Below are 57671 nucleotides of genomic sequence, written 5' to 3'. Positions count from 1 at the left end.
ACCACTACTTACGGTGTGGGCGAAGTGATTCTTGATGCCATTAAAAAAGGCTGTCGAAAATTCATTATCGGAATAGGCGGAAGCGCTACAAATGACGGCGGTGCGGGAATGCTGATGGCGCTTGGCTTTGATCTCCTGGATAAAGACGGAAGAAGAATCGAATTAGGTGCAAAAGGCCTTGAGAACCTAACTCGTATTTCCTGTGAAAATGTCTGCAGGGAGCTGACTGAGTGCAGTTTTCATGTGGCCTGCGATGTAACCAATCCTCTTTGCGGACCTCTTGGATGCAGTAACGTGTTTGGACCTCAGAAGGGTGCTGATTCCGAGATGATAGCTTTGATGGATAAATGGCTTGAAAACTACGCAGAACTTGCGAAGACAGTAAAGCCTGATGCAGACCCTGATATTCCCGGAAGCGGCGCTGCAGGCGGAATGGGCTTTGCACTAAGGACTTTCCTAAATGCATCCCTTGAAAGTGGAATAGACATAATACTTAGAGAGACGGCGCTTGCCGACTATATAAAAGATGCCGACCTTGTTGTTACGGGAGAGGGTATGCTTGATGCCCAGACTTCCATGGGGAAGGCTCCTATTGGAGTTGCAAGACTTGCGAAAAGCTTTGGCAAACCCGTAATAGCTTTTTCCGGAGCTGTTTCCAAGGATGCGGCAGCCTGCAATGACAGCGGAATCGATGCATTTTTTCCTATTTTGAGAAGAGTATGCACTTTGGATGAAGCCATGGATGCAGAAAATGCGAAAAGGAACCTTGCGGATGCGGCAGAGCAGGCTATGAGGCTGATATACGCAGCCAAAAACCTGTGAGAGAATGCCATGAGATTAATACACGCAGCACAAAACCTGTAGGCGTTATTATGGCATGAGGGCAATTCATTCAGCAATCGGAATCAGTGAATTTACAAAGATTTCTATGGGATTGCTGTCATCAGAAGCCGTGATAGCTCTGACATGAGAGCTGTCATTTACGGCATTATAAGGTGAGTAGCCATCAACATAGAAAAGCGTATCCTCTGTGGCCTTCAGATCCTCCATTTCTGCAGTGGTTTTGTTGTAGTAATGGTGAAGAAGATTGTCGTATTTATCTTCATAGTTTTCCAATGATGCAAAAAACTCATCATATTCGCCTTCTTCGTATTCCTGATCATCCCAGGTGGTATCAACTTCGTACCATTTTTCACCGATTTTTACTACATTCCAAGCGTGACTGGGCTGGTCATCATCAGAAGGTGGGATAGACATTGCACTTCCGGAAACATAGGCACAGGGAATCCCTGCTTCATGCAAAAGGTATTCAAATGCAAATGAATAACCTCCGCAAATAGCATGATTTGGCCGCCCTTCGGAGTCGCATACAAGAGCGCCGTAGGCGGTATCGCCAAGTTCCCAGACTCCATCATTGTGATTGTCTTCCAAAATTTCATAATCATAATTGACGGTGTCAATAAGCTTATCGTGGATAGCAAGCTCAATTTCTTCATCAGACCCGTTCATATCAATGCCCTTGAAAAATTCTTTAGTTGCAGCCCGGAAGTTATTTTCCAGCTCGGCATCTTCTTCATTGGGTTTTTCCATGGTGTAATAATGAACTTCGTAGTTATCATAGGATGAAAATGTTGAATGAATTTTCTCATCTCCGGTAAAAAGATAAAAATATTCAGGATGGTCATAGCACATGGCGTAATAGATATTCCAGAGATGGTCTGGCTCAAGTTCAGCCACTTTTTCGTGGGAAATTATGATAGCACTTGTATAATCATCGCCGTCACGGTTTTTAGCAAGATCCAGGAAAAGATCATATACGATTTTATCCGCATCGCTAAGCCCCTGATAAAGTACCCAAATGTCCTCTTTTTCAGAGGGACTGTCAGCCTTATCGTAGAAGACAATTTTGCCTGTTACGTCGTTAAGGTCAGAAGAAACCACAAAAGGGATGTATGATTCATCAGAATTGCCGGATCTAATCTGAATTAAGGCATACGTAATTCCCCAAACAAGAAACATACCGAATAATATCGACAATAAGGGATGTGAGCTCTTTTTATGGGGTTTTCTATTTCGATTAAAATTATACTGATTTTTGTTTGCCATTTATTTCGGTATACCTTTTTTAAGATAGTTAATATAATGGAATAGAACCGCGATGGTAGCGATATGCACGTATAAGTTCTATATCATAATAACTATAAATCAGGAAAAACGGAACAGGGAAATGAGAGAGTATAAAGTAAATATCAATGGCATAGATGTAAATGCAAAATACAGCGAAACTACGATAAATGCAGTCTTTTTGCCGCTTTTGCAAAGGCTCACAGACATGCAGAAGAAAAAGGATGGACGTATTCTTGTGATGCTCGCCGCGCCTCCAGGAGCAGGGAAAAGCACACTAAGCAGCTTCCTTGAGGCTTTATCAAAAGAACAGGACGATATCTGCAATGTGCAGGCAATTGGTATGGATGGTTTCCACAGAAGGCAGGAATATCTCCTTTCTCACGACACGGAGCGGGATGGAAAGACCATAAAAATGGTGGAAATAAAAGGAGCGCCTATAACTTTTGACCTGGAAAAGCTTACTGAAGCTGTTAAAAGAGTGGCTTCCGGTGAAACCTGCGGTTGGCCTTCATACGACAGGCACCTTCATAACCCGGTGGAGGATACATATACTGTGTCTGAGAAGATCGTTATTTTAGAGGGTAATTATCTTCTTTTGAACGAGGATGGATGGCGCGAGCTCAGGAATTATGCGGATTACACCATAAGGATTACCGCAAACGAGGATTTTTTGCGGAATCGCCTCATAGATCGCAAGGCTAAAAGTGGTAATACTCTGGAAAAAGCTACAGCTTTTGTGGACTTCAGCGATATGGCAAACGTAAGAATCTGCCTAAATGATTCCCTCGACGCTGATATGACACTTTCCCTTGATGAAAATGATGATTATAAAGCTCTGTGAAACATATTTGGCGTGGTTAAGCCTTTTTATTAACTGCCTCAAAAATTTTTTAAAATAGCACACGCTATATGTTGTATCTGATTTTTATCTACTGTACAATATGATGTGAAAACAAACAATCAAACAGTTTCATTCCAAAGGAGGCAGTGATGATAACTGAGTTCCCACAGAGAATAACTATTGACGGTTTCGTTTATGAGAGGAAAAGTGCGCATAACAACGCAATGTACTATGATTCAAAGGATAATCCTTCTGATATCACCAGTCGATTTATAAGTTTATATCCAAATGGGGAGCTCACCTACTTATGGGATGGTTTAGAGCTAAAATGGAATAAGCAATTTGAAGTAGTAAAAGAGATTGCTAATTGAATCATTGATGGAAGATGTCGCCTTTATTGCGGGGTGGCATTTTCAAATTTATGAAAACAAAAAGCAGACCGATATCCGTGATTGGAGCGGTCTGTATTTGTTTGAGCAGAACATTCTGTGAGGTGTTTTCCGGCCTTACGTAGTTTTATTTCTTGTGGAGGAGATGCATGAAACCAAAATCGAAGATGAGCCGAATGCTATATGAAATCATGTTAAATGATGGCTACGAAGAGCGTTTTTGCGATCTTATAACACAAAATCTAAATACTGATTTTACCGCGACACGCATGATAGGCTATCTTTCGCACTATTCGCATCCGCCGCAGGGTGAGATTGTCGATGAGATGCTTGCCATACTCAGTGACAGAGAGCGGATTATCGATAAAAAGACCGCCGAGCACTATAACGCCAGGTGGAATGAGATTATGATGGATAGTCCTTTTGATGAGGATTAGGATTAGTGGATTTTCGCAAAGATATGGTATTTTTACAGAATCTCATGATGCTTGCGAGGCTTTAAGGAATAAAAAAAGAGGAATGATGATATGAGACTTATTTTTGTAAGGCACGGTGAGCCCAATTATGCTAAGGATTGCCTGACTGAGAATGGAAAAGAGCAGGCTGCATGCACTGCAAAAAGATTAAAAGACGAAGATATCAGGGCGATATACGCTTCTCCCATGGGTAGAGCAGTAGAAACCGCTTCGTATACAGCAAAGGATCATGGACTTACTGTTAAAACCCTTGATTTCATGCATGAAATCGACTGGGGTGATGCGAGAGGAGAAGCTGTAAGCGAAGATGAAAAGCTTGAATTTGACGGACATCCCTGGACTCTTGGATATAAGCTTCTAACCGAGAATCCGCAGTTTGTTGGAAGCTCGGAATGGAAAAATCACCATTATTTCAAGAACAATATTTGTCTTCAGTATTATGAAAAGGTTTCTGCAGGCATTGATGAATTGCTTGAAGAATACGGCCTTTTCAGAAAAAACGGGCTGTATGAGTATCGCGCAGGAAAGGTGGTTTCAGAAGCAGGAAATGATGGAGTGGCGGACAAGTTCGATGATACGGTTGCTCTTTTTGCTCACGGCGGCTCTGGGGCTATTTTGTATTCGCATCTTTTCAATTTGCCTTTTCCCTATGTGCTGACATCCATGCCCTACGGTGTTTGTTCCGTTTCAATCATTAGCTTTTCGATGGAGGAAAGCGGGATGATAATTCCCAGGCTGGAGCTTTTCAATGATATGGGACATATTCGGGCATTCAAAGAAGAAAAGCTTCATTTTGAGAAATGAGTCTGTTTTCCGGGTTCAACTACTTTTTGAATTCAAAATAGAAGTTGCACGCATATTCATTATCTGCAGATGGCTTAGGTCGTGCATTCAAGAGATCACGGGTATCACATATCCGGATCTCTTTTTTATTCAAATAAAAGCTTAATAGAGGCTGCTTTTCATTGTATTTTATGTCTGTTGCTGCCAAAGGTATTGTTGAACCTTTACCAAGTTCGCCTAAATCGACTGTATTTTCAAACAGCGGGACTTCTGTGGAAATCATGGATTTTCCTGCAGAAATAGCTATTTTCACCTCGCCTGCAGCGTAATCCGGTATAAGAATGATTTCACCATTCTCAGGCGAACCGTCATATTCAAAATTCATTTCAATTACACCGGTGTCGTCTTGCGTTTCTAAATTGCCATCGGAGTAGTAGAGCCTCAGGTACTTGTATGTATCGGTGGTAATATATTTGTAGATAAATATGTCATTAGGGATAGCGGCAAGTTTTATAGCTTCAAGCTCATTGCTTTAAAAAGTTAAGGGCTCAATGAAATTGCGAGGTTTCAGGGCTTTGTAAATAATAACGCCAATTATTGAAAGTGCAAGAATGGATACTATCAGAAGAACACAGATTGTTCTCTTTAGGAATTTCTGTTTGTTTTTGCTGTCTGTTGCTACACCCATGATATTTTCTTCGGATTTTTGAACTATTGTCTCCTGGGAAAGATCTTCGCCTGCAATAAATTCGTTGATGCTTATCCCCAATACTCCGCAGAGCTCCGAATATACTGATACGTCAGGGAGGCACACGCCTCGTTCCCACTTGGAAACAGACTTATCGCTCATACCGAGCTTTTCAGCAAGCTGCTTTTGTGTCATACCCAGTTCTTTTCTTTTTCCTGCGATATATCTGCCAATTTTCACAAGATCCATACAAATTCTCCTCCGGCAGAGATGATTTTGTTCTGAGATTTTGGTCTGATTATCATCCGTGCCATCTACTATAGTATTGAATTTTCGGAAAAAAGACACCCCTCGAAAGTAGAATTGGTCATTTTATTAGAGTTTTGCTGTACTTTAAAGTAGAATTGACGTTTTTTATGCAATATAACTCTGACCCTGTAATTTGAAAAGGCAGGTAGGTAACAAATTCTTTATCTTTTTTATAAGAACTTAATTTCTCTTTTGATTAACTATAAAAGATAATATATTTGTAGGATTCTATTCGATTCCTTTTACTTATTGCGACTAATTTTACCAATATCGGAAGAATTGTACCTATCAACAAATGCTTGAAAAGGAGATTGAAGATGGGAAATACAGATCAGCAGGAACAGGAACCGGTTAAAAAGACAACAAGGACAAGAAAGCCTAAGGCTGCGGCTGAGCCAGCACCTTCTACTGATGAGATGATAGCAGCTATGGCTGCGGCTCAGACTGCTGCAGATGTTGATAAAAAATTGGAGGAAATGGCTCAGGCTGCTGCAGCTGCACCCGTAGAGGAAGCTTCACCTGTAGTTGAGGAAGTGCCTGTGGTTGAAGCCGCACCTGTAGTGGAAGAAGCTCCTGCGGTGGAGGCTGCTCCTGTAGTAGAAGAAGCCTCTGCGGTTGAAGCCGCTCCTGTAGTGGAAGAAGCTCCTGCAGTTGAAGCCGCTCCTGTAGTGGAAGAAACCCCTGTAGTTGAAGCCGCATCTGTAGTGGAAGAAGCTCCTGCAGTTGAAGCTGCTACTGTAGTGGAAGAAACTCCTGTAGTAGAGGCTGCTCCGACTGTTGAAGCGGAGCCTATAATTGATGGAGTCCTAATCATTGAAGAATCTTCATCAGAAGAAGCTCCTGTTGTAGAAGCAGCGCCTGAGATAGAGATACCTGCTGAGGCGGTAGCAGAAGCACCTGTTGTGGAGGCTATACCTGAAGTAGAGATACCAGCAGAGGCGGTAGCAGAAGCACCTGCCGTTGAGGCTGTACCTGAAGTAGAGATACCTGTAGAAGCAGTAGAAGAAGCACCTGTAGTTGAGGCAGCACCTGAAGTAGAAATCCCTGTTGAGGCTGTAGCGGAAGCAGTGCCAGAGGTGGAGATTCCTGTAGAGGCAATGGCGGAGGCAGCACCTGAAGTTGAGATTCCCGCAGAAGCTGTACCTGAGGTAGAGATACCTGCAGAGGCAATGGCAGCGCCTGTACCAGAAGTAGAGATACCTGCAGAAGCAGTAGAAGAAGCACCTGTAGTTGAGGCAGCACCAGAAGTAGAAATCCCTGTTGAGGCTGTAGCGGAAGCAGCGCCTGAGGTGGAGATACCTGTAGAGGCAGTAGCAGAAGCAGTTCCTGAAATAGAGATACCAGTTGAGGCGGTAGCGGAAACACCTGCAGTAGAGGCAGCGCCTGAGGTTGAGATACCCGTTGAGGCGGTAGAAGAAGCAGCTGCCGTTGAGGCTGTTCCTGAAGTTGAGATACCTGCAGAAGCAATGGCAGAAGCAACACCGGAGAGTGAGATACCTGTAGAAGCAGTAGCCGAGCCTGTACCAGAGGTTGAGATACCAGCAGAAGCGGTGGCAGAGGCAGCGCCTGAAGTTGAAATACCTACAGAAGCGGTGGCAGAGGCAGCGCCTGAAGTTGAGATTCCCGCAGAAGCTGTACCTGAGGTAGAGATACCTGCAGAAGCAGTAGAAGAAGCACCTGCTGTTGAGGCAGCACCCGAGATAGAGATACCTGCCGAGGCGATGGCAGAGGCAGTGCCTGAGGTTGAGATACCCGCTGAGGCTGTACCAGAGGTTGAAATACCTGCTGAAGTAGCAGCAGAAGCACCTGCTGTTGAAGCAGCGGCCGAAGTTGAGATTCCGGCTGAGGCGATAGCAGAGGCAACACCGGAGATGGAAATCCCTGTAGAAGTAGTAGCAGAGGCTGTTACTGAGATAGAGATACCAGTAGAGGCGATAGCAGAGGCAGTACCTGAGATAGAGATCCCTGTAGAGGCAGTTCCTGAAGTAGAGATACCAGCAGAAGCTGTAGCAGAGCCTGTACCAGAGGTTGAAATACCTGCAGAAGCAATAGCAGAGCCCGCACCTGAAGCAGAGATTCCTGTAGAAGCAATGGTAGAAGCAGCATCTGAAATAGAAATACCCGCTGAAGTAGTAGCAGAAGCAGCGCCTGAAATTGAGATACCTGTTGAAGCTACAGCAGAACCTGCGCCGGAGGAAGCAGCAATAATCGATGAAATCTCATTAGATATGCCCGATGAAGCTGAATCCGAAGATGCAGGGGATATGGATGAGATATCAATCGATATTTTAAAGGATGATGTGGAAGAAGAGCCTGAGACGGAAGCTGAAATTGAAGAAGAAATTACAATTGAACTTCCTGAGCTTGATCTTGAGATTCCTGAACTGAATCTGCCTGAGCCTGAGGTTTCTGAGGAGATTTCAGTTGATGAGCCAGCAGCAGAAGAGGGTGCTGATATTCAGATTCCTGATATGGATATATCTGCTATGGAAGCATCAGATGAATCTGCAGAGGATATTCCGTTAGATGACGATATTGAGCCTATCACTGATATTCCGGATGAAGGAGCTTTAGATGAAATTGAAGCAGCACCGATAGATGCCGAATTTGATGAAGCTCCGTCGGATATTTCAGTTGGAATTCCGGATACCTTTGATCAGGCAACAGATGCAATGCTTGGTGCGGTTGATGATATTGTGGGCTTCCTGAAGGAAGAAGATCTCGAGTACACGGAGGTCGCAGAGGATGGTAGCCATGCCGTGACAATCCTTGTAAAAATGGAAGATGAAGATGTTCTTTGTATTGAATATGAGGATGATGAATTTATGTCACTGATCTCTCATTTTGAAAAAGACGGAAAGCGGAGGTATAAGGAAATTCTAAATACCTACATCAAGGACTCCATTACTAAGGGCTGCAATTACAAGATAAGTAGAAGCAAGGGCAGCAAAACCGTAAACAAATATAACTAGATGCGGCAAGGCTTTTTAATGAAGTGGATGATAGTGACCGATATGACGATGTGACCTGTTCATGGTTTTCCGGGTTATTGGAATCAAAAGATTCTGTGATTCATAGGCTTGTATTACAGTAATATGGAAGACCTTCAGGATTTGTTTCCTGAAGGCCTTTTTTCATACAACAATAAGGGTACAAAGAACTATATATTTTTTTTATATTTTAAGGGTACATTCCGGCAGTAGTTAAGACGATAAAAAATATATAAGAAATGGATAAGTGTCTTACTATGCGCTTTTAGATATAAATGAATGAAAAGGATGTCGGCTTTTTTACAAGGAGGTAGATCAGTATGACAGGAATTAATGGCATTTCTGCATATCAGCAGATAAATCCGAGTGTCCATAACGAGAAATCGGGAGTGTCTAAGACTCCTGATACAGGTAGGGCAGATCAGGCTGGTTCAGCAAAAAATTCTCAGCAGGCTAAAGTAGAAACAAAAGCGTGGAGTCCGATAGATACCACGAGTTCACTTGTGCCCAGAAAAACTGAATATGGGATGACTATTGGAGATGTGCAGCTTTCCGATAAGGCAAAGGACTACTATAATTCGCTGAAATCAAAATATCATAACATGGAGTTCATAGCCGTAAGTAAGGACATGAAGGCTCAGGTTCAGCAGAATGCTGCCTCCTATGGTAACGCCAACAAAATGGTAGTTCTTATAGATGAAAAGAAGCTTGAGCGGATGGCGACAGATGAATCATATCGTAAGAAGTATGAAGGAATCATTGCCATGGCACAGACAAAGATGTCAGAGGCTAAGATGGGACTTGCCAGCAGCGGCGCAAGTGTTAAGAATTTTGGGATGAGTGTTGATTCTAATGGTAAGGAGAGTTTCTTTGCCACTGTAAATAAATCTTCAGATCTTCAGAAAAAGCGTACAGAAAAGAAAGCAGCAGAGAAGAAGGCTCAGAAACTTCAGGAGAAAAAGAAAGCGGAAAAGAAGGCTCAGGAGGAACGTATCCAAAAAGCCAGGGATAAAAAAGCTGAAAAGGAAGATACTGATAAAGATGATTCCAGGATTAATGATGACGAGGAATATGTAACATTCGAAGCAGATTCCATGGATGAACTTCTCTCTAAGGTGCAGACATACTCATACAATAATGCATCCGGAAAAGTTATGACTCAGGCCGAGCAGATGGTAGGAACAAAGATAGATTTCAGAGGCTGATGTTTTATGCACACAGCCGCACAGTGGAAATTGCTGCTATGCAGCGTGCGGCTGGCGCGAGAGGAATCGTATAAATACGATTCCTACATGTTATGAGGTACAGCATGAATATATCATTTATCACGAATAATCTATATAGTTCACCGTACATGAAGAATGCCCAGAGGAATCTCTATGCTCAGAAGACTGACGGAGCCATGAAGAATACAATTATGGGAAAGATGCCGGTAAATCCTTTTGTATCAAGCTTTGACAGAAGAACAGACAATGAGGTTAATGATCGAAAAGGATTATCACAGCAGATGCGGCAGATGATACGCTCACTGAAGCAGGATTCTCAGCAAGATCAGAATAATAAAAAAATAAATGATTTTCTGACATCATCCGGTTCCCCGGATGCAGCAGAGGAAGAGACAGCGCCTAAGCCGACCTATAATTATAAAGAGGTTGCATCCAAAATACAGAGTGCCAAGACATCAAACAGTGCCGGGCAGGCAGTACTGGCAGCAAAAAGAGCTGTGACGCAGATAAAGAGAAAGATTTCTGCGGGGGATGGTGATCCTGAGGAACTACAGTTTGCTTTAACCCATGCAAAGCGCATGGAAATGGTGGCAAGGAAAAAGAAACATCATCTGGAGCTGGAAGAAATGGTGGCCCGTGCGCAGAAGCAGGATGAGCGCCTTGACGAACAGGAAGATGCTGTTCGGGGTATTCAGAGTACCATAACACAGGCAGAGGAAGAAAAGATCACTGAGAAAGAAGACCAAATCTTCGATGAGCGCGAGGAGATGTTGGAGGGAGTCACCATCCGCGAAGCGGATTTAAGATGTGACGACCGAAATGCCGCCGAACAAAGTGAGGGGGCGGTTCAGTTGCAGGAAGCTCTAGAACAAATCGAAGAAAGCGGAGCTAATGTTTCGGATGAAATGATGGCTGATCTGAACAAGATGATCTCTGAATTTGGCGAGGAAGAACTGGAAGAGTTGGAAGAAACTATGGAGATGCTTGAAGATATGGAAGTGGTAGATCCGCATATGAGCAAAGAGGATTTTGAGGATCTAAAGCGGAAGCATAGGGCTTCGGAAGACAAGGCTATTGCAAAAGCAAATATGGAGTATCTTAAAGATATGATCAAGCATGAGCTTGGAAAAGCAGGGAGTATTCCCGGTATGGGAGGTGGACAGTCAGCTTCTGCAGCGGTTGGAAGCCCAGCAGTGCAGGGGATAACCGTATCAATGCCGGCAATGGCAGCTCCGGTTTCAGATGGGGGTTCGATTGATGTTCAGATTTAAACAGTATGGTTAAAAGTTATATTGTTAATGTAAAGTCGGATGGAAAAATATTTCTATCCGGCTCTTTTTTGCCCTTTCAGATATGAAAAAGGTCGTTTCGTGATCAAATCATAGTATTTCTTATGTGATTATGATACGAATAACTTGGAGGAATATTGCCTTATGAAGATAGCAGTATGCGATGATGAAGAAAGAATAAGAAAAATTATAGTGTCGGAACTGAATGCATCGTTTTCGGATGATGAGATTAGTTGCTTTTGCACTGGAGAAGACGTCTTGAGAGTTGTGGAACAAGATGGTTATATGCCTGATATTATTCTTCTGGATATTATGATGCCCGGAGTGTCTGGAATGGATGTCGCCAGGAAACTTCGTGATATTAGCGATGAGGTTGTTATCATTTTTATAACTGGAGAAAAGCAGTATGTATTTGATGCTTTTGATGTAAGAGCATTTCATTTCCTTGTAAAGCCATTCTCAAATAAGAAGATGGTTAATGTGATAAAAGATGCAAAAGTGGAAATTTCTAAATCAGCTACTAATTCTCAAAAGAAGTATGTGATGTTGAACTCACGAGGCAGTCATATAAGGCTGTGTGTTTCAGACATTGTTTTTGCAGAAGTGTATGGTGCCAGAATAATCGTACACACAAGAACTGATGAAATTGAATATTATGGACATCTATCAGAACTTGAAAAGCTTGTAGGTGATGATTTTTTAAGGACTCATAGAGGATATCTTGTAAATCTACGATTTGTAAAGAGGTATGATTCTGGAACGTGCTATATGGTAAGGGGTAAAGCACTTATCTCAAAACAAAACTATCCGGTTTTTGTAAAAGCTCTGATGGATTACAACAAAAAGAGAGCTGAGTAAGGTATTACTTCAAAAATTATAGAGGTGAAGAGAATTAATGATTACTGAAGCCATGTGGGACCAGGTAAATAATATATCGATGATTGCAAATGTGCTGTTAAATGCAGTGCTTGTTTCGGTTTTTTACATACCTTTTCTGAAAAGAAGAGTGCGCACAGTTATACTCGGAGTGGTCTATGCAGGAGTGATGTCTATATTGTATTTTGTTCCGGTGAACTTTTCCGGGGTAATTGCCTATGCTCTTGGCTGTAGTGCGGTATGTATTGCCTCCGTTTTCGTAGAGAGGGTGAACGCTCCGCAAATGATGTTTTTATCAATGACGATGTATCTGCTTTTGTGGATATCAATGGAGCTTGCTGTTTTGCCATGGAATCTTATAAGCTCTGTGACTTTTATGAATCCAAAAGTGACAGGAGATTTACAGCAGATTATGCTTTATGGTTTGGCGCAGGCTATTCATGCGGTAATAAGATGTGCTTTGTTGGTTATAGGAATACATCTGATTAAAACGATGTACAGCCGTAAAAAAGAACTTATGGAATGGAGAGAATTAGCTTTTTTATCAGCAACATACATAACAATAATAGTATCTTACTGGATATGTACATTTATGGAAGAAGCTTTTGAAAAAGCTTCGGGTGAATATTTCTGGAATAGATATCCTGTATATCATGAAATGCGTGCATTATTTGGTGTGGTAGCTTTTCTCACTATGATTGCAGTGATCTATTTTTATCAAAAGATTAAGACTTCTGAGGAAGAAGTACTGCAAAACTCTCTTGTAAACAGTCAGATCGACGAACTTTCAGGGCATGTTCATTCCATGGAGAAGGTCTATTCGGATTTCCGTGGAATTAGGCATGATATCAACAATCATATTATGGTACTCGGTAATCTAATAAAGGGAAACAGTAGTGATCAGGCTTTACAATACTTACATGACTGGTCTGAGGATTTTCATGCTGTAGATATAAATGCAAAGACCGGAAATCCTGTCACTGATATAGTGATTTCAGAGAAGCGGAGACAGGCTGAGGACGTTGGAATAAGATTTGTAGATGATTTTCACTATCCGAAAGAAGGTAAAGTGGAATCCATAGATGTGGGCGTTATTCTGAATAATGCTCTTTCAAATGCTATAAGGGCTGCAGAAAACCTGGATAAATCTTTCGTGGAGATAAAATCCTGGCGTAGTGGTGATATGTTCATGATCCAAGTCAAGAACAGCTATAACGGACTATTGCGGTCTTCTGATGAGAACGGACTTATGGAAACATCGAAGACAGATCGTGATAAGCATGGTTTTGGATTGAAAAATATGCGAAGGATTACAGAAAAGTATTATGGAACTACCCAGCTTGAACAGGAGGGAGACGTGGTTATATTCACTGCAATGATGGTTATTTGAGTCCATTCATGATTGAAAAAGGTCGTTTCATGAAAAATCTATAAGTTTTTTTTATTAACTTTCCGAAGCCTTTGTTAGAGCTGAGAGGACTTGGTGAAGTATTTTTGAGCCTAGTCCGAACGTCTTCCGGCGAGCGAAGCGAGAGCGGAAGTTCAATATTATATTCCATATTATGTATAAGGATGCTAGTCGCACTTAGCGAGCATCGCGAGCTTAGTAAGACTGTATGCGTAGCGAAGCGAAGGAGGTAAGTAAGATGGCTTTAACAAATGTTATGACTCAGTCTCTTATATCTGCCAGTACATCCATGAAACAGATACAGCTTCAGCAGGGAGTGAAAAAGCAGATGGATGGTAAGGCCGGTGTTTTGGATGCTGAGATCAAGAGAGATGAGGCATCCGGCGCGGATACCACAAAAAAGAAAGAAGAACTGGCTGAAACTCAGAAAAGATCTGAAGACATAGCAAATAACAATATGGAGCAGATTGCTGAGACTAATAAGGAAATGCAGAAAGCCAGGGAAGCTGATGCAACCCTGCAGAAAGAGAATGAAAGAGCTGAAGCAGCGCGTGAAAAGAAGAAAACTGAGAGAAGGTGGCAGGAACAGCATCTTCAGGAGGCTGCATCAGAAAGAAGAGCGGAAGAAGCAGACAGAGTTGCAAATGCACAAGCAAGGGCATCCGGATTCTCAGACGAAGAAAATGCAAAGGCACAGCAGATCGATGTCGGTGGCGTGAAAGTTTCCGTTGTTTCAGAGTCCACGCACAATACAAAGGTTCCGCATATTGATGAAAAGATTGCAAAATCAACAGGAACAGAGGTGTCTGCAGCAGAAGGCGTCAGTGTGAGTATTGATGTAAAGACCTGACATAGATTTTTAAATTAAGAAATCAAGCTAAGTACTCACGGAAGAGTATGGGGTTATGCAAGGATGGCAACTTATAAAATATACAGTAAATGAGGATCGTTATACCCTTTGCATCACCCTATATGCAGATAGTGTATTTGGTGTAGATGTATGTATTATGGGCAGAATGATCCTTTTTGTTGCACTTGGCGGATTTGCTAACACATGTGTTGCTCTAAGCACATAAAGAACATGTGCTAAGACCAACAGCAAGTAAGACTGTATGCGTAGCGAAGCAAGGAAGCTAGTCGCACTTAGCGAACTTGTGAGCTTAGTAAGACTGTATGCGGAACGAAGTGGAGAAGGCGATAACTATGTATGGATATGAACTACAGATCAGAGGAAATACAGAGTATTACTCAAAGCGCTTATATGACCTTAATGGTAACCATGTAGGGACTATCTCTATGTCCAGGCCAAGGAAAACGAGTAACAGCTCTAAAAAGAAGAGACCTGCTATGTATAGCTTCAAGCAGGTTTCAGCACAGGTATTAAGTGCCAAGACTTCCGCAAAAGCTGCTCAGGTTTCAATCGGGATCAGGATGAAAATCGGGAACCTTCAGAAGAAGCTGAAAACCGGAGAATACGATGATGAAGAGATTCTGAGGGCAATCCTGCATGCGGAAATGGTTCAACGTGCCTGTGAGAAGAAAAAGAAGAACCTGAAAATGGAAGAAACTGCTGAGCAGAACATGGACGAAGAATTGCCTTCTGAGCAGGAAAATCCTTTAGAAAAAGTTCAGTCGGATGAGGAAATAAGGGAACTTGAACAGGAAGAGTTCGAAGCTCTTATGGAAAAGCTGGAAATGTCTGCTGAGGAGATGTATGAAGAGGCTGAGGAAACGGCTCAGCTTGATCAGGAGCTAGATGAGATGGCCGAAGCACTCTCAGGGTCCATGGAGCCACAGGATCTTGAACAGCTAAAGGCTAAACACAGATCTGATGAAGCAAGGGATATCATGAAGGCTGACTTAAAATATCTAAAGGCAATGTTTGAACGGCTTCAGGCAGAAAAAGAGAATTTGGGGAAATCGTCAGTTTCATCAGGTTTTGATAGTGGTGTTTCGCTATCACTTGGCGGAGATGAGATGCCTGTGATGGTACAGGATGCAGGCATGACAGAAGTAGGTGGCATGGTCGATGCGGAAATATGATTTAGGAGGTATTTGTTATTAAAGGGAACTATACTGAAATTTTAGTAACTCTATTGGTGACTACTGCAAGCAGATATAATCAAAAGTATATGTAATATTGACTATTATAAGGGGCAGTTATACGATATAAGTGTAAAAACCTATTACATGCAAACGATAGGAGGAACACTTTTCATGATTGATATGAATATGATGATTGCAGGCAATATACTTAAGCTGCTTAAGAAACAGAATAAAAAACAGACAGATCTTGCAGAAGCACTTGGGACAAATAAGCAGACGGTGAATAAGATGCTTAATGGTGCACGCATGATTAATGCCATTGAACTTAAGTCTATAGCTGAATACCTTGGTGTAAGGATGGAGGAACTCACAAGGATTTCTCCTGAATATGGGGATACTGATATTGTCCATGCTTTTATGGGCAAAGTTCAGTCTGAAGAGGCAAGACAGGCACTGAAAATAGCTGATGAACTTTCAGATATGATTCTTTTCCACAAGAGAGTACGTGAAAATGGAAATGCCATGATGCAGCCTTGGGGGAATGACTAATGGGGAATATATTAGAAGAAAGCCTGTTTGGCAAGCAGCCTAAACAGTTTGAGAGCATAAATGCTTTGGCAAAGGCTTTTTCTGTAAATTATTGTGGAAGCACGATTATCCGTGATTCCATATTTAGCATTGCTGAAAACTATGCCAGAAAAAGGGAATTAACGCTGGAAGTGCTCAGATATCCTTTTAAGGATGATGAATTATGGGCATTTACCTTTGTAAAAAAGGGAACAATATTTCTTTGCATCAATTCCGGCTTGGCTCTTTGTAAACAGATATTTGCTGTTGCTCATGAGCTGTACCACATTCACTGCTATGCTGAAGATATAGACACTAGTACCATAGCAAGCGGCTCATTATTGGATTCAAAAACTGCGGATGATACTGCGAAATCTCAGGAGGATCTTGAGGCAAACGCTTTTGCTGGATTACTTCTAATGCCTGACGGAATATTGGATGAGCAGATCAAACTATATGGTATTGCTGCGGATAAGATATCTGTTGATGATGTCCTTATCTTGATGGAATTGTTTGCACTTCCGTACAAGGCGGTGGTACTGAGGCTTGTTGAGAACTATGATATTTCAAATAGTAAAGCCAAAGAACTACTGGAATGTGACTCTGATTATGTTTTAGAAAGAATTAAACTTACGGGTAAAGCTTTAAAATGGCAACAAAATAGTAAGGATCTTTCATATCTTGGAAGTCTCCTTGATGATATGGAGTACAACAAAGAACAGGAACTTCTGACAGAAAGCCGTGAGAAATCGGATATGGAATATTTGGAAAAAATCAGAAAGGGCTTTCTCGCGGAAGGCTAAGAGGTGGGCATTTGATGAAAGAGAAATATGCTCTTCTTGATACTGATTTTATTTCCAAGACGCATTTGATCCGAAAGGATGAAGAGAATAAGCTGATTGATCGTATAACGGAGATGCCGGGGTATCGCTTCTATTGTCATGAACAGATAAAAACAGAACTCCAAAGGCATAATATTGCAGAGTGCCTTGCGAACAGGTCATAGATGAAATGTATGCCGGTAAATTTGATGTGCTGCTGAATGGTAATCTAAGATATAAGGAATAGGATTGTATAAAAAATGAAGGGCAGGATTCTGTGATGAATTAACTGTATATGGGAAATGCATCGATGATGAGTATAGCGCTGATTCGGATCTGATTGAGTATGTTGAGGGAAAATGGCCTGTTCCGGAATACATGACTTTTTATGAATACTTATGTTCTATGGATTGGATGCCAGGTGGAAAGACAGATGATCTGTGATTCATAGGCTGGTATTACAGTAATATGGAAGACCTTCAGGATTTGTTTTCTGAAGGCCTTTTTTCTTATAACTTGTAATTAACATACTTGATTTGATTGACATGGGTGACAGCGATGTAATCATTGCCGGATTACGAAAAGAAAAAGGATATACGCAAAGTCAACTTAAAAATCCTATATCTTATAGCGAGTTATATTCTCCCAATCAGTAGGTAATCCCATATGTTTTAGCAAATCCGTTTTGGTAAGTCTTTGGCTTTTCTTGCAGTATTGATTTATGAGCTTCTTAAGACTTTTCTTATATAGCAGAAATTCATCCTTCCGTAAAAGATATCTGAATGCAATCACAAGACCAAAGTAATCTCTTTTTCCGACAGTATACATAGAACCAGTCATTGGAAGATTCATCTTTTTGTGTATTGGAGTATCTGGGAACTCTCTTTGCACCAGGTTATGGCTGAACAGTCTTTCATTGTGGGCACAAACATTTCTAAAAAGAGTAAGACAGCCCAAATACTGACCGAGGGCTTTTTCGGATACATTTGAATATGCTTTACTAATCATGCTCTGTTGCCTATGTTGTAATAGCCCATAGAATTTTGATAACTGCCCGAAAGTAAGGATTTTAGTTGTAACCCATAGCGGGACATTGCCATATACCTTTCTTTGATGAACAAGGTAAGACTTTTCAGTATTCTTGTTGGCATGATAATCTAAAATGTTGATGAGCTTAGCAACATCATTGGTGAATTTCGAATTTTGATTATAATTTGTAGGTGAAAGATACTGAATTTGACTTTCTCCGAAAGATGCACAGAAGCTGTCTGATATTAACTGACGAATTTTCTGCTCAACTTTGATAAGATAGCTAAACGTAAGAGTTCTTAGTTCTTCATCAAAATGATATAAGGCGAGAATGTCTTCAAATGTAGTCCCGCCCACATATTTCCTTGTCATTGGATTGATGAAAAGATTTTTGTATCCACCAATAAGAGAAAAATAACCTATATCGGTCAGCATTCTCTCAGCATAATTGATATCATTGATTATCAATCCTTTATCGTGTATAAGCTTTTGGATTTGCTGCCCATACGGAAGATATGGCTTAGACATAATAGAAACTCCCCAAAACAAAATTAAAGGAGGGCCCTCAGGTCCTCCCGCGGTCCCAGTCCTCACGAGTATCTGGAACTTAGTCACTATAATTAGTTTAGTGGTTTTTAAGGAGTTTGTCAATGTTGGTACCGATTTTGCGTTGCTGTATACTGATTGCATAATAAAACTTACCTACAGATGGAGAAAAGATATGGGGATCATAATCAAGCCTATGGAAACAGATGATGAAAAAAGAGGAAAAGCACATGTTCATTGGCAATCTTGGCATGAAGCTTACCAGGGGATTGTCAGCCATGATTATTTAGAAAAACTGACGCCTGAAAAATGTGAAGAATGGGCATTTCAATGGCCAGAAAATACATATGTTGCATTAGACAACGACACAGTTATAGGATTTGTCTGCTACTTCGGGAAAGGCAATGATGATCCAGATGTAGGCGAGATTAACGCTATATATATTTTGTCGGAATACTATGGAACAGGAGTTGCTCAAAAGCTAATGGATGTTGGTTTAGAAAAACTAAAAAATTATTCGCATAAAGAACTTTGGGTTCTAAAAGATAACCCCAGAGCCATACGTTTTTACGAGAAATATGGATTCAAAAAAGATGGAAGTGAAAAAGATCTCAAAAGTCTTGGTGCAACAGAAATCAAAATGATCTTATAAATAAAAGAATCACCGTGGCCATTGTGACACAGGTGATTCTTTCTATGTGCTCATATAACACCGCTTCGCCTGACTGGAAGATCATAAAAAAAGAGACACCCCTGCTGACACAAGGCCAGCAGGGCAGTTGTTATGCCTGTCTTTCAAAAATTGCGAAAGTTGCAAAAGTTTTGCATGATATTTTCAAACCGGCAGTTCCCGGATGAAGCTCCGGCTTATTTTACTTTGACATTTTTTGTCTTACTCCACTTCGAATAGACTTTTTCACCGTTCTTTTTGGTAAAGGTACGTATTCTTACATAATACTTTGTCTTGGACTTGAGCTTCTTTATCGTCTTAGATGTAGTCTTTGTTTTGTTGATGCTCACTGTTTTTGTGGCATCTTCCTTGAAACTCTTATTCGTACTGTACTGAATCTCATAGCCCTTGATTCCTTTGGCTGTAACCTTATTCCATGTCAAAGTGAAGGATTTCTTACCAGCCTTAGGCTTTTTAAGCGATGTGGTCTTCTGCTTATTATCTATATTTTCTGTAATCTCCGGCTGAGGATTGTCAGAGGTTTCTGAAATAGTACCACTACTTGATGTATCAGAATTCTCCACTGCGTTCGGAACTGTGATAGCCGCATCCGCAGTCGGCGTACCGGAAACTGTTACAACTGTACTACTCGTTCTTTTGGCAGTAATACCATTGTTAGTTATATCAGTAAACTCCGCAAAATAATATCCGGTGTTCGCCGTATAGGTCACGGTGGTCATAGCGCCTGTCAGCCCGGTCTGGCTCGTTGCCCCGCCGCTTGTTGTTGCATTCGCACCGCCGGTAAGAGTCACACTATGCTTCAGCGAAAATGTTTTTGTTCCAGATTCGAAGATGACAGATGACAGATTCAGCTGTAAAGCGGGGCGGACACCAAGCGTGCCTTGCACGGGGAGGCCAGAATCGCGGACACCCCCGGACCCGGCGTCCACGCACGCCGCAGAGCCCACAACGCCGGGCGAGCAGAGCCACCAGCTGTTGTCTTGAACACCTGCCTTTTCGCATTTTAGCACATCAGGATTTGCATGATTGATTGTTCGTGCCTGCGCAGTTGTCAGAAGGAACATCCCGCCACCGCTTACTGCTGTTTTTGCGTCAGATGTGATATTGCTGTTATACCAACTATCTACTGCTGTTTTCACTGTAGGATTGCTGCTATATTCAACAAAGCTTCCACTTGAATTATACATTGAAGCCCCAACACATTCTTTTGCCAGCAGCATTACAGTATAGGCATCGTAATCAATCAGATACCAGGGCTTACCGTCAAAAGTTATTTCTGTTGTGGTGTTATTATATTGTGCATAGGGGGATTATCATCCGCATACGCCGTCAAACTCATCCCCGGTATCATCCCCAGCACCAGCGCGAGGCTTAAAAGGATGCCTAAAAATCGTTTCCGTTTTTGTTTCATTTTTCATTACCCTCCTTCAATTAACTTAAAACATGTATATGACTGGATTACACCATTATTTCCATGATTACATTTATTGCAATAAAAACGCACCTTAAGAAGAACACTTCCTAAGATGCGAAACTGTACATATGAATCCTTATTAACCCGCTGTCTGTCTGCGCAAGTTTAGCTAGATGTGTCATAAGTGACAACCCCTCAATTAACAATTTCATACCCATCAATGACACAATTATACAATATTCGCGATGTAATAGCATCAACAATTTAATGATTATCATATAGAAGGGATGTCCTTAACGCGCTTGTTGCACCGCTTACATAAAACAAAATACTACAGTGCAATTAACTTTATACTTCCGGGTTCAGCGGTTGTTGAACCGATATTAGCGGGCTGTGACAAGGGAGAGTATGTACTCGACCTAACAAGTGGAAGCGCGACAGAGAATGATAGAATCAAAGCGAATGATCTAGCAAGATATTTTCAAGGCCTTATAGACGAAGGAAAGATTGGTTCATCAGGCTTTTCTATTAACCCCAAAATGAATATAGATTTAGATAAGGATGGTAGCTATGATATCCTTCAGACATGGATTAATAGTCGCATGGGGGGTATAGATTCCTTTACTTTTACAACATTATCTACAAACAGTGTTAAAGGATCTATTACGCTTGCAATTTCCAATGAGAAGCTGAGAAGTATTATGGAAGGTGGATCTGATACATATTCTAAGGTTACCTTCGTATTTGAAAAGCCTGGAACTCCCGCTTCCGCTGAGCAGGCTGCTGCTAAGGTAGCGGATGCCGCAAACGGACACAAGGTTGGTGACAAGGTTTCAAACGGCGGCGCTACCTATACAATCACTTCTGTTGAAGATGGTAAGCAGGCGGTTACTTACGATAAGCCTGATGCAAAGGATGTTAAGAATGCAGTTATTCCGGATGCTATAAATATTGATGGCACAGATTACAAGGTAACAGAGATCGCTGCAGGAGCTTTCAAGAATAATAAGAAGCTCAGAAAGACCACAATCGGAAGCAACATCAAGAAGATCGGTAAGGATGCATACAAGGGCTGCAAGAACCTCAAGAGCATCAAGATAAAGACAGTACTTCTTACCAAGAAGTCAGTTGGCAGCGGTGCTTTCAAGAATATACATAAGGCAGCCAAGTGTAAGGTTCCGAAGAAAGTCTTAAAAAATTACCAGAAATTCCTTATAAAGAAAGGACTTAACGGCAAAGGACAGAAGATAACTAAATAATACAAAAATAATAAAATGAAGAATCCGAAACTTTAGTATACGAAAATTACAAAAAAGTTTGAATTCTTCATTTTTTATTTATGCCTTCTCTTGGATAATACATATGTAACGTAAATATCAGTGATATAAGCATTCAAGGGGCTGTCGCAAGATTTTTGGACAGGCACGGATGGATGCCTATAGTGGCGGAGCATCTCTGAGCAGGTGTGAATGATTCCGCTTGCATGAGTCTTCAGCTTTATTTTTTAATGCATTTTTTAGAATGAATTCTCACATAATATAGTAAAATGGTACTAGTGGATTTTTGCGATAAGGATGCATTATGAAAAAGAGAAGTGAATTAGTCCGCTCAAGTATTGAGCAGGCCATTTTCATATTTGTCGTTTGGCTTTTTGCATTTCTTTCTGTTGCTATGGGCGAATGGAAAGTAAATGCAGATACTGCCTTGCTTGCGGATATTCATGAGGGCTGGATTGATGAAGATGGCCAGGCAGTTGATCTTTATGATCTTGCCCGGGGAAATCATTCTGTTACATTGGATATCAGCGGACTGAACACCGATGGCAAGGCGTTTTGCTTCAAAACAATCGATACCAATTTTAAAGTATATGCATCAGATGGGATGATTTATGATTATGATCCCGTAATTCCATAGCTTTTGGGAATTTCCTATGGTATGCAATATCATACCGTTCCGATTCCGGAGGGGAGTGCATTTGTAAGGCTGGACCTCGAACCGGTATTTTCGGATACGCCTGTAGGTATAAGAGATATAACTATCGGTGATGCCGGACAGTTCCTAACAAGCGTCTTTAAAAGAAATCTCTATTCATTCCAACAAGGTGTGATAACCGTAGTTATCGGGATCCTTTTTGTTATAGCCGGAGTAACGGGCCAAATTGTGATGAAATTTACAGGCATCGACTTCATATCTTTTGGTATAACCTGTATAATGGTGGGCTACATAGGCTTTAACGATACGCTTCTTCTTCAGATACTGACAGGCCGCCCTGATATCATCAGGGTTTCAGAATATATGTGCCTGGCGTTGATATCATTTCCTATGCTTTCTTTCTTTTCCAGTATTACCGGAGAACCACATTCAAAGCTGTTGTCCGGAATGCTCGCGTTGTGTCTTGTCAATTTTCTTTCTCAGGTTGTATTGACTTTGAGCGGATTGTCAGACTATTACTATCTTGTTTATGTTTCACAGATCATCATATTTGCCTGTCTTCTGATAGCGGTAGTGATTATTGTCAAAGCCATACGTCTGGGAAGAATCAAACCTGCACTGCTTCGTAGTGTGACCTGGGGCCTTGGTGGCTGCATTCTGGGTGCTGTGATCGATATGCTCCGTTTTTACTTCTTACAAAGCTATGGAAGTCTGACCTTTACCCGCATCGGAGTGCTGTTGTTTACTGCCTTTATGGGAATCTATCTATACAGGGACCATATCGATTCCCTGAAGAAGAAGGAGCAGGAGAGTGCTGTATTTGCATCCGAGATATCAGAGGCTTTCGCTAAAGTCATAGATATGAAGGACAGGTATACCAATGGCCATTCGGAGAGAGTGGCTAAGTATACAGCAATGATCGCCAAGGAGATGGGATATGACACTGAAACAGTAGAAAAGTATTACCGTATCGGCCTTTTGCATGATGTGGGCAAGGTCGGAATCCCCAACGCGGTTCTCAATAAGCCGGGGAAGCTTACAGAGGAAGAATACGACGAAATTAAAACTCATACTTTGAAGGGCAATGAGATACTTAAAGACATAAGTATTGTGCCTGAACTTGCGGTAGGCGCGCTGTCACATCATGAAAGACATGACGGAAAGGGCTATCCCTATGGACTTTCAGGGGATGATATTCCGCAGGTAGCGCGTATTATTGCGGTGGCAGATGCCTTTGATGCAATGTATTCCGACAGACAATACCGTAAGCGCATGGATTTTGAGAAGGTGATATCCATAATCCGGGAAGTTTCAGGGAGCCAACTCAATCCCGAAGTGGTTGATGCGTTTTTGAGGCTCGTTGATAAAGGTGTGATAAAAGCCATAGAGGCAAAAGAAACATGATAATAGGGAGCAATATAGAAAAAGCCCGGCATTTGCTGTAAACAGAATCTATTCAAGTCGTGATAAATAGTAACAATCTTGAATCACAGATTCGAGATTGTGTATAATCTATTTATGTATGAAAAAAGTTCTTCCCCTGATATGAAATCAACTTCATATTCTTTTCCAGTGTGCAAATCGCTGAATGAAGCGGTTGTATTAAAGTGCGGCGAAAATGTCACAATAGAGAGCAGGCAGACAGTTATGGGTGGAGACGCCAATGACGCTTATCTGCTGCATTTGTCCAATGGAGAGAAGGCTTTTATCAAGGTTAACGTTCGCGGGAACGCAGATTTTTTCTGGGAAGAGGCCAGGGGGCTAAGAGCCATAGAATCTACAGGGACAATGCGGGTGCCGAAAATCTATGCGGCAGGGACTGACGGCAATATCTCATTCCTACTGATGGAGCATATAAACAGCGGATGCCTTTCGCAGAACTTCTGGGAGTCTCTGGGAACAGGCCTTGCAAAGATGCATCAGGCGGACACCTCAGTTTTTGTAGGAAGTGGAAAAGAATATGGCTTTATCACCGACAATTACATCGGTGCAGGAAAACAGAAGAACACACCAAAGACCGGTTGGATAGAGTTCTTTGCTGAATGCAGGTTAAAACCGCAGTTTAAGCTTGCTGAGAGGTACTTTGATAGCTACCTTATAAAGGCGGCGAACAACTTATTAGACAACCTTGATAAATACCTTTACGAGCCGGAATGCCCGTCACTTCTTCACGGTGACCTGTGGGCAGGTAATTTCATGGCGGATGAAAATGGAGAACCGATGCTGATAGATCCTGCAGTATATGTGGGCTGTAATGAGGCTGATATCGCCATGACAGAGCTGTTTGGCGGTTTTGATAATCGTTTCTATGAGGCATATTTTGATGCCATGGGAAGGATTCCGGGCTATGAGGACAGGCGGGATCTCTACAACCTTTACCACCTGACCAACCATCTAAACCTTTTCGGAAGATCATACCTGTCAGCTGTAATACGAATTATAAATAAATACTCTTCGTAATTCCGTTACCGGCCACGAACTCGCATTTAATCTAAGAACTCAATCATTAGAAATACAGATACACACGAACATTTAATTAACATGAGGAAAAAATGGCAACTTACGTAATTTCAGACCTTCACGGCCAACTTAATATATTTGAAAAACTCCTGGAGAAAATATCCTTCTCTGAGGAGGACTTTTTGTACGTAATTGGTGATGCCATAGACAGAGGACCTGACGGTATCGCGATTTTACTTAAAATAATGAATACGCCAAACATGGAACTGCTCCTTGGAAACCACGAATTCATGATGTTAAACACCGTTTCTCCGGACGGTTCTGTAGATGATATATCGGGGAGGGACAGTAAACTCTGGCTCATTGCAAATAAAGGTATTTCAACTTTTGAAGAATACCGGAAGCTCGATGAAAACAGAAGAAAAGAGCTTCTTTCCTGGTTGTCGTCAAGGCAGTTGACAAGGCTTGTAGAGGTGGGCGGCAAAACCTTTTGTCTTACCCATTCATATTTCAGTGATGATGCCATAGAAATTCCTTACAGCGAGCTAACCTATGAACAGGTTAGAAACATAGTTTGGAATACCCCTTACAGATACGATATTTATGCGCCGATTTCGGAATATTCCAAAAAGCCCTGGACCTTTGTAATAGGCCATGTTCCGGTTCAGCGCATCATGCAGGAAGTAAAGCTTGAAATTTTTCATGAGGAAAACATTTATGTAATCGATGGCGGTTGCGCATACAAAGCAAGCGGGAATCTTCCCGACAGCTGCTGCGGCGTTATCTGTATGAGGCTTGAAGACATGGATGTAACCACACTGTCTTTCTCAGACGTACAGTAAAATAGCTATTCGCGGAACTTTTTACTTGTTTTTATTATGAATGAATTATAAAATCTTTAGAGACTAAAAACGCAGAAAAAGATGGAGAGAAACATGGCACAGAGAACAGATATCCACAAGGTACTAATAATTGGCTCAGGCCCTATTGTTATCGGACAGGCCTGCGAATTCGACTATTCAGGAACCCAGGCCTGCAAGGCGCTGAGGAGTCTTGGCTATGAAATCGTCCTGGTTAATTCCAATCCGGCTACTATCATGACCGATCCGGAGATGGCTGACAGGACTTATATTGAACCTTTAAATGCCAGCCGCGTTGCGGCTGTAATTGAAAAAGAAAGACCGGATGCCCTTTTGCCTAATTTAGGAGGACAGTCTGGTCTTAATTTGTGTTCAGAATTATACAAGGCAGGAGTCCTGGATAAATACAACGTGAAGGTTATCGGTGTTCAGGTAGATGCTATTGAACGAGGCGAGGACAGAACAGAGTTCAAGAAAACCATGGATATGCTCGGAATCGAGATGGCTAGGTCAAAAGCCTGCTACAGCATAGAAGAAGCGCTGGCTGAGGCTGACGAGCTTGGTTATCCTGTTGTTCTTCGTCCCGCATATACCATGGGAGGCGCAGGCGGCGGACTTGTTTACAACAAGGAAGAGCTACAGACAGTATGTGCAAGAGGTCTTGCTGCATCCATCATTCACCAGGTTCTGGTTGAGGAGTCAATCCTTGGATGGGAAGAGCTTGAGCTTGAGGTTGTAAGAGATAAAGACAACAACATGATCACCGTTTGCTTTATTGAAAACGTTGATCCTGTAGGCGTTCACACAGGAGATTCCTTCTGTACAGCACCCATGCTTACAATTGATGAGGACCTTCAGAAAGAGCTTCAGCGTCAGGCATACAAGATCGTTGAGCACATCGGCGTTATCGGCGGAACCAACGTACAGTTCGCCCATGATCCAAAGACCGGTAGAATCGTTGTTATCGAGATCAATCCCAGAACCTCCAGATCATCAGCCCTTGCAAGTAAAGCAACAGGCTTTCCCATCGCCCTTGTTTCTGCAAAGCTTGCTACAGGCCTTACATTAGCAGATCTTCCGGATTCAAAATTCGGAACCCTCGATAAATACGTGCCAAACGGCGACTACGTGGTAGTTAAGTTTGCCCGCTGGGCTTTCGAGAAATTCCATGGCGTTGAGGACAAGCTCGGCACTCAGATGAGAGCCGTAGGCGAAGTAATGTCCATTGGTAAAAACTTCAAGGAAGCCTTCCAGAAAGCCATCAGATCCCTTGAAAAGGGCAGATACGGTCTTGGAAATGTGAAAAAATACGAGGAAATGGACAAAGAAGAGCTGCTCCATCTTCTTAAAGACGCATCCTCTGAGAGATATTTCCTTATTTACGAAGCCTTCAAAAAAGGCGTTACTGTGGACGAAATCTTTGATATCACCAAGGTTAAGCACTATTTCCTTAATGAGATAAAAGAGCTGGTTGAAGAGGAAAGCGAACTGGTAAACAGCTTCAAGGGATGCGTTCCTTCAAAAGAAGCCCTTGTTAAAGCAAAGGAAGACGGCTTTGCAGACAGATATCTTTCCGGAATTCTTGGCGTATCCGAGGATGACATCAGAAATACAAGAGACGAGCTGGGCCTTACGGAAAAATGGGACGGCGTCCACGTTTATGGAACAGACGGTGCCGCTTACTATTACTCAACCTACAAAACAGATGCAAACCTGGAAAATCCCAAGGCAGATGACAGCGCAGATACAAAGAAAATCATGATCCTTGGCGGTGGCCCCAACAGAATCGGACAGGGTATCGAGTTCGACTATTGCTGCGTACATGCAGCTCTTGCCCTGAAAAAACTGGGCTTTGAAACAATCATTGTTAACTGCAACCCGGAGACGGTTTCAACAGACTACGATACATCAGATACATTGTACTTCGAGCCTCTGACACTGGAGGATGTACTTCAGATTTATAAAAAGGAAAAGCCCGTCGGTGTAATCGCACAGTTTGGCGGACAGACACCTCTTAACCTTGCTGCAAAGCTTAAGGAAGAGGGTGTTAACATCCTTGGAACCACACCTGAAGTAATTGATCTTGCAGAAGACAGAGATCAGTTCCGCATGATGATGGAAAAACTTGAGATTCCCATGGCAGAGTCCGGAATGGCATCAGATGTTGAGACAGCAAAGGAAATCGCAGCAAGAATCGGATATCCCGTAATGGTTAGACCTTCCTTCGTTCTTGGCGGAAGAGGAATGGAAATCGTAAGAGATGAGGAGAGCATGGAAGGCTACATGAAAGCCGCCGTAGGCGTAACTCCCGACCGTCCGATCCTCATTGACAGATTCCTTCACAACGCTATGGAGTGCGAAGCAGATGCAATAAGTGATGGCGAGAGAGCTTTCGTTCCCGCAGTTATGGAGCATATCGAGCTTGCAGGAATTCACTCAGGTGACTCAGCCTGCATAGTTCCCTCCAAGCACATCTCTGAGGAGCATCTCAAGACTATCGAGGAATACACCCGTAAAATAGCGGTTGAGATGAACGTTGTGGGACTTATGAATATGCAGTATGCAATCGAGGATGACACAGTATATGTTCTTGAAGCTAACCCCAGAGCATCCCGTACAGTACCGCTGGTATCAAAGGTATGCGGCATAAAAATGGTGCCCATCGCAACAGATATCATCACAGCGCAGCTTACAGGAAGACCGTCACCTGTTCAGGGACTCATAGATGCAAAGAAAAATACTGAGCCCGAGTACTACGGCGTAAAAGAAGCGGTATTCCCCTTCAATATGTTCCCTGAGGTTGATCCTGTACTTGGACCCGAAATGCGCTCCACAGGTGAAGTTCTTGGACTTGCAAAAACTCCGGGCGAAGCCTTCTTCAAGGCAGAAGAAGCTGCAAATGCTGCACTTCCTCTCAAGGGAGCAGTACTTATCTCTCTTAACACAGAGGATAAGCCCATGGCTTCAGCTATCGCAAAGGGCTTTGCAGATGAAGGCTTTAAGATCTATGCAACAGGCAAAACCTACGAGACCATTGTCGAAGCAGGCATCGAAGCCACAAAGATTCTGAAAAACTACGAGGGCGGAAGACCTAACGTTGAGGATCTTATCAAAAACGGCGACGTACAGCTTGTTATCAACACTCCTATAGAAAAGGGCGCAAAATACGATGATGCATATCTTCGCCGCGCAGCAATAAAAGCACGTATCCCATACATAACCACAGTTGCAGCCGCAAAAGCAGCAGCCCAGGGTATCAGGGAGGTAAAGGCAAATGGCGCAGGAAATATCAAATCCTTGCAGGAATATGCAGAAAAATAAAAAACACCAAAGGAGAGAGAAGGTATGAAAGAAAAAGTACAGAAAAGAAGTGAGTTACTGGTTTCAAACAGAGGTCTTATTCACAAGGGCTTCATGTTTGAGAACGGTCTTATCACAACAGTTGCAGCTGCAACTTTCACAGAGAAGGACAAGGTTGCAGATGCTGAGCACATGAAGGAATGCAGGAAGCTTCTTCGCGATAGAAAGGGCGCTTTTTCAGAGCTCAGAGGCAATAACGAGCTGGTTGTGTCAGCTAAAATGGCAGTCAGTGAGAATCCTGAGAAATTTCTTGATGAGCTTATCGAGGTTTATGAGAAGTTCAATAAGGGCAAATTCTTTGGATCTTCCTACAAAGTAATGGCTTCCATGACCATTGTTAGTACAGGCAAAGCTGCAGAAGCAGACACTATCATCGAAAAAACAGATGCGATCATCAAGGGAATGAAGAGCCAGCATCCTTTCCTTACTTCTGATGAGGATATATGCATTGCAGTTCTTCTTGCCATGACTGATAAAAACACAGAGGATATTCTTGCTGAGCTTGAAGAGACCTTCCAGAACGTTAAAAAGAGCTTTGCTTTCCACGAAAATGCAGCTTATTCTCTTGCCCAGGTACTTACTACTTATGGCGGAGAGTGCAGCGAGAAAGTTGAAAAGGTTCTTGCATTCTTCGATGCTTTCAAGGAAGCAGGAGAGAAATATGGTAAGGACTATGAGCTTGCATCCCTTGGAACCCTCATTGATATCGATGCTGACAGAGATGAGCTTGTAAGCGAGGTCATCGAAGTAGCAAAATATCTGAAGGGCCAGAAGGGCTTTGGAACCTTTGATATGAATAAATATACCAGACTTATGTTTGGTGCAATGATCATTTCAGGCGTTTATTCTGATGATAACCTTAAGAATAGTGCATCAGTACTGGGCGGAACCCTTGCAGAAGTAATCGCACAGGAGACAGCAATGCTTGTAGCTATCATTGCAGCATCAACGGTTACTGCGACCTCATCATCAAACTGATGTAAGATTATTGTTATTTCAATATCATTTTTTGTATTTTTATATAATAACGCATCTCCTCATGTATAATTATTGTGGTGGAAAAGTTGAAAATTTATGTAGAGAATAGAGGGGGATATGGTTAAAAAATCATTTCTAAAAATTCTTGGTTTAGGACTTTCACTTACAATGCTGTGCGGATGCTCAGGAAATAAAGCTACAACTGATGCTCCTGCCGGTACAGAAGGACAGACCTCTGCGCCTGCAAAGGCTAGTGATGCCGATCAGGACAGCGCCGAAACAGATACAGAAAATGCTGAGCAGAGCGCCACAGACGAAGCATCATCACAGCAGGATAACGCAGAAGCTTCTGGCGATTCAGCTGAAAATAGCACTGGAGAAGATTCTACAAGCGATTCTGCCGATGCAGACAGCACATCAAATGCAGCCGAAACCGGAGACTACCTCGCCAAATACAAGCCTGTCCTTGATGAGTCCTACAACTGCATCACAGATGATAAGTATTACGAGAATGCGACAATCTATACGCCCATGGGACTTATGGAGATCCAAAACTACCGGGAAAAGTCCGATCTTTTGGAAAATGTAGGCTATATCCTCACTGATGTCAGCGGGGATGGAATTCCGGAACTTATGATTGCTGATAATACGGACAGTGAATATGAAGACGGTGAGCCCCACAGCACCGTTCTTGGTTGCTATACTCTGAAAAATGGTGAACCTAACATGACAATAGAAGGTTGGGCCCGCAACAGCTATGAATGGATCGGGAATGGGCAGTTTTCCTATCTTGGTTCCGGCGGTGCAATGAATACATATCTCGGAACCTGTCATTTAAGCGAGGATGGAACAGAGATTGTTTGGGATACCTACTACTTTTCTGATGATGTAGACGGTGAGCTCAAATATTTCACCAACACCACAGGAAGCGATGAGATAGCAGATTCCGAAGAGTTCATCCCGGAAGGTGCAGATGGTATATGGGGATATGAAGCTGATCCGCCATGTCCCAAGCTTGAGATCACACCTTTTAAGGAATATTTAGGTGCATCTGATTCAGTAGATGATGATGAGAGAAATCCTGCAAAAATGCAGTCAGAAAAAATAGCATATTTTTACATTCCCGGCCCGGGAACAGAGAGCTGCAGCGCAGACCTGGACGGCGATGGAAAAGATGAAACCATAACGTATGATATGGCTGTTGATGAAAACGACATGACCACAAGCTTTTCCCTTAATATCAACGGCAGAGATTATGAGATGCCTAATGAGGGTGATCTGTACTATTACGCTATGCGTGGCCTTGACTGCTTTTGGTTCAGAACAAATAATGAAGCAAAAAACCATTACCTCTACATGCAGTACACTTCGGACAGCGATTATCTGATGACTGCCATGTACAAATTTGATGGAAAAAGCTTTACTCATTTATATGATCTGAACGGAGCCATAGCTTTTTGGAAGATGAAAGAGGGTGCTGAATACGAGTATACCTATCCCACAGATCCGGATGATTTCTTTGTAGAAAGCTCCCAGCAGATCTTAGGTACTCAGTTCGTTACCCAGAGATGTAAAATCGGTGCTGATGGCATGCCTGAACCCATTGAGGAGTTCATGTATTATCAGACAGGCGCTGAGCCATACATATCTGCATCAAAGCTGATACCATGTGATTTAATGGCAGACGAAAACGCTACCAAGGGTGTTGCAAATGCCATCTGGCAGGACAATATGGTGACTCCTTATCGTACAGACGGCAAAACCTTTATAGACTTAAAGGTTGAGAGCTACCCCGGACTTTACAGAATCTACTATGCCATGAAAGATGGGCGATATGTCCTTACTTATACAGATGGAATGCTTGGATCTGCGCTGATCACAGAATGTTTTAACGGCCTTAATTTTGCAGGATAACGAGTCACGAACCATGCGTCCACAGGCAGAGTCATAGAATTCCGGCGCACAAGAGGAGATGAAATGAGTTCAATAAAATACACACAGGTGATATAACAAAATTAAAGGTAGATGCCATAGTAAACGCTGCAAATTTGTGATATAACCATATAGTTTTTTCCGTGCAAAACATAACATTTTCGGTGTGATTGGGGCTGTTTTTTCTATAATGATTTATGATATATTCATTAGGTGGAAAGCAATATGCATAGAAAGGGCAGTAATCATGAGAGGAAGAAAACTTTACAAAAGCAGAGATAAAAAGTTATGTGGTGTTTGCGGAGGTATCGCAGAATATTTCGGAATAGATCCCACAATTGTCAGAATCATATATGCTGCGCTTGTATTTTTCGGCGGTGTAGGAGTTCTTCCGTACATTATTGCAGCAGTCATTATGGATGATGCGCCGCTCTATTACAAAAATGATGTCAAAAAAATAGAGACTAAGAATTATTTCGAACCAAACTCATTCTCGGAAAAACCGTATTATGAATCAGAGGAGCCTATAGGTTTTACCCTTAACTCTGATAACATTACAAATATCAGGTAAATAAAAAGTGATGCGCTTTGACTAATCAATGCGCATCACTTTTTTGAGCTTATTTCTTAAGCTTTATTGAAGCCATGCCGGCTTTCTTGAAGAGTCTCTTATAAGATCTGTACTGAGCCTTAGGAAGCTTAACTGTAAGCTTTGCACTGTTCTTCTTGAACGCTTTCTTTCCTAAGGATGAAAGAACAGTACTGTTTATCTTAACTTTCTTAAGCTTCTTGCACTTTTCAAATGCAGATTTTCCAATGGATTTTACGTTAGCGCCAACTGTTACGCTTGTAACCTTGCCGTTGTTAAAAAGAGCCTTGTCAGCTACCTTGGTAACCTTGTAGGTGAAGCCCTGATGTGTTACTGTGTCAGGAATATATACTGATTTGGACTTCGTGGTAACACCGGTAAATGCTACTTCTTCGTCATTTATCCATGTGTATGAGCAGTTATTCTCTGTGAACTGTTTGTCGCGAACGATTCTCTCTACAGTGCCGTTTGCACTTAATCTAACGTATGCACTGGTGGGATTCTGGAAAAGAAGCTTAACTTTAAAATATCTCTCGCCATTAGAGTCTGTAGCCTTGATTCCGTAGAAATACTCTGCCATTTCAAAGACTTCTTCTATATCCTCTTTTGTAAGCCCTTTACGCATGGAGTTCTTTGTGACAACAGCTTCATAAGTACCAACAGATGTCCTGGGGTCTGCGTAAAAGATCATATGGTCGCCGCTGGTATAAAATCTTATGCTCTGGTTGGGAGTTGTGGACATAGTATATTCCATGTCTCCGGCAACCTCTTGCTTTAATGAGACTTCTTCCAATGCTTCCAATATATAAACTAGTGACATCACAGCCTTGGAATCATCATCGAACTCTGCAGGAGTTACGTGTCTTGTGGAAGGCATGAACTTCGAAAAGTCGAGTGCCTTAGCCTGGCTGTTTGTGAAATCCACTACGATTTCATCTCCGGCTGCAAGGGCAGTAGCTTTAAGACCTGTAAACATGATAAACGCCATCGCAAGAGCGATGAACACACGGTTAATAGTTGCCTGTACTTTTTTCATTTTGTAAATCCTCCAAAAACTTTTCTTATTTTCCCCCTCCATAAGAATTATTTTTTGATTTTGTTTGAAGATAATCCGGACTTTTTAAACAGTCTCTTGTAAGCTCTGTACTGAGCTTTCGGAACCTTCACGGAAAAACCGTCGGCATTTTTCTTAAAGGCTTTTTTGCCGACTGAGGTAAGAACTGTAGTTTTAACTTTTACTTTCTTAAGCTTCTTGCACTTTTCAAAAGCAGATTTACCGATTGTTATGACATTTTCGCCGATAGTTACACTTTTCACCTTCTTATTACCATAGAGAGCTTTGTCAGATACGGATGTAACCTTGTAAGTGATATTCTGGTGTGTAACTGTGCTGGGGATATTCACTGTTTTCATGGACTTTTTGGTGATACCTGTAAAAGCAACCTCGTCATCACCTGTCACGGTATAGGAATATCCGTTTTCGCTAAACTGCTTATCTGCAATAAGAACAGAGCGGTTACCGTTTGCGTCAATCTTTACAAATGCTGCATTTGGATTGTTGAAACGAATCTTGAGCTTGAAATATTTCTCGCCGTTTTCATTGACACAAACTATTCTGAAAAACTTATCCATCATACTGAGAACATACTCGGGAGAATCGCCGTAATTACCCATTTTCTTAAGGGTGCTTTCGGTAAATGTAGCCTCCAGAGTGCCCACAGAATCAGGACCTGCAGCGACATAAATATTATCATCAAGAGTATAAACTACATACTGCTTAGGATCAGTGCTGTAATCGATAATCATATCTTCGTAACCCTGAAGAGTTTTCGGATCTCTTGCCGTTCCGAAATTAAGCTCAGTGATAAGAAGAGACATAACAACTGCCTTCTGAGCGTCATCATCATAGTATCTAAGATACTGATCATCAATCATCACTCTGTATTTGGTTAAGTCGTAAACTAATCTTTTCCCTTGGGATAAATCAATAACGACCTCATCGCTTTTCGCGAGAGCTGTTGTTTTCAGACCTGAAAACATGAAAAATCCTACCGCAATTGCCATGAGCATACGGTAGATGGTCTTTTGCACTTTCTTCATAGTAACCTCCACACATTTCCGTATACCCCCTCATTAACCCCATATAATAATAAAATAAAAGCATGGTATAAGCAACGTGTGTTATTCAATTAATAAGCATACGAAATAGCATATATGCTTTGGTATTTGGAATCTTTCTGTTATAATGTAAGTCGTTTTGCATTAATCGCTCAGTGTTTTAGAAAGTAATTTACAGGTATTAGTAATGTCTTTTTTTGAAAAGCTATTCCTTTGGGTAGTGATGTTTATATTTGGATATGTTGGCGTTGATTATTCAATCAAGGCATACAGAGTTTTTATGGCACAGGATACCCCTGAAGGCAGGCTTGTGACCTTATGTGTTATCCCTTTTATTGGCTTATGCTTTTACGGAATACATATTTTGCTGAAAGAGTTTTATGGTCAGTATGACGATAAGCTCCATATTTTTAATAAGCTCCCTCATTTCGGGGATATGCTTAATAAAAGACAGGTTATGAAGATCATAAGGAAAGCAAGCTTCCATAAGTATTACACAAGGGACGGGAAGCTGCTTGATCACGTGAAGATCAGTGATGACGATAAATGGGTATGTATTCTTGGCGGTTACATGCCGGTAGACCTGATCTGTGGTTACAACCCTGAGAAAAATGAGCTGTACTCCATAGATGGCGGAGTTATCAGGCTTCCCCGCAGAGCAAAGAAGGAGAGCATTCAGGCTGAGCTCAACAGCTTTTTTGAAGCCAGAGGTATCTGCTATACATCCATGCCCAAGAAGGCCAACAGCAGATTCAATCTGTTTCTTAATGTACCAAAATCCGAGATTGATAAGGCTGATTTCAGCAGAGTGCGTTATCAGTGGGAAAAGGCTACAGCAGCAAAAGTCGAGAAGCACAGCACAGAGAAATATAAGCCTGTTTCCAAAAAAGGCAGGATTCGTAACGATTTTTTTGAGAGAGTACTTTCAGATAAGGATGTTATGGCTACTGCAAAAGCTGTAAAGCAGAAGAAAGTTGAGCTTTCACATTATCTTGATTTTGATGCTTACAAAAGCGAATTCAGCATCTGCAACGGAGTGACACTTTTAGAGCAGCTGGAATACCCTGCTAATAAAGAGGGCATCGATTTTCTTTTCAGATGCCTTGGCGATGTGGACGAGGCTTATTTTGGTCCCGCTGTTGATGTACTTCAGGATTTTCCCAAGAGTGTCCTTCAGGAAAAGCTTGAAGAAGAGGCGCAGCGTGCCTATGAAAATGTAGATGTACTCGGTCTTGCCGGACTTATTTATTTTGCTAAACAGATAGGTTATGAGATTAAGTACATCGAGGAACTGAAAAGTGCCCAGAATGCAGTAAAATTCGATCCCACAAAGGCGCACGTGGCAAATACAGATGTCACGAAGTTTGACTTTGATGAGATCGCAGCCTATGGCACCAGCGCTGCTAAAGGATTTTCCCTTGGCGGTATGGCGTATAAGGAGCAGGCGTAAGCCTTTATACAATACAATTAAGCTTCGTTAGAATTTCTTTGACACTTTTGCACAAAATATAGTAGAATACTGATATTTGAGGGGACAGTTTCCATAATTTTTTGTGAAAGGGTTTGTTGGGGAAATCATTATGTATCAAAATTGTCGCAGGTTGTTACTTTCTGTAACAGCCATCTTCTGTTCGCTTATCTTTTTTTATCCAATTCATGTAAATGCATACAATAATATAATGCATGTTGTAGACGCTACCGATACTACCATAACTATAGACTGGAGCATGGCTGCTGATGATGCCTTTGAAGATCAGAAGGCTGATGGCAATACGAAATACAAGTATGATTATTTCAAAGTTGGCTATATGGCTAATCCCTGTGACAGAAATAAAATGAAACATAATATTTCTGTTGATACCAAAAAGCGACAGTATACAATAAAGGGGCTTAAGCCTGATACCGAATATTCAATCGAGGTGGATTGGAAAATATCTCATTCCAGCCCCAAGACAACAGGAAGTACTGTACATAATTTTCAAGTGCTTGATGCTGCCACAACAAGCGGTTCCAACAAGACTGCAAAGTTTGTAGGCTCCACCGGAACAACGGCTACTGTTGAATTTGGCGAAGCTTTAAAAGAGATTGAAAGCGAATGTCGTGAGAAAAATTACAAACCCGGTACATATACAGTCAGTGTTGGATATGCAGATCAGGCAGAGGGCACGGATGCAGCTCTTAAGAAGGCAAAGGAGATTGCAGGAAAGAAATATTACAAGATAGGTAATAAGCAGGCCTTTTACAACATGAGAGGCCTTAAGCCAAAGCATAGCTATACATTTGTTGCAGCTGTGTGGCTTGGTGCCAGTAATGGAAATACCGGTAGTTACAAGAAATTCTTTAAATATGTTCAGTTATCAGATATAAAAACAAAAGACACGGATGACTCTGCAATCTATAACAGTGTTGAGCCGCAGACTAAGTTTGATTCCCGTAAAGACAGTGATGCCGAAGGAAGATATCTTTCTTCTACCTACGACTCCTATGGCGTTACATTAGTAACTACGGTTACTGCAAATACCATTACCATAGACTGGTCTAAACAGAAACAGTCAGATAGGAAGATTAAAGCTGCTAAAGATGAGAAAAAACTCTGTTTTGCCATAGTTGAGGATGAGCAATACGATGCGGATGCGGACAGACAAAAGTATGGTCCAAACTATAATTACGGACCTAATGTCAGAAAGGCAGCAAAAAAGGCAGATGCGCATCAGTTTCAGGCTGATGTATCCACTAAAAGCTTTACTTTTTCCGGTCTAAAACCTGCTACCAGTTACACAGTTATAATGAAATGCGGCTGGGAGAACAAGTCCGGTTTCAGTGAAAAGATTTATCCTTTCCTCACTCACATCTGTACTGAAGGCGCAAAAACTGATGATGAAATTCAAAGTCATGTGACCAAGGACAAGGTTATCGCATATATGTATGACGGTGTTGTTAAGCATCAGGGTACCGAGGCCCATCTTGATTGGACAAATGCCATCAAGAATTATTGCGGTCAGACCGTGCTTAGTGAATACTGCGCAAGACCCGGAATCGACTCAGTAACTGATATAGGCTATGCCAAGCTTCCGGCTGACTTAAAAAATGTCAATGCTGTAAAGGCAAGCTACAAGGCAGCTGAGAAAATGCTAAAAAATACTGATTACAATGCGCTTGCGGTCAACTATCCATACTCAAATACCAGAATATATAACCTGGATCCGAATGCAAAGTATGTATTTGCTGTCAGATTCACAACCTATTGGTATTTATGTGGTACAAGACGCAGCTTTACAGATATTTTTTATGTAGATGAAACCGGAATCAATTATTATAAAGCAAGTAAAATAGGCGCTTCTTATGGTGGAGCAAGCAGTGGTTCCGGTCAGGGCGGTTCCGGAAACAGTGGTGAAGGCGGTTCTGTAAGCAGCGACGAAAGTGATTCCGGTGATAATACCGGCGCAGGCAGTAGCTTTGGTAAGAGTTACAGCAGTAATGTAAATTCTGAAAAAGCGAAGGAAAAAGATCTTGCGCAGATTAGCTGTAGCAGTAATAAAGTATCCCATAAAAAACTGAAGAAAAAAGCCCAGACTGTAACAATTAAAGTAGATAATTCAAAGGGAAAAATTACTGTTAAGGACGTTTCCTCCAAAAAGAACAGGAAGGTCGCAACGGTCAGTGTTAAGGGAAGAAAGGTTACTGTAAAGTTTAAGAAGGGTACATCCAAAGGCGTTTACAAGTTCAAGGTAACAGTTGGCGCTAAGGATGGTATCAAAAAGACCACCGAGACATTTAAGATTAAGGTCGGCTGATAAGGTGCACAAAAGGCACACCAATAGCAAAGAGTGGTCCTAAGTTTTATTGAATGCCACTAAGCGTCATTTTAGCGAGCTTTAAAATCTTTGCTGCGATTTGTTCCTCAGATTCTGCAAAGCCTGATTTATTCCAATAATCTATTACTCCGGCGCTGCCTGCAGAGATATATGCAAAAAGCACTTCTTTGTTAAGGTCAGGGTCGGAGTCAGCATAAACACTTAGTGCTTCTGAAAAATGATCATAAAACAGAAGCACTAATTTTTTTGAAAATTCTGAGCCGTTTTGGGACATAAAGGACATCAGACTAAGATCATCTTTCATGCTTTCCCTCATATATTTCAGGGTATTGGTTACGAATTCATCGATATTCTCATAGCTTGCAGCTTCCAATTTTGCTGTGATTTCATCTATTACAGCTTCCTGCAGCTTGTCTACCAGATCCGGAACATCCAGATAATGCTTATAGAAAGTCGCTCTGTTTATCTCTGCACGGCTGCAGATAGCTGTGACTGAGATTTTTTCATATCCGATTTCCCGCAATAATTCATAGAAGGCTGTGCGAATGCGCATTTTTGTATAACGTATTCTGCCGTCTTCTTTTTTCTTTGTATCAGTATTGCTTTTCAGTGAATAATTCTTAATTTTCTCTGACATAATCGACACTTTTCTCCAATGTGTTTATTAACTAACAGTTTTGAAAATATTGATGGTTGCCAGCGTTTATGCGGCTTTCTATAATCAACATAAAAATAATAAACAACTGTTGAATAATTTACAAGTGTCAAAAATTTACAGAATGGCATTAGCTATTTGTTGCAAATTGCATTAGGACGGAGATGAGTATATGGAAGATAAGAGAAATAAGATTTATGAAAGTGACAACCTGTGGTGGTCGATCCTTGGAATGGTAATGCCGGCGCTTTTAGCCATACTGGTGATCCTCATTTATAACATGGCGGACATGGTATTTGTGGGACAAACCGGAGAAACAGCCCAGGTGGCTGCAGTTTCAATCGTTGGCCCTGTGTTTAACCTCATAATGGCGGTGGCCATGCTTTTGTCATCGGGAGGTACGGTTCTGATTTCCAGGGATCTCGGAGCAAAAGATGAGGAACATGCAAAGCAGGTTTCAGCGGTCTGCATGTGGGGAGCGATTATTCTTGGAATAGCTTCAGCGATACTCATAATTGCGGCACACAAGCCGCTTCTTGGGCTTCTTGGAACTACTGCAGATACCTACGAATATGCAAGAACCTACATGATAATTCTGGCTGTTGGTGCACCGTTTCTGCTTCTAAGCAATATGCTTGGGCAGCTAATGAGAGCAGAAGGAGCGGTAAAATATGGCCTTATCGCAAATTTGTCAGGAACATTTATAAATATAGTGCTTGATCCCGTTTTTATCCTGACTTTGAAAATGGGTGTGACCGGGGCAGCAATAGCAACGGTTATCGGAAATTTCATAGCTACAATGATCAGCCTGTATTACATGAAGAGGAAAGCGGTTGTACTTAATATGAAGCTTTCAAATGCCCTTATCAGACCGCAGCTGGTTTTCTCGGTAATGGCGCTTGGAATTCCAAATGCTGTAAGTACGTTCCTTTCTGGCTTTGCCGGCACTTTTTCAAACAGGCTCCTGTCAGGCTATGGGTCTGATTCCATTGCAGCAAACGCAGCGGCGGGTCGTGTGAACATGATAATCGTAATGATTCTTATGGGAATCTGTATGGGAGCTCAGCCGCTTATTTCCTACAACTACGGTGCAAGAAATCTTAAGAAGCTATCAGGTGTCATGAATAGAATTCTGATCATGTGCGTGACAGTAGGCACGGTAACAACGGCTCTGGTAATTATGTTCAGGCAGACAGCAATTGGGCTTTTCCTGAAGGATGCATCTGTGGCAGCCATGGCGGAATCCATAGTCGTACTTTTGATGATAAGCTCGCCATTCCTTGGCTTTTTCTTTCTTGCGACCAATTTCCTTCAGTCCACAGGAAAGGCCATGTCAGCAACAGTTATGTCTACCCTGCAAAAAGGAGTACTGCTCATCCCGTTACTGTTTATTTTGGAGTATTTCTTCGGCTTTTACGGAATTATTTATGCTTATGTAGTGGCGGATTTTGCCTCCAGTGCAATAGCGGTAGTATTCCTGATCATCAACTGGAAATCAGTAAAGAAGGAACTGAAAAAGGATACGACAGAAAAGAAATTAACCTTTTTGAACTCAGATAATAAAGAGATAAATGCTCGCGCAGTGTGATGCAAGATAATATATGGAGGAGAATTGAAAATGCACGAAATTATTGTAGATATGTTTGTTGGACTTAAGTATTTCCTGATTTATATGTTTTCCCTGGCGGGAGCCGTATTTATTGTCAATAAGGTTGTCCCGTTGCCCAAAGAGTTATTCAGAAAACTACTTCACTTTATAGCCTTTTCGTCTGTGATAGTTATGATATATACAGCAAAAAACTGGATCGCGGCATCACTTGTTCCGATAATGATAATCGTTCTTATGTATCCCGGATTGTTGCATGCAGAAAAAGATAAGCGTTTTACGCAGATGGTTTCACAGAGAAGAGAGGGTGAATTAAAATCCAGCTTATTTCAGCTTTTTCTGACAATAGCGGTCATTATTGCTGTTAGCTGGGGACTTTTGGGACATAAAGAATTTGCTGTTGCGTCGATACTTATGTGGGGCTTTGGAGACGCTGCAGCAGCTCTTATAGGTAAAAGATTTGGCAAACACAAAGTGCTTCGATTTAAGCACGTTGATCATAAAAAGAGCTGGGAAGGAACCGCTGCAATGTCGGTCGTAGCTTTTGCTTTTGGACTGGCAAGCCTTATGATAGTCGGAAATATTCCCATTGAAAACTGCCTTCCGGCAGTTATTATAGCGGCTCCTTTGGCTGCAATTACAGAACTGTTTACTAAAAATGGTTATGATACAGTAACGGTTCCCTTTGTAAGTGTGGCAGCCCTGTTTCTTTTCCTGTAACCTGATGGAGTCATACCATACACTTTTTTAAAGACCTTTACAAAATAATTATTATCTGAGTAACCCACATAGCTGCTGATTTCCTGAATTTCATTATCTGTATCACGAAGGAAACCGGCGGCTTTTTCACATCTTTTGCCGGCTATATATTCAGTTATGGTCTTGCCTGTTTCCTTTTTGAATACCTTAGATAGATGAGAGGCAGAGACGTTTGCTGTGCGGGATAGTTCGTCTATAAGAATTTCTTCACTGAGATGAAAATCTATATATTCAATGACTTTCTGAATTGGCGCAGAATAGTCACCCATGGAGAGCTTGTACTCATGCACGGCGGAGGTGAGCTCCAATATCATATTTTCAATGTAATTATGCTGAATTACGGTATCTTTTACAGAGTCCAGTAGCTGGACATATTTTTGGGTTATAGCATTTATGGTTATAACAGAAAGTCCGGAATCCTCAGCGGCTTTTCTGGCAAGAACTCTGATTATAGCAAAAGAGATTTCGGGTTTTGAATAGGAAGGATTGTCCTTCATAAGCTCCTCATTGCCCTTGATGTTGGCCATGGTAGAATACGCCTGTTTTACGTTTTCTACATCTCCGTTTTTTATCATGGACAAAAAGCGCCTTTCATTGTCGTAGCGTCTGTAAATATTGCTGAAATTTGTGTTTTCAATCGCAGTTCCATGGGAAACCTCGGAGGATTCCTGAATGAAACCCGACAATTTTCTGTAGTTATATGCAAGGATACCGGGCTCGAAGGACTGCATTATGGATGTAATTAGCGCCTGTAGTTGACTTGAATAGATTATCTGAAAAGAGGTGTAGTACAGTCTTAAAGCTATGGTGCTGGAGGATGGAACATTATTTTTTATTAAGATCTGTTCAGTTTTTGACTCTGAATACTCACTTTGTACGTATGGGCCAACCAGTATCATCCTGTCACCAAAGACAAAAAAGCAGGTGCAAACACCAAGCTGGTCAACGATTTCATAGATGGTGGAAGGATCTGCTGAGTTCATCAAAAGTGACAGCGCTTCACGGGTAAACATGGGCTGCAGTGAATTGTTAAAGCAGTATTTTTCCTCAAAGCTGCGAAGATCTTTGTCGTAGTCTGTTATTTCCAAAACCGGAACGTTCGCAATATTTCTGATAAGTCTCAGGAATAATTCAGTATTCATAATAACCTCTTTGATTCAAATATCTTGCATATTATAGTAAAAATCTATTATAAAAATCAAATAATACTATATTTAAAATAAATTATAGCACAAAAATTCTGATACGGAGTAAATAACGAACATATTAATACTATTTTGAACAGGTATATTCTAATGATGCGAAAAGCAAAGTGCTATCATTATTTTGCAAACACATAATTATCATTTGAATTGGAGAAAAGCTAAATGCGTAGTACTTTTTTATGGAACGACAATTGGACTTTCATCAAAGAGAATAAGAAAGAGCAGGTGGTGATTCCTCACACCTGGAATGCCGAGGATGGTCAAACAGGACCGCAGCAATATTATAGAGGCACCTGTTTTTATAAGAAGTCATTTGGTAAACCTGTCATGGAAGAAAATCAGAGGTGCTATCTGGAGTTCAGAGGCGTTAATTCTTCCTGTAAGGTTGCAATAAACGGAAGTGACATCTGCTCTCATGACGGAGGATATTCCACCTTTAGATGCGATATTACTGATTTTTTGTCTGATGAAAATGAGATAGAAGTGAGTGTATCCAATGAGCCAAATGATAGGGTATATCCTCAGAGAGCTGACTTCACATTCTATGGCGGAATTTACAGAGATGTATATCTGATAATAGTAGATAACGAGCACTTTGACCTTGATTATTTTGGAGGAAACGGACTGTATGTTACACCTTCAATAGATGGAAAAAATGCAGTAATAGATGTAAAAACCTACATTACAGGCAATCCGGACAGAATTCTGATATCAATCGACGGCATCGGTGAAAAAGAAATTGAGATTTTGGAAGAAAACGGCAAAAAAGTGGCTAAGGGTAGTTTGAAAATAGAGAATGCTCATCTTTGGAACGGATTGGAAGATCCCTATTTATATAAGATCACAGCAACGATGTTCAAGGGATCTGAGCAGGTGGACAGACTTTATGACAGATTTGGAGTCAGAGAGTTTTCCTTTAATCCTGAAAAGGGATTTTTCTTAAATGGAGAAAGCTATCCGCTTCATGGTGTTTCAAGACATCAGGACAGAGCCGGGGTTGGAAATGCTCTTACAAAAGAGATGCATGATGAAGATATGGAGCTGATCCTGTCCATGGGTGCCAATTCTATAAGACTTGCCCATTATCAGCACGATCAGTACTTCTATGATCTTTGTGACGAGAAGGGAATCGTTGCCTGGGCAGAGATTCCATATATCACAGTGCACATGGATGGTGGCCGTGAAAACACCATTTCACAGATGAAGGAGCTCATAACTCAGAATTATAACCATGCATCCATCATGTGCTGGGCTCTTTCCAATGAGATAACACTTCAGGGCGTTACCGAGGATCTTATGGAAAATCACAGGATTCTCAACAATCTGGTTCACGAGATGGATCCCGGCAGAGTATCCGCAATGGCAAATCTTTTCATGCTTGAGACGGATTCACCCCTTGTGGAGCTTCCTGATATCAGAGGCTATAACCTGTATTACGGCTGGTATGTGGGCGATATGGAGGATAACGATAAGTGGTTTGATGATTTCCACAAGGAGCATCCAAATACAGTTATCGGCCTTACGGAATACGGTGCGGATTCAGTTATATCGCTGCAGTCGCCAAAGCCTGAAAAGGGCGATTTTACTGAAAGCTATCAGGCAATTTATCACGAGCACATGCTTGAAATGTTCAGCACAAGACCCTATATCTGGGGAACCTATTGCTGGAACATGTTTGAATTTGCAGCAGCCGGCAGAGAGGATGCAGGGGATCCCGGGAAAAATCATAAAGGACTTATCACTTTTGATAGGAAAACAAAGAAGGATGCCTATTACATCTACAAAGCATGGTGGTCAGATGAGCCTTTCGTTCATCTGTGCGGAAGAAGGTATCACGATCGGATAGAAGAAAACACAGAGATTAAAGTGTATTCCAATCTGAATAAGGTGACTCTTTACGTGGATGACAGAGAAGTGGAGACCAAAGAAGGAAAACATATATTTAAATTCATGGTTCCGATTTCTGCAGTACATAGAATCAAAGCTGTGGCAGAGGAACAGAGTGATGAGATGGAAATAGTAAAGGTTTCAGAGCCAAATCCCTCATATTTTATTTCGGCAGACAAGGTTAGAAACTGGTTTGACGAAAAGGATGAGGAAGTGTCAAATGACAGCGAATATCTCTCACTTTCCAGTACCATGGCAGAAGTAAATGCTGTCCCTGAAGGGAAGGCGATACTTGATAATATGATGGCTGCCATGAATTCCAGAACAGCAGGTGGTATGGGAGAAGGAGTGAAAATTCCTAAAGCAATGCAGGCAATAATCGCAAGACAGCCGATTAATAAGCTGCTTAAACAAGGCGGATTTGATGCAGATTCTCCTGAGGTTAAGGCTCTTGAAAAAGCACTTTCTCAGATTAAAAAAGCAAAATAATAACGGGGGTAATTTAGATAAACGGAGGGTAACATGGAAAACTTAAATGTAAATAATTCAGATAAAAATAATGTATATCACAAGGCCAAAACCTGGCAGATAATTCTTTTTGCCTGCAACGGACTTGTGGGTATGAGCCTATATTCACTGATCGGCCTCGCCAGCTATTCAGCCAATGTGGGCTATGGAATCGCAACTGTAGCGGTTGGCGGAATCCTAACATTTACCAGAATTTTAGATGCTATAACAGATCCTCTACTGGCATTTGTCTACGACAGAGTTAATACCAGATGGGGAAAAATCAGGATACTTATCGTCGCAGGCTGGATTATTGAGGCTATCGCACTTTTCTGCATGTTCAGCGGCTTTTCCAGTAAGGGTCACGGCCTTGCAACCTTTGTGGGATTTTACATACTTTATGTAATCGGCTATACCATGACTAACATGACAGCGCTTACGGTACCGAATTTACTTACCAATGATCCCAAGCAAAGACCTACTATCGGTGTATGGCAGACAGTATTTAATTATCTTGTTCCTATTACACTTAGTATTGCCCTCAATGTAATACTTCTTCCGAAATTCGGCGGAACCTACAACCAGGCCTATCTCTCAGCTGCATGCATTCTAACTCTTGCAGTATCAGCACTTGGAGTGGTGCTTGTATGTATCGGTGTGTCTGAATACGATAAACCTGAAAACTTTAAAAACATTACAGCAAACAAAGAAGAAAAGCTCAGTATTAAGGATATGGTCAGTGCAGTTAAGGAAAATAAACCTTTTCAGTGCTATATAGTTGCTGCAGCATCAGATAAAATTGCGCAGCAGGTTGCAAGTCAGTCAATTGTGGGAACACTACTTGCAGGAATCGTAATCGGAAATATGGGACTGTCAACAATACTTAATATGATAGCTATTTTGCCTGCAATTTTATTTGCCGTATTTGGCGCTCGATATGCAGGAAAGCACGGAAATAAAGAATCCATTACAACCTGGACCTGGGCATGCATGGGAATTTCTGCGGGACTTATAGCTTTCTTTGGAGTAATTGATCCTCATCACATCGCAACCTTTGGACCCATGATGATAATTTACGTTGCTTTAACACTTATTCTTAACGGAGCAAAGATGTGCGTAACCACAGCAAATTCGGCATTTGTATCAGACCTTATTGATTATGAGCTGGACAGAACCGGTAAATTTATCCCTGCTGTAATGACAGGAACCTACAACTTAATTGATAAGATTGTTTCTGCTTTTTCAGTAGTTATCGCAACAGGCGCAGTTGCTCTTGTGGGTTACACACAGACTCTACCTCAGCCGGGAGACCCGCTGACAAGATCTATTTTTTGGATGACAATGTTTTTGCAGTACGGCCTTGCCATGATCGGCTGGATCTGTACCATCGTTGCCATGAGAAAATGCGACCTCACAAAGGAAGAAATGGTTAAGGTACAGCACAGGATTTCTGAGAAAAAGAAGGCAGCAAAAGAGTGTGCCTGATATTGAAAATTTAAAAGGATTTTTATGACAGAAAAGATTTTTAAAAATGCAAAATGGATAACGCCGGAGAAGAAGACAGAGCCTGATGTAAGGAAAGGCGCAGGATATTTAAGGAAAATCCTGATACTTGAATCCGTTCCGGAAAATGCATTGCTTTATGCCACGGCCCACGGCCTTTATGAAATATCAGTTAACGGAAAAGCTGTTACGAATGCCAGGCTCACACCGGGATGTACAGAGTATAACGACAGACTTATGTACCAGCAATACGACATTGCAGGCCTTTTAAAAGAAGGTGAAAATGAGATTTTCGTCACCTTAGGTGATGGCTGGTACAGAGGCTGCATAGGAATTGACGGAACCAGGAATTTCTTTGGAGAGGATATTTCTTTTATCTGCGAGGCTATAGACGGAGTAGGAAAAGAGCTCTTTGTAACAGATGAATCCTGGGAAGGCTCAGGGCAGGGGCCCATACTTCTTACAGACTTAGAGCTTGGCGAAAACTATGATGCAAGACTTGAGGATATACAGGAATGGAGCCCTGTGAGGACCTTGGATTTTGATATGGAAAATCTGGTTCCGCAGGACGCTCCCTACATTCTGGAGCATGAGATTTTTGAAGGAAAACTCATAAAAACATCTGCCGGTGAAGACGTTTATGACTTTTCACAGAACCTGGCAGGATACACGGAAATTATGATTGAGAATGCTGTGGCCGGCCAGACTATTACTCTAATCCATGGCGAAACGCTGGATGAAAACGGAAATTTTACCATAGCGAATTTTCAGCCGGGAGACCGAAATAAAGCAGGCGGAATCAAGCAGGAAATTAACTATATCTGCAAGGATGGTAGAAACGAGTTTAAGCCTCATTTTTCAATATTTGGATTTCGTTATGCAAAAATCGTAACGGATATTCCTCTCCAAAACATAAGCATTCGAAGCATCGCTGTTTACTCTGATATGAGAGAAACAGCGGACTTTGAGTGCTCAGATGAAGCTGTAAACAAGCTTTTTAAAAACAGCAAATGGAGCATGAAATCCAACTTCTGCGATATTCCAACGGACTGTCCCACCAGGGAAAGAGCCGGCTGGACCGGTGATGCCGGAGTTTTTGTAAAGACCGGATCCTATCTTATGGACTGCGAGGGTGTTTATCGCAACTGGCTTTCCAGTGTCAGGTTTAACCAGCATTCTGACGGCAAGATGGCATATATCAGTCCAAGAAACGGTGTGCCCGGAAGAATTGCAGAGATGTTTTCTGCTTCAGTTGGCTGGGGAGATGCTTCGGTCATTGTTCCTTACTTTTTATATAAGAAATCGGGAGATGTATCTATCCTTTCAGAAAACTACGAAATGATGAAGGCATGGGTAGGCTTTCTTGAGAAAAGAGCCGGCAAAAGCAAGCTAAAGAACCGTTTTGGCAAAAATCCCTACAGAAAATTCATCATAGATACAGGCATGGATTACGGTGAATGGTGCGAACCCGGAGCGGATGTTATGAAGACCATGGCAGCGGCATTTAGAGATGGCCAGCCGGAAGTGGCAACAGCATTTTTTTCATATTCATCAAGATTGTTATCAGAGATTGCATGTACCCTCGGTAAGACAAATGACGCAGACTATTACAGGGATTTGTCTGATAAGGCAAGAGATGCGTACAGGTATCTTGTTTTAAAGGATGGTCATATTCACTCCGAGAGACAGTGTGAATATGTAAGACCCCTGGCTTTTGGACTTCTTGAAGAGGATGAAGAGAAAAATGCAGCGGAGGATTTAAACAGGCTGGTAATTGATAATGGATATCATTTAAACACCGGTTTTCTTTCCACGCCTTTCCTCTGCGAAGTTTTGGCAAAGCATGGATACGTGGATACTGCATATAAGCTTCTTTTACAGCGCACATATCCATCCTGGCTTTATTCCGTTGAAAAAGGTGCAACGACCATCTGGGAGACCTGGGATGGCATAAGAGAAGATGGCACCGTTCACGATTCGCTAAATCATTATTCCTACGGAGCAATTTCCGGGTGGCTGATATCAGGAGTTTTGGGAATAAATTACGCACATGATGCAGTAATTATCGAACCTTTTCCCAGTAAACAATTATCCTTTGCGAAGGGATATTTTGATTCACCTAAAGGCATGATAAGAGTAGAATGGAAGTATAATGATAATGATTGTTCTTTTCATATAGAAATTCCTGACGGAGTAACAGCGAAAATCAGAATACACGGCATGGAAGAAACAGCAGTCTGCGGCGGAAAGTATGACTATACCATCAGTTTAGGTAATTAGTTACGAGCCCCGTATTCGAACGAACTCAGTTAGAAATAGCAAGCAATTATAGAGGAGAAAATGAAATGAGCTACGTTTGCAACCCGATAAACATCAACTACAGATATCAGTTTAATGCTGACCCCAGAAAGGGCGGAGAAATCCAGATTTGCAGAGAAGCTGCGGATCCGTCCATGATCCTTTTCAAGGGCAGATACTATATTTTTGCATCCATGACACTGGGAGTATGGGTGTCTGATGATCTTGTAAAGTGGGAAAATCACAGACTTCCTGATGAGCTTCCTTTATACGATTATGCTCCGGATGTACGAGTAATGGGAGATTACGTATATTTTTGCGCATCAAAAAGAGATGAAAACTGCGACCGCTTCAGAACGAAGGATATTCTGAACGGACCCTATGAGAAAATTCCCGGCAACTTCCCTTACTGGGATCCCAATCTTTTCATAGATGATGATGGAAAAGTGTATTTTTACTGGGGCTGCTCCAATACAGAGCCCATTTACGGATGCGAGCTTGACCCTGAAACCATGCTTCCAAAGGGCGAGAAAGTGCCTATACTTGAGGGACATCCCACTGAGTATGGCTATGAGAGAGTTGGAGAGGATAATTCTATTTTTCCTGCTTCACAAGAGGAAATTGAGAAGGGATTTCAGGGCTTTCTTGCTATGCAGAACACCACGGAAGATCAGATTCCCGATGACCTTAAGCCACTAATCAAGGGTATGTTCTCCAATATGCCCTATATCGAAGGCGCCTGGGTGGATAAGCATAACGGAAAATACTATCTGCAATATGCATTTGCAGGAACTCAGTTCAATACCTATGGTGATGGCGTTTACGTATCGGATTCGCCCCTTGGCCCCTATAAGCTGGCTGAGAACAATCCTTATTCCTATAATCCCGGCGGATTTTTACCGGGAGCAGGCCACGGCTCAACCATGGAGGATAAAAGCGGAAATCTCTGGCACACCGCTACCATGAGAATAAGTGTAAATCACGACTTTGAGAGACGAGTAGGACTTTGGCCTGCAGGCTTTGATAAGGACGGAGAACTGTTCTGCAATCAGAGATACGGTAACTGGCCCTTTAAAATAAGCGGTGCAAAGCAGGATCCCTGGAAAAATCCGGACTGGTTCCTTCTGAGCTATGACAAAAAGACAAGCTGCTCATCCGCACTTTCAGAGAATCCTTCAGAAAATGTTACTGATGAGGATGTGCAGACACTATGGCGTCCTGCATCAACAGGCAAGGATGAATGGATTACAGTTGATCTTGGAAACGTATATAAAGTAAATGCTGTGCAAATTAACTTTGGCGATGGAAAGCTTGATATTCCTATCCCCGGTGAGATCAGAGGAACCACTCAGGCTCGTTTTATCGATGACAAGACCTATTGCACCCGCTGGAAAATGGAAGGATCTGTGGACGGCGAAGATTTCTTTGTTTTAGAGGATAAATCAGAAGCAACAACTGATCTGACTCATGACCTGGTGGTAATGGAAGAAGGCAGGGAGATAAGATATATCAGAGTTTCTAATATTGAAGTTCCATATGGACAGATTCCCGCTCTTTCCGGCATTCGCGTATTTGGAAAAGGCGAGGGCGAGCTGCCAAAAGCTCCTGTTTTTTCTGCAAAAAGAGATTCCGGCATCGATATGAGTGTAAAGATTGAAGCAGGAGATAATGCTGTAGGCCATGTGATTCTCTGGGGAAGCTCACCTGAAAAGCTTTATCACAGTTGGATGGTTCTTGGAGATGATGCTGTAGGTAGCGCGAAGCGCATAGGTGCTTTGGTTACCGGAAGAGATTACTATTTGAGAGTAGACAGTTTTAACGAAAGCGGCATTACTGAAGGAGAGGTTACAAAATTATGATGAATCACACAATTCCTCACATTGAAACAAGAAACAACAAGCAGGTGCTGATAGTTGAAGATAAACCCTTCATTTTACTTGCAGGTGAAGTTCACAATTCAGACTCCTCATCACCGAAATACATGGAGGAAATCTGGGATATCGCTGGTCAGCTTGGGATGAACACGCTGCTCCTTCCTGCAACCTGGGAAATGATTGAACCGGAGGAAGGGTGTTTTAATTTTGAAGTGCCCACAGAGCTTATTAATCAGGCAAGAGAGAGGGGAATGAGGATCGTCTTTCTCTGGTTTGGAAGCTGGAAAAATGCAGAGTGCATGTATGCTCCAGGATGGGTAAAGCAGGACCTTAAGCAATTCCCCAGAGCTCAGATTGAAAAGGGAAAAAACAAGGCAGGCCGGGCAATTTCGCCTTCACTTCCTGTAAAAATCCCTTATACTACACTATCTTATCTTGGAGAAGAGACTGTAAAGGCAGATGCAAAGGCCTTTGCTGCTTTCATGTCTTTCCTTAAAACCTATGACGAAGAACAGCAGACTGTTATTGCGGTTCAGGTGGAAAATGAGACAGGACTTCTTGGAGCTTCAAGAGAGGTGTCAGATGCGGCAGATGCTGCTTTTGAGGCAGCTGTTCCGGAAGCTTTTGCCTCATACATGAGAAGTCATACTGAGACTATGACAGAAGAAATAAGAGAAGCGGTTCTTTCGGGAAAAGAGCAGGGTAGCTGGAAGGAAGTTTTCGGAGACTGCGCTGATGAAATTTTCTCTGCATATTATGTATCTAAATTCGTAAATACTGTGGCTGAGGCCGGAAAAAAGGTATATCCGCTTCCCATGGCAGCCAATTGCTGGCTCGATAAGGGTGATAAGCCGGGAACCTATCCTACAGGCGGTCCTATATCCAAGGTTCATGAGGTGTGGGACTTCTGCGCACCAAATATTGACGTGTATTGCCCGGATATTTACGTACCGCAGTTCAAAGAAGTTTGCGACGAGTATACAAGACGCGGGAATGCTCTTTTCATTCCGGAGAGTGCAACTCACGGCTACGCCGCCCCAAGACTTTGCTATACAGTAGGGCACTATCACGCTATGTGTTATTCACCCTTTGGCTTTGACGATATTGGTAAGCCATTTACTGCAGTGCAGGCCTTTTTATTTGGAATGGACGTAACTGATCCGGCCTTGAAAACACCTCAGAATTTCGAAGAATATGCGGCTTACGGTCAGATTTTAAAGGAAATGATGCCCATGCTTGCAGAAGCCTACGGCACTGATTGCCTGCAGGCCGTTTCAGCGGAAACAGATTCTCCCGCACCTGCTGCGGATGGGAATCCCTTCGGGGCACTACCGGCCACTATGAATTTTGGCTCATTTAGCGTAAGCGTAACCTTCAAAAGTCCAGTAAATCCACGCTCAGACGGAGCATGTCTCTGCCTTAAAGTAAGCGATAATGAATGCTGGGTAGTAGGAAACGCCTGCGGAATTTCCTTGAATTCGGCAAATCCTGATGTTCCAAACCTGGATTTTTTAGAGGTTACTGAAGGATGCTTTGAAAAGGGCAGATGGATTCCAGGCCGCAGATTAAACGGCGATGAGGCGGCACAGATGTCCATGAGCAGTCCCAGTGTTTGGCATATTAGATTTTTTACCTATGAATGATAGTAATGAGGTTTTTATGAACGAAGAACAACGTGCAGGTTCTGATTTTTCCGGAGCAGCTGCATGTCCTGTAAAAAAGGGCGTGCAGCAGATAATGCTTGGAAGAGTATGCAAAAATCACGACACCACTCTTGATGCTCTAAGAAGGATTAAGGCTGCAGGCTATGATTACATAGAGCTCAATGATTTCATGGTTCAGAAGTCTTCTTTGATAGTAAAGCTTCTGACAAGCTTTGGAGGCATGAGTATCGGAAACAGCGGAAATCATGACTGGCACAGGCTGATTTCTGAAAGTGGTATGCTGGTCAGTAGCCTCAATTCTAATCTTGGCGCTGTAGAGAACGATCCTGCCGCAATTGCTGAGCTTGCAAAAAGCTTTGGCACTGACGTTGTGGTGATTACCGGAATGTACAGGTTTGATTACAGCGATAATACCGAAGTTGAGAAGCTGGCAGAGCGACTGAACTGTGCAGGAAAAGCACTAAAGGGTCAGGGCATAAAGCTTTTGTATCACAATCACAACAGTGAGTTGCAAAAGGTGAGATATGGCGTAACTGCATACGACGTACTTATAGAAAAAACAGTCCCGGAGTATGTGAATTTTGAGCTTGATACCTATTGGATGACAGATGGCGGAGCAGATGTGTATGCCATCATTGATAAGCTTGGGTCCAGACTTAGATTCTGGCATATTAACGACAGGGGAAACAGAGAAAAAGGGCCCTATATGACGCCAATTCTAAAGGAAAATCCTACAGAGCTGGGCTATGGAAATATGAATCTTGAAGGTATTTCATGCGCAGTTAAGAAATGCGGCATTGAAGCTGTAATCTTGGAAACTCACATGAACTGGATTCAAAATGATCCTGTAAAAAGCGCTGAAGTAAGCGCAGAATTTATAAAAACGCATTTTTAAGCGCCGGGTTACCAGCGATGAGTTCCTATTCCTGGGCCAGCGCAACAGAAGGCTATCTGACGGACAGAATATAATTAAACATCATTTTGGATAAGGTTTAAATTTGACAAAAAGAGCGCAAGATACGACAAGCCTCCGAGATTTTTATATGCAATAATATAAAAATCTCGGAGGTAATTTTATGCGTAGCTTTAGTTTATTTGAAAATGGAAAAATAGCAGACTTCCTCATTGAGAAGGAAGCCTTCGAAGGAATAAAAATAATCGGAAAAACCGTGGCAGAGGATATAGAAATCGTCACAGGAAAAAGACCTGAGATTTACGATGAGCTTTCAGAGATCACTTCTGAAAACCTGATCATTGCAGCTACTATTGGTAAAAGTCCTGTCTTAGACAGACTTATTTCTGATGGAAAAATATCTGTAAGTGACATAGACGGGAAACGCGAAGTTTATAAGATGTCTCTTGTGGAGGCGCCTTTCCCGGAGTATGGCAGTGTTAAGAAGCTTCTGGTAATCGCAGGAAGTGACAAGCGCGGAACTATCTATGGCATGTTTAGCCTGTCAGAGATATGCGACGTATCACCGCTTGTTTTCTGGGGTGATGCAGCGCCTGCCAAAAAAGCCGAGCTGGTTTTAGATTTTGAAAAAGAGATTGTATCAAAGGAGCCCTCAGTTAAATACCGCGGATTTTTCATCAATGACGAGTGGCCTGCCTTTGGAAACTGGTGTACTGAGCGCTACGGCGATGTTAATGCCAATGCCTATGAGAAGATTTTTGAGCTGCTGCTTAGACTGAAGGGCAACTATATGTGGCCTGCCATGTGGAATTCTTCTTTTTCAGAGGACGGTCCCGGGACACAGAGTGCAGAGCTGGCTGATACCCTTGGCGTAATTATGGGAACATCACACCATGAGCCCCTTTGCAGAGCAGGTCTTGAGTGGCAGAGACAGTATAAAAAATATAGTGATGATAATGCCTGGAGCTTTATCACCAATGAGAAGGGCATCAGAGAATTTTGGAAGGACGGCGTAATTCGAAATAAGGACTTTGAAAACGTCATTACAATCGGTATGCGCGGTGAGTCTGATTCCAAGCTTTTACCTGAGGATGCCACACTTAAGGACAATATTGATGTAGTAAAAAAGGCCATCAAGGCTCAGGATGATATTTTAAGAGAGCAGATGAATCCTGAGCTTACCGGCATTCCTCGTATGCTTGCAATCTACAAAGAGGTGGAGGATTACTACTACGGTGATGAGAATACAGAAGGGCTGAAGGATTGGGATGAGCTTAAGGATGTAATTTTTCTTCTAAGTGACGATAACCACGGTCATGTGAGAGCACTGCCCACAAAAGAGGAAGCAAAGCACCCCGGCGGCTTTGGAATGTATTATCACTTTGATTATCATGGCGCACCCATAAGCTATGAGTGGGTAAACTGTAACAGGCTTACAAAGACCTGTGAGCAGATGAGCCTTGCCTACGAGGCAGGTGTTAGGGAAATGTGGATCGTCAATGTTGGCGATCTTAAGATGAACGAATATCCTCTTAGCTTTTTCATGGAGCTTGCTTATGACTATGATGCCAATAAAGATATGGATAAAATCGAAGATTTCATCAGGAATTGGATTGATACTCAGTTTGGAGATGGCGCATCAAATGCTCAGAAGGATGATATCTTCGAGGTTTTGACAGGGTATTCTACATGGAATTCCACAAGAACTCCTGAGACCACAAACCCCAGAGTATACAATCCTGTAGATTTCATGGAGGGCGACAGAGTTCGCAGCGAAGTAAGTCGTATTTTGGAAAAAGCCATAAAGCTTGATAAGGAGCTGCCTGAACCTGCTCTTACAACCTATAGAAGTATGATTTTCTATCCTGCGGCAGCTTCACTTAACAATATTCTTATGAATGTGGAAGCAGCCATGAACAGAGAGCTGGCAGAGAGAGGTTGCGTGTATGCTAACCACTATGCGAAATCCGTTATGGAGAGAGTTCGCGCAGATAAAAAATATGTGGCAGATTTCCACGGCTTTAATGGCGGAAAATGGAATCATATGATGAGCTCAGCCCACACAGGTTTTAGAAGCTGGGATGCCTATAACTGGTCATATCCTACGGTTTCTTTTGTTTCGCCACTTTATGAAGCAAAGGCTATCATATCATTTAGAGGATCAAGACAGCTGGATCTTGGCACGCACTGGCAGGGAAGTCCCGCTCTTAGAAACGATGCTTTCACAAGACCTGACACTGAGCAGGTTCTGCTTGATATAGACAGCAGAGGAGAGATTGGATTTACTTACGAGATTGAAAGTGACTGCGAATGGCTTATCTGCAATGAATCTAAGGGCAGAGTAGAAATAGCTGATAATGCTCTTGAAATTGCCGGTAGTATGACGGCGGGTTCATCTTCAATTGAAACAGGTGCTACAGAATCCGCAGAAGGCAGAAAAACAGTTGTGTTTACTGTGAACAGAGATGCTATTTCCGGAAAAGATACCGCCGAAGCTAGGGTAAAGCTCACCTTTGATAACGGCACTGTATCTGAAACAAGACTTTCATTTGAAGCTGATAATTCCGATATGTCAGAGCTTCTCGCAGGCCTTAACGAGGATTTACAGACATCCGGTAGCTCTAATGCCGCTGATACAACTCATAAAAAGAACGTCTTTGTAGAGCGTCAAAACCTTATCGTTATTGGTGCAGAAAACTTCGCAGAGAAATCAAATGTTGAGGCTGCAGGCTTTAAGGTTATAGCACACCTTGGAAAAGCCGGAGCATCAGCAATCAAGGTAATCCCTGCGACGGAGAGCTATGGCGTAGAACAGATTAAGTCAGGTGATGTGCCCTGCGTTAAGTATGCGTTTATTGCAGAGGAAAGCGGACTTTATGATATAGTTTTCCATTGTACAATGAGAAATCCCATCATTCGCAGCGGACGTCTTAACTTTGGCTATGCCGTAAATGATGGAGATGTATCCATTGCTCACGGTGTAGGTGATGGCTATTTTACAGATTACCAGTGTGCTGAATGGGACAAGGCAGTCCTTGATCACGAGCATGTTGCTACCGCTAAGATTGAACTGCGTAAAGGCCTCAACACATTGTCAGTATATGCCGGAGATGCAGGCTTTGTGCTTGAAAAACTCGTAATGCACAAAGATACCTATGAGCTTCCGCAGACATATTTAGGACCGGTAGAGAGCTATTTCATTTAAATATGTTGAAGACAGAGATAAAGGCAGGGCTGTTGGACCCTGCCTTGTTTATTCATGCCATTGGGGACCGTCCCCGGTGGCACGTGCCAAAGAGAACCGTCCCCGGTGGCACTCACTTAACCAATATTTTCTCCGAAACAGTCCTATTGAAGAACTGAATAAATGGTCCAAACCCAAATGCGGAAACCAGTGTGCCGATGCCTACTATTCCGCCTGCAAGGAAGCAGATGAGAGCACAAATGGCATCGCACATGATTCTTGCAAGGAAATACTGGATTTTAGGGAATCTCTCATTGATTATGAGGGCCAGTGCATCGTATGGTGCAACGCCAAGATCCGCTGTCTGATATAACGACAAGCCAAGAGAGATCGCCAGAACACCCATAAATACTATAAATAATCTAAGCACAAAGCCCTGGGGTTCGCCCACGATTCCAAACAGCAGATTGTAGAAGAAGGTGGCAATATATCCAAGGAAAAATGCGTTGATCACCGTTCCGAAACCGATAAGCCTTCTTCCAAACAGTATCTGAATTACAAAAAGAAGCAGGTTTACAATTATCTGCAAAACAGGGTAGTAGATTCCTGTAACCTCGGCAAGAGCCATGTTCATACCATCAAATGGATCGTTTCCCATCATGGAAAGCTTGAAAATACCAACTCCAAGGCCTACAAAAATATTTCCAATGATTACGCCGATAAATGTTCTTTTCATGCCTGCATCGGCAAAGTATTTTTTCAAATTCATCTTTTCATTCCTTCTAAATCTCTATTGATAGCAGATTCTGCCTGCAACTATCCTGCAGAAAAAAACCATACACTACAGTATAACATTTTAATTATCTCTCTTTTTACAAAAGTGTTCCTAAAATATTTATAACGCGTCTTTTGCACAACATATATAAGAAAAGCTCTTACGTCAAATTTATATACCTATTTCTCCCGTAACTTCTCCGTTCGGTATATAAATTGAAAATGATAATTTGACTTATATACTTTTTCGATAAGCATTTCCTGTAACACTCACCCCTGGTA

At 42.0% G+C, this 57671-nt stretch carries 47 protein-coding genes (1 of these 47 running past the window's edge); 37 read left to right on the top strand and 10 right to left on the bottom strand.

Going from position 1 to position 57671, the window contains the following annotated elements; translation table 11 throughout:
• On the top strand, window positions 1-822 hold the 3' portion of the coding sequence (locus tag G603_RS0118280; protein WP_026671082.1) for a glycerate kinase family protein. Its footprint begins 321 nt before the window's first position; 822 of the gene's 1143 nt are visible here — the last part of the coding sequence; the start codon falls outside the window, past its left edge; its stop codon occupies window positions 820-822.
• A 66-nt stretch (window positions 823-888) separates the two neighbouring features.
• Here G603_RS0118280 and G603_RS0118275 read toward each other — a convergent pair whose 3' ends face one another.
• The gene (locus G603_RS0118275) at window positions 889-2019 is read right to left on the bottom strand and encodes a transglutaminase domain-containing protein (RefSeq protein ID WP_026671081.1); all 1131 of its coding nucleotides are present in this window, start codon (window positions 2017-2019) and stop codon (window positions 889-891) included.
• A 208-nt stretch (window positions 2020-2227) separates the two neighbouring features.
• On the opposite strand from G603_RS0118275, the gene G603_RS0118270 reads away from it, so the two are divergent.
• The 4 genes from G603_RS0118270 (at window position 2228) to G603_RS0118250 (ending at window position 4637) form a co-directional block, all read left to right on the top strand.
• Window positions 2228-2968 carry a nucleoside/nucleotide kinase family protein gene (locus G603_RS0118270; RefSeq protein WP_026671080.1) on the top strand — a complete coding sequence of 247 codons (741 nt, stop codon included), beginning with the start codon at window positions 2228-2230 and terminating at the stop codon, window positions 2966-2968.
• Window positions 2969-3117: 149 nt separating this feature from the next.
• On the top strand, window positions 3118-3339 hold the full coding sequence (locus G603_RS0118265; RefSeq protein ID WP_026525996.1) for a hypothetical protein: 222 nt from the start codon (window positions 3118-3120) through the stop codon (window positions 3337-3339).
• A 167-nt stretch (window positions 3340-3506) separates the two neighbouring features.
• Entirely contained in the window at window positions 3507-3794 is a 288-nt protein-coding gene (locus G603_RS0118255; RefSeq protein WP_026525997.1) for a hypothetical protein, read from the top strand.
• 90 nt (window positions 3795-3884) lie between these two features.
• Window positions 3885-4637, top strand: a complete 753-nt coding sequence (locus tag G603_RS0118250; RefSeq protein WP_026671079.1) for a histidine phosphatase family protein — start codon at window positions 3885-3887, stop codon at window positions 4635-4637.
• Window positions 4638-4656: 19 nt separating this feature from the next.
• Here the strand turns inward: G603_RS0118250 and G603_RS22535 are convergent, their stop codons facing one another.
• Window positions 4657-5001, bottom strand: a complete 345-nt coding sequence (locus G603_RS22535) for a hypothetical protein (protein WP_155832715.1) — start codon at window positions 4999-5001, stop codon at window positions 4657-4659.
• A gap of 147 nt (window positions 5002-5148) precedes the next feature.
• On the bottom strand, window positions 5149-5553 hold the full coding sequence (locus G603_RS22530) for a helix-turn-helix domain-containing protein (RefSeq protein ID WP_155832714.1): 405 nt from the start codon (window positions 5551-5553) through the stop codon (window positions 5149-5151).
• 377 nt (window positions 5554-5930) lie between these two features.
• On the opposite strand from G603_RS22530, the gene G603_RS21825 reads away from it, so the two are divergent.
• The 11 genes from G603_RS21825 (at window position 5931) to G603_RS0118190 (ending at window position 17021) form a co-directional block, all read left to right on the top strand.
• The gene (locus G603_RS21825; RefSeq protein WP_051208118.1) at window positions 5931-8585 is read left to right on the top strand and encodes a hypothetical protein; all 2655 of its coding nucleotides are present in this window, start codon (window positions 5931-5933) and stop codon (window positions 8583-8585) included.
• Between the two features lie 338 nt (window positions 8586-8923).
• The gene (locus G603_RS21065) at window positions 8924-9808 is read left to right on the top strand and encodes a DUF6033 family protein (RefSeq protein WP_051208115.1); all 885 of its coding nucleotides are present in this window, start codon (window positions 8924-8926) and stop codon (window positions 9806-9808) included.
• A gap of 104 nt (window positions 9809-9912) precedes the next feature.
• Window positions 9913-11100, top strand: a complete 1188-nt coding sequence (locus tag G603_RS0118230) for a hypothetical protein (RefSeq protein WP_026671078.1) — start codon at window positions 9913-9915, stop codon at window positions 11098-11100.
• Window positions 11101-11262: 162 nt separating this feature from the next.
• Window positions 11263-11976, top strand: coding sequence for a LytR/AlgR family response regulator transcription factor (locus G603_RS0118225; RefSeq protein WP_026671077.1), 714 nt, complete (start codon window positions 11263-11265; stop codon window positions 11974-11976).
• A 37-nt stretch (window positions 11977-12013) separates the two neighbouring features.
• A complete protein-coding gene (locus G603_RS0118220) occupies window positions 12014-13384 on the top strand; it encodes a sensor histidine kinase (protein ID WP_026671076.1) in 1371 nt (456 codons plus the stop codon).
• Between the two features lie 256 nt (window positions 13385-13640).
• Entirely contained in the window at window positions 13641-14252 is a 612-nt protein-coding gene (locus G603_RS0118215; RefSeq protein ID WP_026671075.1) for a hypothetical protein, read from the top strand.
• 55 nt (window positions 14253-14307) lie between these two features.
• Window positions 14308-14478 (top strand): hypothetical protein, encoded by a 171-nt coding sequence (locus G603_RS22525; protein ID WP_022761705.1) that lies wholly within the window; start codon window positions 14308-14310, stop codon window positions 14476-14478.
• 127 nt (window positions 14479-14605) lie between these two features.
• Window positions 14606-15445 (top strand): hypothetical protein, encoded by an 840-nt coding sequence (locus tag G603_RS0118205; RefSeq protein WP_026671074.1) that lies wholly within the window; start codon window positions 14606-14608, stop codon window positions 15443-15445.
• A gap of 174 nt (window positions 15446-15619) precedes the next feature.
• Complete coding sequence (locus G603_RS0118200; protein WP_026525278.1) at window positions 15620-15997, top strand: helix-turn-helix domain-containing protein; 378 nt, start codon at window positions 15620-15622, stop codon at window positions 15995-15997.
• Window positions 15997-16818: an ImmA/IrrE family metallo-endopeptidase gene (locus G603_RS0118195; protein WP_026671073.1), complete on the top strand. Its 822-nt coding sequence runs from the start codon at window positions 15997-15999 to the stop codon at window positions 16816-16818. The genes G603_RS0118200 and G603_RS0118195 overlap by 1 nt, the downstream gene beginning before the upstream one ends.
• Window positions 16819-16832: 14 nt before the next feature.
• Window positions 16833-17021, top strand: a complete 189-nt coding sequence (locus G603_RS0118190; protein ID WP_026525276.1) for a hypothetical protein — start codon at window positions 16833-16835, stop codon at window positions 17019-17021.
• 433 nt (window positions 17022-17454) lie between these two features.
• On the opposite strand, the gene G603_RS0118185 is transcribed toward G603_RS0118190, so the two are convergent.
• A complete protein-coding gene (locus tag G603_RS0118185; protein ID WP_026525275.1) occupies window positions 17455-18393 on the bottom strand; it encodes an Abi family protein in 939 nt (312 codons plus the stop codon).
• Window positions 18394-18586: 193 nt separating this feature from the next.
• On the opposite strand from G603_RS0118185, the gene G603_RS0118180 reads away from it, so the two are divergent.
• A complete protein-coding gene (locus G603_RS0118180) occupies window positions 18587-19063 on the top strand; it encodes a GNAT family N-acetyltransferase (RefSeq protein ID WP_026525274.1) in 477 nt (158 codons plus the stop codon).
• Between the two features lie 215 nt (window positions 19064-19278).
• On the opposite strand, the gene G603_RS0118170 is transcribed toward G603_RS0118180, so the two are convergent.
• Window positions 19279-20289 (bottom strand): fibronectin type III domain-containing protein, encoded by a 1011-nt coding sequence (locus G603_RS0118170; RefSeq protein ID WP_026671072.1) that lies wholly within the window; start codon window positions 20287-20289, stop codon window positions 19279-19281.
• Between the two features lie 529 nt (window positions 20290-20818).
• Between G603_RS0118170 and G603_RS0118160 the strand changes: the two genes are divergently transcribed.
• The 9 genes from G603_RS0118160 to G603_RS23180 all read left to right on the top strand — a co-directional run bounded on the left by G603_RS0118160 (window position 20819) and on the right by G603_RS23180 (window position 32609).
• Complete coding sequence (locus G603_RS0118160) at window positions 20819-21775, top strand: leucine-rich repeat protein (RefSeq protein ID WP_207637071.1); 957 nt, start codon at window positions 20819-20821, stop codon at window positions 21773-21775.
• Window positions 21776-22097: 322 nt separating this feature from the next.
• Window positions 22098-22430, top strand: coding sequence for a hypothetical protein (locus G603_RS0118155; protein WP_026671070.1), 333 nt, complete (start codon window positions 22098-22100; stop codon window positions 22428-22430).
• Window positions 22431-22451: 21 nt separating this feature from the next.
• Window positions 22452-23852 carry an HD-GYP domain-containing protein gene (locus G603_RS21820; RefSeq protein ID WP_051208113.1) on the top strand — a complete coding sequence of 467 codons (1401 nt, stop codon included), beginning with the start codon at window positions 22452-22454 and terminating at the stop codon, window positions 23850-23852.
• A 141-nt stretch (window positions 23853-23993) separates the two neighbouring features.
• Window positions 23994-24908 carry a fructosamine kinase family protein gene (locus tag G603_RS0118145; protein WP_051208138.1) on the top strand — a complete coding sequence of 305 codons (915 nt, stop codon included), beginning with the start codon at window positions 23994-23996 and terminating at the stop codon, window positions 24906-24908.
• Between the two features lie 92 nt (window positions 24909-25000).
• Window positions 25001-25750 (top strand): metallophosphoesterase, encoded by a 750-nt coding sequence (locus tag G603_RS21815; protein WP_026671068.1) that lies wholly within the window; start codon window positions 25001-25003, stop codon window positions 25748-25750.
• A gap of 93 nt (window positions 25751-25843) precedes the next feature.
• Window positions 25844-29089 carry a carbamoyl-phosphate synthase large subunit gene (carB, locus tag G603_RS0118135; RefSeq protein WP_026671067.1) on the top strand — a complete coding sequence of 1082 codons (3246 nt, stop codon included), beginning with the start codon at window positions 25844-25846 and terminating at the stop codon, window positions 29087-29089.
• Window positions 29090-29113: 24 nt separating this feature from the next.
• Window positions 29114-30106, top strand: coding sequence for a DUF4003 family protein (locus tag G603_RS0118130; protein ID WP_026671066.1), 993 nt, complete (start codon window positions 29114-29116; stop codon window positions 30104-30106).
• A 117-nt stretch (window positions 30107-30223) separates the two neighbouring features.
• Window positions 30224-32020: a hypothetical protein gene (locus tag G603_RS0118125; protein ID WP_026671065.1), complete on the top strand. Its 1797-nt coding sequence runs from the start codon at window positions 30224-30226 to the stop codon at window positions 32018-32020.
• Between the two features lie 208 nt (window positions 32021-32228).
• A complete protein-coding gene (locus tag G603_RS23180) occupies window positions 32229-32609 on the top strand; it encodes a PspC domain-containing protein (RefSeq protein ID WP_330367678.1) in 381 nt (126 codons plus the stop codon).
• Between the two features lie 49 nt (window positions 32610-32658).
• On the opposite strand, the gene G603_RS0118115 is transcribed toward G603_RS23180, so the two are convergent.
• Window positions 32659-33663 (bottom strand): leucine-rich repeat protein, encoded by a 1005-nt coding sequence (locus G603_RS0118115; RefSeq protein WP_026671064.1) that lies wholly within the window; start codon window positions 33661-33663, stop codon window positions 32659-32661.
• Window positions 33664-33710: 47 nt separating this feature from the next.
• On the bottom strand, window positions 33711-34727 hold the full coding sequence (locus G603_RS0118110) for a leucine-rich repeat protein (RefSeq protein ID WP_026671063.1): 1017 nt from the start codon (window positions 34725-34727) through the stop codon (window positions 33711-33713).
• 205 nt (window positions 34728-34932) lie between these two features.
• Between G603_RS0118110 and G603_RS0118105 the strand changes: the two genes are divergently transcribed.
• Together G603_RS0118105 and G603_RS21045 are read left to right on the top strand one after the other, a co-directional pair.
• Window positions 34933-36195 (top strand): hypothetical protein, encoded by a 1263-nt coding sequence (locus tag G603_RS0118105; protein ID WP_026671062.1) that lies wholly within the window; start codon window positions 34933-34935, stop codon window positions 36193-36195.
• A gap of 130 nt (window positions 36196-36325) precedes the next feature.
• Entirely contained in the window at window positions 36326-38539 is a 2214-nt protein-coding gene (locus tag G603_RS21045) for a fibronectin type III domain-containing protein (protein ID WP_035793993.1), read from the top strand.
• 46 nt (window positions 38540-38585) lie between these two features.
• Here the strand turns inward: G603_RS21045 and G603_RS0118095 are convergent, their stop codons facing one another.
• Window positions 38586-39197 (bottom strand): TetR/AcrR family transcriptional regulator, encoded by a 612-nt coding sequence (locus tag G603_RS0118095; RefSeq protein ID WP_026671061.1) that lies wholly within the window; start codon window positions 39195-39197, stop codon window positions 38586-38588.
• Window positions 39198-39387: 190 nt separating this feature from the next.
• Here G603_RS0118095 and G603_RS21040 point away from each other — a divergent pair, with 190 nt between their 5' ends.
• A complete protein-coding gene (locus G603_RS21040) occupies window positions 39388-40803 on the top strand; it encodes an MATE family efflux transporter (protein WP_051208111.1) in 1416 nt (471 codons plus the stop codon).
• A gap of 30 nt (window positions 40804-40833) precedes the next feature.
• Window positions 40834-41541 carry a diacylglycerol/polyprenol kinase family protein gene (locus tag G603_RS21035; RefSeq protein ID WP_051197976.1) on the top strand — a complete coding sequence of 236 codons (708 nt, stop codon included), beginning with the start codon at window positions 40834-40836 and terminating at the stop codon, window positions 41539-41541.
• On the opposite strand, the gene G603_RS0118080 is transcribed toward G603_RS21035, so the two are convergent.
• Window positions 41484-42722: an AraC family transcriptional regulator gene (locus G603_RS0118080; protein ID WP_026671060.1), complete on the bottom strand. Its 1239-nt coding sequence runs from the start codon at window positions 42720-42722 to the stop codon at window positions 41484-41486. The two genes, G603_RS21035 and G603_RS0118080, sit on opposite strands and share 58 nt — an antisense overlap.
• Before the next feature lie 225 nt (window positions 42723-42947).
• On the opposite strand from G603_RS0118080, the gene G603_RS0118075 reads away from it, so the two are divergent.
• From G603_RS0118075 to G603_RS21030, 7 genes are all read left to right on the top strand, one after another.
• Window positions 42948-45161, top strand: a complete 2214-nt coding sequence (locus tag G603_RS0118075; protein WP_026671059.1) for a glycoside hydrolase family 2 protein — start codon at window positions 42948-42950, stop codon at window positions 45159-45161.
• 33 nt (window positions 45162-45194) lie between these two features.
• A complete protein-coding gene (locus G603_RS0118070; protein WP_026671058.1) occupies window positions 45195-46664 on the top strand; it encodes an MFS transporter in 1470 nt (489 codons plus the stop codon).
• Between the two features lie 24 nt (window positions 46665-46688).
• Window positions 46689-48962: a family 78 glycoside hydrolase catalytic domain gene (locus G603_RS0118065; protein ID WP_035793991.1), complete on the top strand. Its 2274-nt coding sequence runs from the start codon at window positions 46689-46691 to the stop codon at window positions 48960-48962.
• A gap of 65 nt (window positions 48963-49027) precedes the next feature.
• Window positions 49028-50839 carry a family 43 glycosylhydrolase gene (locus G603_RS0118060; RefSeq protein ID WP_026671056.1) on the top strand — a complete coding sequence of 604 codons (1812 nt, stop codon included), beginning with the start codon at window positions 49028-49030 and terminating at the stop codon, window positions 50837-50839.
• Window positions 50836-52497: a GH35 family beta-galactosidase gene (locus G603_RS0118055; protein ID WP_051208108.1), complete on the top strand. Its 1662-nt coding sequence runs from the start codon at window positions 50836-50838 to the stop codon at window positions 52495-52497. Before G603_RS0118060 ends, G603_RS0118055 begins: the two co-directional genes overlap by 4 nt.
• Window positions 52498-52513: 16 nt before the next feature.
• Entirely contained in the window at window positions 52514-53413 is a 900-nt protein-coding gene (locus tag G603_RS0118050) for a sugar phosphate isomerase/epimerase family protein (protein WP_051208105.1), read from the top strand.
• Window positions 53414-53594: 181 nt separating this feature from the next.
• Window positions 53595-56636, top strand: a complete 3042-nt coding sequence (locus G603_RS21030; RefSeq protein WP_051208102.1) for a glycosyl hydrolase 115 family protein — start codon at window positions 53595-53597, stop codon at window positions 56634-56636.
• A gap of 112 nt (window positions 56637-56748) precedes the next feature.
• On the opposite strand, the gene G603_RS0118040 is transcribed toward G603_RS21030, so the two are convergent.
• Window positions 56749-57384 carry a YczE/YyaS/YitT family protein gene (locus G603_RS0118040; protein ID WP_081669982.1) on the bottom strand — a complete coding sequence of 212 codons (636 nt, stop codon included), beginning with the start codon at window positions 57382-57384 and terminating at the stop codon, window positions 56749-56751.
• Window positions 57385-57671: the final 287 nt, after the last annotated feature.

The organism is Butyrivibrio sp. AE3006 (genome assembly GCF_000424165.1).
Classification (GTDB): Bacteria; Bacillota; Clostridia; order Lachnospirales; family Lachnospiraceae; genus Butyrivibrio.
This window is presented reverse-complemented; position numbering and strand designations above follow the sequence as displayed.

Coding starts and splice junctions, on each gene's coding strand:
- G603_RS0118115 (WP_026671064.1), bottom strand. CDS start 33,663: ATGAAAAAAGTACAGGCAACTATTAACCGTGTGTTCATCGCTCTTGCG.
- G603_RS0118185 (WP_026525275.1), bottom strand. CDS start 18,393: ATGTCTAAGCCATATCTTCCGTATGGGCAGCAAATCCAAAAGCTTATA.
- G603_RS21815 (WP_026671068.1), top strand. CDS start 25,001: ATGGCAACTTACGTAATTTCAGACCTTCACGGCCAACTTAATATATTT.
- G603_RS0118070 (WP_026671058.1), top strand. CDS start 45,195: ATGGAAAACTTAAATGTAAATAATTCAGATAAAAATAATGTATATCAC.
- G603_RS0118065 (WP_035793991.1), top strand. CDS start 46,689: ATGACAGAAAAGATTTTTAAAAATGCAAAATGGATAACGCCGGAGAAG.
- G603_RS0118040 (WP_081669982.1), bottom strand. CDS start 57,384: ATGAATTTGAAAAAATACTTTGCCGATGCAGGCATGAAAAGAACATTT.
- G603_RS0118190 (WP_026525276.1), top strand. CDS start 16,833: ATGAAAGAGAAATATGCTCTTCTTGATACTGATTTTATTTCCAAGACG.
- G603_RS0118055 (WP_051208108.1), top strand. CDS start 50,836: ATGATGAATCACACAATTCCTCACATTGAAACAAGAAACAACAAGCAG.
- G603_RS0118230 (WP_026671078.1), top strand. CDS start 9,913: ATGAATATATCATTTATCACGAATAATCTATATAGTTCACCGTACATG.
- G603_RS0118145 (WP_051208138.1), top strand. CDS start 23,994: ATGAAATCAACTTCATATTCTTTTCCAGTGTGCAAATCGCTGAATGAA.
- G603_RS0118225 (WP_026671077.1), top strand. CDS start 11,263: ATGAAGATAGCAGTATGCGATGATGAAGAAAGAATAAGAAAAATTATA.
- G603_RS22535 (WP_155832715.1), bottom strand. CDS start 5,001: ATGAATTTTGAATATGACGGTTCGCCTGAGAATGGTGAAATCATTCTT.
- G603_RS23180 (WP_330367678.1), top strand. CDS start 32,229: ATGATTTATGATATATTCATTAGGTGGAAAGCAATATGCATAGAAAGG.
- G603_RS0118265 (WP_026525996.1), top strand. CDS start 3,118: ATGATAACTGAGTTCCCACAGAGAATAACTATTGACGGTTTCGTTTAT.
- G603_RS0118170 (WP_026671072.1), bottom strand. CDS start 20,289: ATGTATAATTCAAGTGGAAGCTTTGTTGAATATAGCAGCAATCCTACA.
- G603_RS0118195 (WP_026671073.1), top strand. CDS start 15,997: ATGGGGAATATATTAGAAGAAAGCCTGTTTGGCAAGCAGCCTAAACAG.
- G603_RS0118110 (WP_026671063.1), bottom strand. CDS start 34,727: ATGAAGAAAGTGCAAAAGACCATCTACCGTATGCTCATGGCAATTGCG.
- G603_RS0118200 (WP_026525278.1), top strand. CDS start 15,620: ATGATTGATATGAATATGATGATTGCAGGCAATATACTTAAGCTGCTT.
- G603_RS0118220 (WP_026671076.1), top strand. CDS start 12,014: ATGATTACTGAAGCCATGTGGGACCAGGTAAATAATATATCGATGATT.
- G603_RS0118130 (WP_026671066.1), top strand. CDS start 29,114: ATGAAAGAAAAAGTACAGAAAAGAAGTGAGTTACTGGTTTCAAACAGA.
- G603_RS0118080 (WP_026671060.1), bottom strand. CDS start 42,722: ATGAATACTGAATTATTCCTGAGACTTATCAGAAATATTGCGAACGTT.
- G603_RS0118060 (WP_026671056.1), top strand. CDS start 49,028: ATGAGCTACGTTTGCAACCCGATAAACATCAACTACAGATATCAGTTT.
- G603_RS21035 (WP_051197976.1), top strand. CDS start 40,834: ATGCACGAAATTATTGTAGATATGTTTGTTGGACTTAAGTATTTCCTG.
- G603_RS21030 (WP_051208102.1), top strand. CDS start 53,595: ATGCGTAGCTTTAGTTTATTTGAAAATGGAAAAATAGCAGACTTCCTC.
- G603_RS21825 (WP_051208118.1), top strand. CDS start 5,931: ATGGGAAATACAGATCAGCAGGAACAGGAACCGGTTAAAAAGACAACA.
- G603_RS22525 (WP_022761705.1), top strand. CDS start 14,308: ATGCAAGGATGGCAACTTATAAAATATACAGTAAATGAGGATCGTTAT.
- G603_RS22530 (WP_155832714.1), bottom strand. CDS start 5,553: ATGGATCTTGTGAAAATTGGCAGATATATCGCAGGAAAAAGAAAAGAA.
- G603_RS0118275 (WP_026671081.1), bottom strand. CDS start 2,019: ATGTTTCTTGTTTGGGGAATTACGTATGCCTTAATTCAGATTAGATCC.
- G603_RS21820 (WP_051208113.1), top strand. CDS start 22,452: ATGCAATATCATACCGTTCCGATTCCGGAGGGGAGTGCATTTGTAAGG.
- G603_RS0118250 (WP_026671079.1), top strand. CDS start 3,885: ATGAGACTTATTTTTGTAAGGCACGGTGAGCCCAATTATGCTAAGGAT.
- G603_RS21040 (WP_051208111.1), top strand. CDS start 39,388: ATGGAAGATAAGAGAAATAAGATTTATGAAAGTGACAACCTGTGGTGG.
- G603_RS0118105 (WP_026671062.1), top strand. CDS start 34,933: ATGTCTTTTTTTGAAAAGCTATTCCTTTGGGTAGTGATGTTTATATTT.
- G603_RS21045 (WP_035793993.1), top strand. CDS start 36,326: ATGTATCAAAATTGTCGCAGGTTGTTACTTTCTGTAACAGCCATCTTC.
- G603_RS0118075 (WP_026671059.1), top strand. CDS start 42,948: ATGCGTAGTACTTTTTTATGGAACGACAATTGGACTTTCATCAAAGAG.
- G603_RS21065 (WP_051208115.1), top strand. CDS start 8,924: ATGACAGGAATTAATGGCATTTCTGCATATCAGCAGATAAATCCGAGT.
- G603_RS0118180 (WP_026525274.1), top strand. CDS start 18,587: ATGGGGATCATAATCAAGCCTATGGAAACAGATGATGAAAAAAGAGGA.
- G603_RS0118215 (WP_026671075.1), top strand. CDS start 13,641: ATGGCTTTAACAAATGTTATGACTCAGTCTCTTATATCTGCCAGTACA.
- G603_RS0118125 (WP_026671065.1), top strand. CDS start 30,224: ATGGTTAAAAAATCATTTCTAAAAATTCTTGGTTTAGGACTTTCACTT.
- G603_RS0118050 (WP_051208105.1), top strand. CDS start 52,514: ATGAACGAAGAACAACGTGCAGGTTCTGATTTTTCCGGAGCAGCTGCA.
- G603_RS0118270 (WP_026671080.1), top strand. CDS start 2,228: ATGAGAGAGTATAAAGTAAATATCAATGGCATAGATGTAAATGCAAAA.
- G603_RS0118155 (WP_026671070.1), top strand. CDS start 22,098: ATGAAAAAGAGAAGTGAATTAGTCCGCTCAAGTATTGAGCAGGCCATT.
- carB (WP_026671067.1), top strand. CDS start 25,844: ATGGCACAGAGAACAGATATCCACAAGGTACTAATAATTGGCTCAGGC.
- G603_RS0118255 (WP_026525997.1), top strand. CDS start 3,507: ATGAAACCAAAATCGAAGATGAGCCGAATGCTATATGAAATCATGTTA.
- G603_RS0118095 (WP_026671061.1), bottom strand. CDS start 39,197: ATGTCAGAGAAAATTAAGAATTATTCACTGAAAAGCAATACTGATACA.
- G603_RS0118205 (WP_026671074.1), top strand. CDS start 14,606: ATGTATGGATATGAACTACAGATCAGAGGAAATACAGAGTATTACTCA.